Below are 57,671 nucleotides of genomic sequence, written 5' to 3' on the forward strand. Positions count from 1 at the left end.
ACCCGCTCAGCGTCGTGGCATCCGCCGGCGGCCTGTCGCTGATCGTCTACGGCGTACTGCAATCGAAGACGTGGGGTTGGCTGAAGCCGCAGCATCCGCCGGAGATCGGCGGGGACGAGATCGCCCCGCTGGGTGTCTCCCCCGTGGCGTACCTGTTGCTCGCCGGGGTCGTCGTGCTCTGGTTGTTCGTCCTGCGGCAGCGCACCCTGGCGAAGTCCGGCCGCCAACCGCTGCTGCGTGTCGAACTCTTCCGCATCGCTGCTCTCCGAAGCGGACTCGGCGGTTTCCTCGCCCAGTACTTCGCGATCGCCGCCCTGTTCTTCGTGGTTCCCGTGTACCTGCAGACGATGCTCGGACGCGATGCACTGCAGACCGGGGTGAAGATCCTGCCGCTCTCGGTCGGGCTCGTCCTGTTCTCGATCCTTGGATCCTGGCTCACCGCACGGCGTTCCGCACGGTTCATCGCTCGCGGCGGACAGATCACGATGGCGCTGGGGACGCTTCTCGTCATCGCCTCGGTGGGAATCGATCTGCGCAACGCCGCCTTCGCCGCGGGCATGTTCGTGGTCGGCGCCGGCTTCGGTCTGCTCGCTTCACAACTCGGCAACGTCAACATGTCCGCTGTCGAGGAGAAGGACACCTCGGAGGTCGGCGGCCTGCAGGGCACCTTCCAGAACCTGGGGTCGTCGTTCGGCACCGCGGTCGCGGGATCGGTCTTCCTGCTCATGCTGTCGTCGGGCTTCGTGTCGGCGGTCGACGACGCCGAGAACCTCTCCCCCACCGACCAACAACGCATCATCGCCGCCGTCGACGAGCAGGGAGTGCCGATCATCTCCGCCGACGAGGCGCGCACCCTCGTCCTCGACGCGGGCGGCTCGGAGGAGTCCGCACAGGCGGTGTCACAGGCCTATTCGGATTCGCAGATCGCGGCCCTGCAGCAGTCGCTGTTCGTCGTCTTCGGCCTGCTCGTGCTGGCGTTGCTGTTCTCGCGGCACCTGCCCAACCGGATACCGGAACCCGGCCCGGCGCTCGAACGGCAGTCGGCCGAGCCCGAGCCGGAATCCGGCTCCTAGTCGATCTTCTTCCTGATCGTCGCTTCCGTGTGCCGCACCGCCTGAGCGGCGAACGGTCCCACGACCTTGCCGAGGAGTTTGCCCGCCATACCGCCGGGGAGGTTGTAGTTGATCTCGACGTCGAGTTCGGTGCCCGATCCACCGTCCGCGTCGGCGAACCGCCACGTCGTGTTCGCGTCGAAACCCTCGACGGCCTTCAACTCGATGAGCTCGTTCTCGACGTACTCGGTGCACTCGACCACCGACTTCAGTGTCTTCGGTCCGACGTCCATCGAGACCGCGAACTTCGCTCCGAGTCCGCTGGTCTTCTCCGTCGTCGGCTCGAACCGGGTGACCCCGAGCAGGTACTCCGGGACGTTCTGGTAACCGTCGATGTAGTCGAAGACCCGCTCGCGCGGCCTGTCGATCTTCGCCCGATGCCGTACCACTCCCACGATTCTCCCCGTTCGTCTCGTCCGGCCGACCATGCCGGTGCGGCCCTCCGCCTCGACCCTATGCGGTCACGGCCGCTGTCCTGAACATTCGACCCAGTTCGCGTCGCGAACGGCCACTCGGTCAGTACGCTTGGCCGATGACGGCCGGGTCCGGAGTCTCTCGAGTGGTACGTGTCCTCGTCGTCGCGACGGCCACCACCTTCCTCGCGACTGCCTGCGGCTCGGATCCAGCCGAGCCGGAAGCGAGTCCGGTCACCTGCGCCGAGATCCCCAACGGCGAGATGATCGACGCCCAGACGATGACGGCCGCACCCACCGACATCGCCACCAGACCGGAAGTCGCGTCCGGCTTCCGAACAGGGATGAGACCGGTCGTCACCGACACCTACGCAGCGGCAACCGCCAATCCGCTCGCGACCCGCGCGGCCTGCGAGGTGCTGCGCGACGGCGGGACGGCCGCCGACGCCCTGGTCACCGCGCAGATGGTGCTGGGACTCGTCGAGCCGCAGTCCTCCGGGATCGGCGGAGGCGCCTTCGCGCTCTACTACGACGCGGGGTCGAAGAGCGTGCGGGCCTTCGACGGTCGCGAGACGGCGCCGGCGGCGGCCACCGAGACCTACCTGACCCGGATCGCCCCCGACGATCCCACCCCACCCGCGCCGAGTGCCCGCGCCTCGGGACGGTCCATCGGCGTGCCGGGCGTGCTGCGCATGCTCGAGATGGTCCATGCCGACTTCGGCGGACAACCATGGCGAGATCTGTTAGATCCGGCGATCGAATTGGCCGACAACGGGTTCGACATCAGCCCGCGGCTGGCGACCGCGATCGCCGCGTCGGCGGCCGAACTCGGTGCCGACGACGAGGCCCGCTCCTACTTCCTCGCGAGTGACGGCGCCGCGAAGCCGGCCGGCACCCGGCTCGTCAACCCCGCGTACGCCAAGACGCTCGGCACCCTCGCCGCCGACGGCGCGGGCGCGATGTACGACGGGCCGCTCGCCCGAGCCATCGTCGCCGAGGCGGGCAGCACCGCGGGCGGCATGACACCGAGCCTGATGACCGAGCAGGATCTACGCGACTACCGTGCCATCGCCCGGGAGCCGGTGGTCACCACCTATCGGGGGCGACAGATCGTGGCCATGCCCGGACCGTCGTCCGGCGGGATCGCCGTCGCGTCGGCGCTGGGCATCCTGGCGAACTTCGATCTGCCGTCGATGCCGCCGTCCGATCTCGACGCCGACGGCGGGCGTCCCGACCCAGCCGCCGTGCACCTCGTCACCGAGGCCGAACGCCTCGCCTACGCCGATCGCGACAAGTACGTGGCCGACCCGGACTTCGTCCCGCTGCCCGGGCGCGGGGTCGCGACCATCCTCGATCCGGCCTATCTGCGGTCTCGGGCAGCGCTCATCTCACCCGACTCCTCGCTCGGCGAGGCGCCGGCGGGTGACCTCGGACCGGTGCCCCTGGGGTCGCACCCGGGCACCGAACACGGAACCAGTCACATCACCGTCGCCGACCGGTACGGCAACGTCGCCACGATGACGACGACCATCGAATCCGCCTTCGGCAGTTACCACATGGTCGACGGGTTCCTACTCAACAACGAGTTGACCGACTTCTCCGCCGAACCCCGCGACGACGACGGGACGCTGCTCGCCAACCGGGTCTCGCCGGGCAAGCGGCCGCGCTCGTCGATGGCGCCCACACTCGTTCTGCAGCCCGGCGCCGACGGAGCGCCGGCCGAGGTGGTCGCGGCCCTGGGTTCCCCCGGCGGGTCGGTGATCATCCAGTTCGTCATCAAGACGATCGTCGGGATGCTGGACTGGGGCCTCGATCCCCAGCAGGCCGTGTCGATGATCGACTTCGGCTCGGCCAACACCCCGACCTCCAACGTCGGCGGCGAACACCCGCTCGTCGACACCACGGACGACGGCGCACACGATCCGTTGGTCCGCGGCCTTCGGGAACGCGGAGCCGAGGTGTCGGTCGAGGAACAGTCGAGCGGGCTCAGCGCCCTGCTGCGACACGGCGGCGGCTGGATCGGCGGCGCCGATCCGCGCCGCGAGGGCGCGGTGATGGGCGACAACGCGACGCTGCGGTAGACCATCGCGCCACGGGTTTTCGGGAAACGGCGTTGCCTCGATCGGTTCCGAGGGGCACTAGTTTTCCTCGGCGTCACATGGGGGCAATCGGGCGCATACACCCAGCTCATAGCGTCGAAGCGCTCGCAATTGCGACAAACGGCGTACCGACGTCGTCGTGCGCCCCCGCGCACAGGGGGGCCCAGATCATCCAGGAGTGTCCATGAGTGGCAGCATGTCCCGCCGACAGGCGATCGAGGCCGTGACGACCTACGACGTGTCGGCGCCGGGGTTCACCGAACCCCTCGCAGACACGTTCGGGCGCAATGTGTTCAGCCTGTCGGTCATGAAGAAGCGGCTGCCCAAGCACGTTTTCAAAGCGGTCGCCGCGACCGTCGACACCGGCTGCGCGCTCGACCCCACCCTCGCCGACTACGTCGCGGTGGCCATGAAGGACTGGGCCATCGAGAAGGGCGCCACCCACTACGCCCACGTCTTCTACCCGCTCACCGGTTTCACGGCCGAGAAACACGACTCGTTTCTCGAACCCGACTCCACCGGCGCATCGCTCGCCGAGTTCGCGGGCAAGACGCTGCTGCAGGGCGAGCCCGATGCGTCGAGCTTCCCGAACGGCGGGCTGCGCGGCACCTTCGAAGCCCGCGGCTACACGGGCTGGGACGTCACCAGTCCCGCGTACATCCTGGAGAACCCGAACGGCAACACCCTCTGCATCCCGACGATCTTCATCTCGTGGACCGGCGAGGCCCTCGACAAGAAGACCCCGCTCCTGCGCAGCCAACAGGCCATGAGCAAGCAGGCCATGCGGTTGCTCCGCCTCTTCGGCCACGACGACGTCGACACCGTCGTCTCCTACGCCGGCGCCGAGCAGGAGTACTTCCTGATCGACGAGCACTTCTTCTATGCGCGACCAGATCTCATGACCTGCAACCGAACCCTGTTCGGCGCACCGCCGTCGAAGGGCCAGGAGTTCGACGACCACTACTTCGGTGCCATCCCGGAACGAGTGCTGTCGTTCATGATCGAACTCGACCGCGAGCTGTTCAAGCAGGGGATCCCGGCGAAGACCCGGCACAACGAGGTCGCGCCCGGCCAGTTCGAGATCGCACCGGTCTTCGAGCGGTCGGTCCTCGCCCACGACCATCAGCAGCTGATGATGACCACGATGAAGGCCGTCGCCGAGAAGTACGGCATGAAATGCCTGCTGCACGAGAAGCCGTTCTCCGGCGTCAACGGTTCGGGCAAGCACGTCAACTTCTCGCTCGGCAACGCCAATCAGGGCAACCTGCTCAATCCCGGCGACACCCCGCACGAGAACATGCAGTTCCTGACCTTCTGCGGCGCGATCATCCGCTCGGTGCACCTCTACGGCGGGCTCCTCCGCGCGGCGGTCGCCTCGGCGTCGAACGATCATCGTCTCGGCGCCAATGAGGCTCCGCCGGCGATCATCTCGATCTTCCTCGGCGACCAGCTGATGGACGTCTTCGAGCAGATCGCCAAGGGCGGCGCCACCGGTTCCAAGGCCGCGGGGGTCATCGAACTCGGGGTCGACACCCTGCCGCCCCTCAAAGCCGATCCGGGGGATCGCAACCGCACCAGCCCCTTCGCGTTCACCGGCAACCGGTTCGAGTACCGCGCACCGGGTTCCAATCAGTCGATCTCCGATCCCATGGTCGCCATCAACACGATCCTCGCCGACTCCATCGACTTCATCGCCTCGGACCTCGAGAAGCTCCTCGCCGACGGTCTCGAACTCGCGGACGCCGTCCAGAAGGTGTTGCAGGAGATCGTCAATGCCCACGGCTCGGTCATCTTCAACGGCAACGGCTACTCCGACGAATGGCAGGAAGAGGCCGCCGCCCGCGGACTGAAGAACCTACGGACGACGGTCGACGCGGTGACGGAGTACACCTCGCCGGAGGTCGTCGAGATCTTCGAGAAGTACGGCGTGCTGTCGGCCCGCGAACTCGAGGCCCGCGAGGACGTCATCTTCGAGTACTACGCGCTCACCCTCCTCGTCGAGGCCAAGGAGACCGCGGAGATCGCCAAGACGATGATCATGCCGGCCGCGATCCGGTACCAGGGTGAGCTCGCCGGGACCGCGGCGTCGCTCAAGATGGCCGGAATCGAGGCTCCCACACCGCTGCTCGAGGAACTGACCGGACTGATCAGCACGTTGCACGACGGGTTGACGGCCCTCGATGCCGGTATCGCCGGCATGCACGGCGAGTCCACCTTCGAGGAGTCGAAGTACGCGCTGGAGAAACTGGTCCCGGCCATGGCCGCGGTCCGCGAGGTCGCCGACACCCTCGAGTCCATCGTCGCCGACGATCTGTGGCCGCTGCCGACCTACAACGAGATGCTCACGATTCTCTGATCCCGCATCGTCGGCACGCCCCCTGCGCATCGCGCAGGGGGCGTGTTGTTGCGCGCCTGGAGTTGTGTGGCGTGACGCCCATCCGCGCCCCCGCATTTGCATCTCTACCCTCCCGTGAGGGTAGAGTTGGCCCGTCCTGCGGGGCGGCGTCGGCCGTCGGAATCGCCCGACGCCGCGAGGGTGGGTGACCCCTTCCGCGACAGACGTTTCCGTTACCTCACGAAAGTCGAGACGCCGATGACGGCCGAGGTGCTGACTCCTGCCCGACAACAGTCGGTGCTGGCGACCCTGCGCTCCCCGCGGCGCCTGCGTACCGAGGTCCTCGCCGGTCTCGTGGTGGCGCTCGCGCTCATCCCCGAGGCCATCTCGTTCTCGATCATCGCCGGGGTCGACCCGCGGGTGGGCCTGTTCGCCTCGTTCACGATGGCGGTGACGATCGCCATCGTCGGCGGCCGTCCGGCGATGATCCCCGCCGCCACCGGGGCGGTGGCGCTGGTGGTGGCCCCCCTGGTCGCCAGTCACGGCCTGGATCACCTGATCGCCGCGGTGCTCCTCGCCGGGGTCATCCAGATCGTCCTCGGCGCAGTGGGTGTCGCCCGTCTGATGCGGTTCATTCCGCGCAGCGTGATGGTCGGATTCGTCAACGCACTGGCCATCCTCATCTTCACGGCTCAACTCCCCCACCTGCTGGGGGTGCCGTGGCTGGTCTATCCCCTCGTCGCGGCGGGGCTTGCGATCATCGTCGGTCTGCCGCGGCTCACCACGGCGATCCCATCACCACTCGTCGCGATCGTGCTGCTCACTGCGGTCACGCTCGCGGTCGGGTTCTCCGTCCCCGACGTCGGCGACGAGGGCGACCTGCCGGACAGTCTGCCCACGTTGTTCTTTCCCGACGTCCCGCTGAACTGGGAGACGCTGTCGGTCATCGCGCCCTACGCCTTCACCATGGCACTCGTCGGCCTCCTCGAATCGCTGATGACCGCCAAGCTCGTCGACGACCTCACGGACACCCACTCCGACAAGACGCGTGAAGCCACCGGTCAGGGCATCGCCAACATCGTGACCGGTCTCTTCGGCGGCATGGGCGGGTGCGCGATGATCGGCCAGACCATGATCAACGTCAAGGAGTCCCGGGCCCGCACCCGCATCTCGACGTTTCTGGCCGGACTCTTCCTGCTCATCCTGGTCGTCGGGCTGGGTGACATCGTCGCGCTGATCCCGATGGCCGCGCTCGTCGCCGTCATGATCATGGTGTCGGTCGGCACCCTGGATTGGCACAGCGTCAACCCGAAGACCTTGCGGCGCATGCCGAAGAGCGAGACGGCCGTGATGCTCGCGACCGTCGTCGTCACCGTGACCACCCACAATCTCGCGTACGGGGTGATCGTGGGCGTCCTGACGGCGATGGTCCTGTTCGCGCGCCGGGTCGCCCACTTCACGGAGGTGGTCGATGTCGCCGATCCCGAACCCGGAACCCGCGTCTACGCGGTGCGGGGCGAGTTGTTCTTCGCGTCCAGCAACGACCTCGTGTACCAGTTCGACTATGTCGGCGACCCGGACGACGTCGTCATCGACATGAGCGGCGCACACATCTGGGACGCGTCGACGGTCGCTACGCTCGATGCCGTCACCACCAAGTACGCAGCCAAGGGCAAGACCGCCACCATCGTCGGCCTCGACGACCACAGCGCCGAGCGTCATCGACGCCTCAGCGGACAGCTCGGCGGCGAGGGCTGACCGGGTAGAGAGGACAGGTCGTGACCGACGACGGGACCGACACCGCCGAGCACCTGCAGATCGGCACGGTGGCAACGGAAACCGGGTTGTCCATCAAGACGATCCGCCACTACGACGAGGTCGGTCTGGTCGTCCCGTCCGCCCGCTCGGCCGGGCGCTTCCGGCTGTACACCCGGGCCGACATCGATCGGCTGTTCGTGATCCGGCGGATGAAGCCACTCGGTTTCACCCTCGACGACATGCGCGCACTCCTGCATGCCGAGAGCGTCCTCGACGACTCCGACGCGGCGCCGGCGGACCGGCGGGCGGCGCTCGAGGCGGTCGCGGAGTTCCGGCAGCGCGCACGACTGGCGTGCGAGAAGCTCGAGCGGCAACTGGAATATGCGCACGAACTCACCGCTCAGCTGTCGGATCGACTGACCGATCCGGCGTGATCCGGCCGGGCACGTGGGCCCTACCCCAGCGGCCACCGGGTGCCGGTGCGGGCCTCGGCCTCGGTCCAGAGTCGACCGGCCAGCTCGTAGTCGCACGCCGCGAGCGATCGGCCCGACAGCACCGGTCGGCCGCGCAGTCCCCACGGTCCGTCGACCCCCACGTAGCTGCCCGGCGGGATCGGCTCGGTCAGGCAATGCAGGGTGGGTGCCGCGCCGGCGTCGAGATCGTTGCCGACGACACCCGCCAGGCCCTGCGCCGCGCGGTGCAGAACGCCCAGGCCCGGCTTGTTCGAGATGTTCGACGCGGCCCAGCCGGGATCGGTGAGCATCGAGGTCACCGGCGACCCGACGTCGCGCAACCGTCGGTCGAGTTCGAGACCCCACAGCATCACCGCGAGTTTCGACCCGGTGTAGGCCCGCGGCGACGACCACCGGGTGCGTCGGAGGTCCAGGTCGGCGGGGTCGATGCGGGCGCGGCGATGCCCCTCCGAACCCACGGACACGATCTGCCGCCTGATGCGTGGCAGGAGCAGGTTGGTCAGGGCGAACGGCCCGAGGAAATTGGTGCCCATCCCGAGTTCGAATCCGTCCCGCGTCGTCCGATGCTGATGCGGGAACATGCCGGCGTTGTTGACCAGCACATCGATCGGGCCGTCGAGTTCCTCGACGAAGGTCCGCACCGAGGCGAGGTCGGCGAGATCGAGCCGGATCACCTCGCAGTCACCGCCGAATTCCCGTGCGCGCCGGGCGCCGAGATCGGTGTCGCGGACGGCCAGGACCACCTGCACACCGGCCCGGGCGAGCGCGCGGGCGGTGGCCATCCCGATACCGTTCGTCGCACCGGTGACGACGACCCGCGAGCCGGTCAGGTCGGACAGGGACTTCGACGATGAGGGCATGGGCGCCACGGTACCCACCGGCCGGCCGGGCGGGGTGGCACTCGGTCGGGGTGGGACTCGGGGGCGCAGCGACTCTCACCGAACGCGCAGGGACAGCGCCACGACGAGACGCGTCGCCGGGTCGTCGAGATCCATCCCGGTCAGGGTCTGCACTCGACGGATGCGGTAGCGCAAGGTGTTCGGATGGACGTGCAGCGCCGCCGCTGCCGCGCGGACGTCACCGAAATGGTCGAGGTAGGCGCGCAACGACGCGGTGAACTCGCTGCCGCTGCGAGTATCGAGATCCGCGAGCCCGGCGACCCGGCTGTCGACGAGATCGGGGTTCTCCGAGAGCAATCCGATGATCTCGGCGAGCAGCACCCCGGTGCGGGATCGCTCGACGGTGGTGACGTCGTCGATCAGGTCGGCGTCGCGACCGGCGGCGTCCAGGACACGATCGATCGCAGAGCGCAGATCGGTTGCGGCGGCGATGGTGTCGGGGCCGGCGACGACCGCGCGTGCCGGCACGCCGAATTGGCGGTCGGCGGCGTCGACGGAGATCCGCGCCCACGTGACGGCGTCGTCGAGCGGGACGCCTGGGAGCACGACGTACGCGCGGTCACCGATCGTGACCGTGACCGACAGCGGACTGAAAGCGCTGGCGTGCAGCATGAGTGCCGAGACCTGCCCGGCGCGGATGCCGTCGGGGGCCGTGAACCCCACGATCGTCACCGTGGCGGTCGGCGCGATGCCGAGCTGGGCGGCGAGGTGGGCCGCGTCGACCGAGACTCCGCCGACACCGAGGAGTCGCCGGACCCGCTGATCGTGGTCGGAGCCTGCCGAACGCCGTCGCGAGATCACCTGGGCCGCAACAGCTGCGGCGCCGACGAGTACCTCGTCGGTGTCGCGGGTCGGCGGGCGCGACCCCTCCTGCAGCCAGACAACCCCCATCAGGACGTCGGAGCGATCGCCGTGTGGGCCCGACGCCGGACGGATGGCGACCGCGCGACGCGGCCGAAGTCCGAGATCGGTGCGAGCCTCGACCGTCACGACGCCGGACGACTTCCGGACCGCGTCCATCACGCCCCACTCCCGCAACCAGGCCAGCATCTCCGGCGGCCCCTCGCGGCCCAGGATCGACAGTCTGCGCAACTCGTCGGCCTCCTCGCCGGCAGAGCTGTAGGCGAGGACGTGCGCGTGCTCGTCCTCGATGCTCACCAGACCACCGGTCCGGCGGGCGACCTCCGCGGCGAGCTCGAACAGGTCGCCGGTGCTTCCCGACTCCATGGACTCGCCGCTCCCGAACGCGCCGCGTGCGGCGTCGAGCACCCGGGTGACGAGGTTGTAGATGCGTTCCCAGCGGGCGTGCGGATCGATGGCGATGACCGCGATGCCCAGTCGTTCGGCGAGGCCGACCAGGGTCTGGGTGGGATTCTTGGCCAGTACGGCGACCGGGCGGTGCGCGCCGAGGCCGCCGAGCCACTCCACGACGACGTCGTCGGCGAGCCCGACCAGGAGGAACAGGTCGGCCGATCGGGCGGCATGCCCGAGCCCGTAGTGCACGTCGTCGGCGTCGACCATCGCCATCGTCGACACCGGCGTGTCGAGACCGCGGGGCGACGAGACCAGGGTCGCAACGGTCTGATCGAGGGCGAGGACCAACCGCCCGAGCGCGATACCGGCCGTCTTGTCCATACGGACAAGACTACGAGACCCACCTCGGCCGATCGGCCATATCGCGACGTCGAAGGGGACGGTGGACTGAGGTCATGGATGCCATCACCACTCCCCCTCGACCGTCGAACGAACCCGTCCACAGCTATGCCCCCGGCTCGCCCGAGCGTGCGCGCATCGTCGACGAGCTGGCGCGACAGTCGCATGCCGGCCGCCGCGAGTTCCCGCACATCATCGGCGGACACCTGAGCCTCGGGGCGGGTGAGGAGATCGACGTCGTCCAGCCCCACGCACACCGCGAGGTACTCGGCTTCATCACCAACGCCACCCACGACGACGCCCGCGCCGCGGTGGACGCCGCTCGCGCCGCCGCCCCCGACTGGGCGCACACGAGCTTCGACGACCGCGCGGCCGTGATCCTGCGCGCCGCCGAGCTCCTGGCCGGACCGTGGCGCGAGCGCATCGCGGCGGCGACGATGCTCGGTCAGTCGAAGTCGGTGCAGCAGGCCGAGATCGACGCCCCATGCGAGCTCGTCGACTTCTGGCGGTTCAACGTCGCCTTCGCCCGTGAGATCCTCGCCGAGCAACCGGAGTCGTCGCCCGGGGTGTGGAACCGGCTCGACCACCGTCCACTGGACGGGTTCGTCTACGCCGTGACCCCGTTCAACTTCACCGCCATCGCCGCCAATCTGCCCACCGCCCCCGTGTTGATGGGCAACACCGTCGTCTGGAAACCCTCCCCCACCCAGGCATACTCGGCGCAGTTGACGATGGCGCTGCTCGAGGCCGCCGGATTGCCGCCCGGGGTGATCAATCTCGTCCACGGCGACGGTGCCGCGGTCTCGGATGTCGTTCTCGCCGAAGAGAATCTGGCCGGAATCCATTTCACCGGGTCGACGAGGACGTTCCGTCATCTGTGGCGTGAGGTCGGTGCCAACATCGAGCACTACCGGAACTACCCGCGCCTCGTCGGCGAGACCGGTGGCAAAGACTTCATCGTCGCGCACGCCTCAGCCGAACCTCATGCGTTGCGAACGGCGTTGACCCGTGGCGCTTTCGAGTATCAGGGACAGAAGTGTTCGGCGGCGTCGCGCGCGTATGTCGCCAGGTCGGTGTGGGAGCGGATGGGTGACGAGTTCCTCGGCGAGGCCGACGAACTCACCTATGGCGACGTCCGAGATCTGACGAACTTCGGTGGTGCGGTGATCGATCGGCGCGCGTTCGACAAGCAGGTCGCGGCCATCGACCGGGCCAAGTCGTCGGCGTCGCTGACCGTCGCGGTCGGCGGCGTCTGCGATGACACCGAGGGTTACTTCGTCCGACCCACGGTCTTGGTGTCCGACGACCCGACCGACGAGGCGTTCGCCACAGAGTACTTCGGTCCGATCCTCGCGGTTCACGTCTACGACGACGCCGACTACGAGAACGTTCTCGGCCTGGTCGATTCGACGGCGCAGTACGCACTCACGGGGTCGGTCATGGCGACCGATGTCGCCGCGGTGGCCCTTGCCTCCGACCGGCTGCGGAATGCGGCGGGCAACTTCTATGTCAATGACAAGCCCACCGGCGCGGTGGTCGGGCAGCAACCCTTCGGCGGCGGCCGGGCGTCGGGGACCAACGACAAAGCCGGGTCGAAGCAGAACCTGATGCGCTGGACCTCGACCCGCACGATCAAGGAGACGTTCTCACCTCCCACGACCTCGTCGTACCCGCACATGGTCGCCGACTGGACGGCGCTGTGATGGGGTCCGCCTTCGACACCGTGCTGCGGCCCGCGATCGTCGCGGCATCGCGCAGCGAACGGATCAAGGACGCGTCCCAGCGGTGGCCGGTCACCGGACGAGTGGTCCGCCGATTCGTGCCGGGCGAATCGCTCGACGCCGCCATGGCCGCCGTCGGGGCCGAACTCGCCGACGGACTCTCCGTCTCGGTCGACTTCCTGGGCGAGGACACCCTCGACGAATCCCAGGCGGACGCCACGGTGACCGCGTATCTGGCTCTGCTCAAGTCTCTGTCGGGACGCCGTCCGGCACCTGCCGGGTCGTTGGAGGTGTCGCTGAAGCTGACCGCGCTCGGTCTCGCACTGCCGGAGCACGGCGCGAAGATCGCCGAGGAGAACGCGCGCACGATCGTCGAGGCGGCCGATGGCCTGGACGTCGTGGTCACCGTGGACGCCGAGGATCACACCACCGTCGACCAGCGGCTGGCGATCGTGCGGTCGTTGCGCTCCGAGTTCCCGGAGACCGGGACCGTGCTGCAGGCCTGCCTGCGCCGCACCGAGGACGACTGCGCCGAATTCGCGGCGTCGGGCGCCCGAATCCGGTTGTGTAAAGGCGCTTATGCCGAACCGCCCGCGGTCGCGTTCACCGACCGCCGCCAGGTCGACGACAGCTATCAGCGGTGCCTCCGGATACTGATGAAGGGCTCCTGTTATCCGATGGTCGCAAGCCACCACCCCACGATGATCGACGCCGCGAGAATCCTCGCCGACGAATTCGGTCGCGCGCCGGACAGCTGGGAACACCAGATGCTGTACGGAATACGGGCCGACGAGCAGCGCCGGTTGGCAGCCGCCGGCGCACGCGTCCGGGTCTACATCCCCTACGGCGAGCAGTGGTACGGCTACCTCGTCCGACGCCTGGCCGAACGTCCGGCGAACCTGGGGTTCTTTCTGCGCGCACTGGCCGGGTGAGGCCCCCGACCAGTCGACTGTGCGGCAGTGGGCCACTGCTTCCTGATCCGAAACGCTGGATCTGCGGTTGCCGGAGCGCGGAAAGCCGCCCGCGGGGTCGAGCACAGCAACTACCAGAGGGCGGTGGGCCGGCGACCGCCAGACTCCAACTCGACCGGCAGACTTCGATCGAGGTCTGGGAGTCGAGTTGAAGTCTGTCGGTCACAATTCGGGCAGATACGCGAGACAGTCCCGCCGGCTGAGGTCCAGTGCGCTCTTTGGCAGCACCACACCGCCGGCGCGCGACGAAACTCAGCCCGAATCCCCTCGGACTGCCTCGATCGAATATTAGCCAGGATCCGAGATCATGCGTGACTGAATTTCGACCACTGTCGACGATTGCTGCACAGCCAACGCGAATCGACGCACTGTCAACGAAAAACACTGCACAGCCGACGAATTCGCGCGTCTCGCGCCTGTGGAAAACCCTCGAAATCGAACGAATGTTCCTGTACCTTGGAGTCATGCCAGAGCTAGCCACTCTCCTCGATCAACTCATCGGAACCACCCCACCCACCGACGACCCAACGGGCAGAGCAACATTCGACGCCCTCGACACGTGGCGCCTGATCCGCAACCTCGCGGACCACCAGATCGCCACGCACGCAGCGCAACTCGACGCCCTCCGAGTCGCACAGAGGACCGGTAGCACCACCAAGAAGCTGCTGATCGAGTCTGGACATGCGCCGGCCTCCGCCCTCCGCACCATGCGGAGTGTCGACGCGCTGCCCAACCTGCCCGCTTTGGCGCGTCATGCCGCCGATGGGCGGCTGTCCGGCGAGGTCGTCGATGCCATCGTCCGCGGCATGAACGAGCTCGATAGACGTTGTGGTGAGGCGCTTTCCGGCGACGAGCGCTCGCGGTTTGAGATCGAACTCATCGCCCAAGCACTATCCGGTGCAACACCGACTGAGGTGCTCAAGCATGCTCACGTCATCGGCAACGCTCTCGCCGATGCTTGTGGCGCAGGAATCCGAGCGTCGGACGATGCAAGCTTGAACTCGGTGAACGCACACACCACCGACGACGGCCGCGTCGAAGTCCGCGCCGACCTCACCCAGGTCGTGGGCGAGAAGTTCCTGACGATGATCGATGAGCGCTCGTGCCCCAGGCCCGAACCCGACGGCGCCGAAGATCGACGCACCGCCGAGCAACGCCGCGCCGACGCCTTCGAGTTGATCCTCGACCAAGCAGCGATCGGCGCTACCCTCGATACCGTTGGTTCCCCGCGCACTCAATTGATGCTGACCATCCCCGCGACCGGAGACCTCGCAACGCTGCCGTGGACCGGATCGGTCAGCCATGCCACCGCGAAACAGGTGTCGTGCGACGGCTCGCTCACGGAGATAATCCTCGATAGTGAGGGCGTACCACTACAGATGGGTCACACCCGCCGGTTGTATCCGTCACACTTACGCAAAGCGATCATCGTCCGCGACGCGTGCTGCGTCAAATGTGGTGCACCGCCGTCCCATACGCAGGTGCATCACATCAAGTCGTGGGCCGAGGGTGGACCCACCGACCTCGACAACGGCTGCCTGCTCTGCCAACGCTGCCACACCCAAGTCCACCACCACGGCTGGGACATCGTCATGGGGTTCGACCGCCACCCCTGGCTCGTCCCACCCGCCAATATCGACCCGCACCGCCGACCACTACCCGCCTACAACAGACGCACCATGCGACTCGACGACGCCGCCTGACCGGCCCTCCGACACACACTTTCGCGCAGCACCTTTTCGCACCCGGCCATCGCCCGGGACCGCTTCCGTCCCTTGACAACTCCACAGTGGGATTGCTGGTGTTCAGCACGTTGCGCTACCGGCTCGACTGTCAAGGGCACCGTCCGCCAGACAGCCGCCAACAGCAGGGGCCGGTGTGCCCGCTCACGGTCCGTCCCGGGTCAGGCGGCCGCCAATTGCGAACGGGGAGACAGACTGCTGAGCCACTTCGGAGTTCGCCACCCATCACCTCGCCCCCCGGGTCAAGGGGTAACGGTTACATCGGCTGCGCCCGCCGCACCTGGTCGGCGGCGCGGGCGGCGTCGAGTTCGACGTCGGTGCGCATGACCGCGGGGCCGACGCTCAGCGTCCCCGACGTCAGCGGTTGCGTCCGAAGTCCACCACGTCCGATCAGGGCTTTGCGCACCCCGTCCCCGGCAACGGTGTCCATCCACGAACACGGATGAGCAGGGCGTCCGCCGCGGAACCGGATCGGACCCGACCCGGTGTCCAGCTCGAACTCCCGTCCCCGCAAGGGATCGAGCTCGACACCGCGCACGACGACGTTGCGGCGGGCCAGAACAGGATCGGCGTCAGCCGCCGCCGCCATCCATGCTTCGAGCGCCAGAAACGTCACGGCCGCCTCGGTGTGGGCTCGGATTCCGTAGAAGCGATCACCACGAATCCCCTTGTCGGCGACGATCTCCACCGAGGCTGGGGTGCGCGTCTCGACCTCGTCGGCCGGGCCGTCTTTCGGCCTACCGAAGTAGGCATGCTTCGGCGAGACGACGAATATGACCATCTCGCAGTGGTATTCGAACTCCATCAGACGCGGTCAGTATCCGGAGAACGAGTCGGTGTGGACACGCCACGGCCGGGACCGCCGCGTACCGTCGAGGCGGCGGACCGCCGCCGACGTCCGTTCGACGAACGCAGGCGTACCTGACACGTAGTAGTGGGCGCCGGCAGCGCTGGGCCCGATGAGTTCGGCGAGCCGGGCGGGATCGTCGATCCCGTCGGCTAGTTCCGGCGCCTCGACGGTCGCAATGCGCGCGTTCGCGGCCCGGGCGCTCTCCAGGTCATCGGCGTATACGGCACGCCCCTGATCTCGCAGCACGTGCGCGATGGTCAGGCCGGAGAGATCGTGGCCCGACTGCACCAGCTCCCGCACCATCGACACGAACGGAGTGATCCCGATCCCGGAGGCGATCAACACCACCGATCCGGTCGCCGGAAACGACCGCGGCAGCACGAAGTCCCCTCCGATCTCGTCGACGTAGACCCGGCGTACGTTTCCGTCGACCAGTGCTGCCTTGTAGGTCGACGGCGCCGCGGCGACGGTGAAGCCGAACTCCACCGGTTGCTGCCGGGGCGCGGACACGAACGAGAAGACCCGCCGCGAACCCGACCACAGCGGCGCCGACCACCGCGGCACACTGACACTCGACCACTGCCCCGCCTGGAACACCGCTGCGCCACCGACCGGTTCACCGCGCACCGCGTAGGTTCGGTCGGCAACCGGGACGGTGACGACGTCGAGCGGCACCCGGCGCGCAGTGCCCGATACCAGTCGGACGAGGAACGCGTACAGGCATCCGACGAGCAACGCCACCTCGGGCACGAACGCCAACGTGTACGCGTCGGTGATCGCAATCGTGTACTGGCAGTGCATGAGCACACCGACCAACGCCGCGTACAACAGTCGGTGCAGCTCGGTGGCCGGCGACGTCAGCGGCTCGGGCAGCATGATCGCCGCCACGAACAGCATCGGACTCGACACCACCCATGTGGACAGATCCTGGCCGCCGCGTACCAGTTCGACGACCCCGATCGTGACAAGGGAGGCGCCGATGAACACCAGGGCCAGTCGCCACTCGCGGATCAACGTCACGACCACCGCACCGATCACGACCATCGGGACGAACAGCGGATCGGCGGCCACCCACCAGAACGGGAAGCTGATGCCCTCGACACCGGCGTATGCCAGCGCGTAACAACCGACCGCACCCGTGACCGCGGGATTGACGATCAGCCGACGACGCCATGCGAGAACATATTTCGACGCCGCGGCGATGGCGGCGCCCACCGCGACGGTGGCGACGGCGGTGTCCTCCGAGCCGCCGGGCAGGACGAAGAACAGGATCAGTCCCGTGATCAGCCACGAATCCGAGTTCGGCGGCACCCGCAGCACGCCGGCGCAGACGTAGCTCACGACCCCGCTGACCCCGACCGCGACGACCAGCCACACCGCCAATTCGTCCGGACCGTAACCGAAGTCGGCATCGGTCGCCGAGACGACGAAAGCGACTGCGGCCAGCACCACCAGCCCGCAGAGCACCGCCCGATACGGGGTCAGGTGCCGCCGGGCCGCGTCGATCGGCGAGAGCAGCTGCGGCAGAAGCGTTGTCACAGGAACAACTCCAATCCGGGGATGGCGGTGTGTTCGACGCTCCCGTTGCGTCGGATGGTCACGTGATGAAATCCCTCACGGTGATGGTCAAAATCGCCGCGCAGGAACGCCGCAGGCGTGAAGAACAGCGCCGTCGCCAGGCCGTCGGCCTCCATCGCCGACGGCGCGATCACCCAGGTCGCCAGCACCTCCCGCGCGGGCGAGGCGGTACGCGGATCGACGATGTGGTGCCAGTCGGCCCACACCCGCCGATTGCTCGCCGAGGCGCAGACCGCGCCGCCGGCAACGGACACGACGCCGATCGCCTTCGTCGTGTCCAGCGGATGCTCCAGCGCCACCCGCAGTCCGCGGGAACGCGGCGATATCACCATGTCCCCACCTGCGTCGACCACGAAGTCGTCGACGTGGCCGCCGACGATCTCCGCCACCCGGTCGACCGCGAATCCCTTTCCGGCTGCGCCCACGTCGAGCAGAGCCGGTTCGCGAATCTCCAGCGCACCGACGTGCTCACCGATCACCGCCTCCCAGGCCGGCGCCGTCGGCACCCGCGCCGACGCGCGGAGCGTGTACGCCGCGTCGTAACCGGCCTCGGCGAGCGTGCGCCCCACCAACGGCGACACCGCGCCGCCGGTGAGGCCGTACAGACGGCGGTACCAGTCGACCAGCGGTTGGTCGGAGTCGGCGATCGGGTATCGCCCCGCCTCTCTGGCCATCTGCGCGACCGTCGAATCGTCCCGGAACCGTGACCAGGCCCGGTCGATCCGGTCGATCTCGGTGTTCACCGCGTCGACGACATCGGCGGGAAGTGTTTCCGGGGTGCTGATCGTCCACCGGGTGCCGATCGCATCGAACGCCCAGTGGTGCGCGGTGCCGACGGAGGTCAGGCCTGCGCCTCCTGTTTGATCTGTTCGATCGCCTCGTTGAAACCGCCGGAGGTGAGCGACGAGCCGGACACCTTGTCGACCTCGATCTCGTCGATGTTCTTGCCCACCACGACGTCGGAGATGCCGCCGGCGAACTTGCCCTGGTACTCGAGCGACGGGCCCTTGGTCTGGCTGGTGTCCACCGACACGGCGGTGATGACCGAGTTCGACAACGTGACGGTGACCCCGACGCTCTGCGGACCACCCGGCGAGATGTACTCACCGCGCGCCGTGTACTCGCCGTCCTCGTACTCGCCGGAGCCCGCGTCGGCGGCCTCGGTGGCAGCGGAGCTGCCCGTCGCGGCGCCGGTCGTCGTGCCGGTGGCCGAGTCGTCCGACCCGGAGTCCTCGGACGAGCATGCGCCCGCCACGAGTCCGACCACCGCCATCGCCGCGACCACCCCGCCGGTGCGGGCGAGGACGGACGATCCCCGCGGGCTGCGGGACGGGCGCGAAGAACCGGGGCCCGGTTCGGCGATCGTGCTCGGGTCGAGGGTCTCGGTTGGCTCTGGGGTGTGCGTCATGCACCAATTGTGCCGATTGCGCGGCCATTGGTCCCGGCGACGGCCGCGGCGCGTTCCGAACGGTCTCAGCGTCCCGCGGCTGCGACCCTCGCCTGGATGGCGTCGACGAAGACGGTGCGGATGTCGGCCGCGTTCTCCGCGACGTAGGTGGTGCCACCCGTGGCCTCGGCGATCTGCTTCAGCGCATCGGAGTCGGCATCGTCGGAGATACCGATCGTCAGCACCAGCACCGGTCGTGCCGGATCCTCCAGGCGCTTCAGTTCGGCGAGCAGATTGTCGAGCGTGATGCTGTCCGGGTCCTCGTTCTGACCGTCGGTCATGATGATGACGCTGTTGGAGTAGTTCGGGTCGTAGGTGTCCTGCACCTTCTTGAATGCCGCGAGGGTCGTGTCGTAGAGACCCGTCCCGCCCCCGAGGTCCGACAACCCCTCTTCGACGGCCCGGCCGAGCGCGTCCCGATGCGTACCGCTCCCCGAGCGGGCATCGAGGCGGCGGATCGGGGCGAGCTCCTCCCAGTCCTGTCCGGGCCCGCCCTTGTTCACGCTGAACGCCCAGCCGCCGATCATCGTGTTGTTGGGGAAGAGCTTGAGTCCGGTCTGGGAGGCGTCGATGAGCAGGTCCGCCCGGGTGGTGCCGCCGGCCGGTGTCTCCATCGAGCCGGAGGTGTCCTGGACGACCAGCGAGCGGATCGGCACACCAAGTACCTGCCACTGCCGCAATGCCTTGTCGACGGACGACGGGTCGCGCAGCTCCAGTTCCTTGACCGGCTGACCGACACCGTTTCCGTCGGTGTCGCGGTATCCCGAGTCGGCCAGCGCTGCGCGACCGGCATCGGTGTTCAGCGCGGTGACGAGGGCCGCCCCGGCGTCGGCGGCCGCCTGCTGGCGCGCCGCGGGAGCCGTGTTGACCAGCGGATAGTCGAGCATGACCGTGCCCGCCGCGGGGATCGTCGACGTCAACTGCGAACCCTGGTGCGTGCGCATGAACAGATCGAACTGTTGCTCGGTGGTGACCACCGGGACGCCCGAGGTGTTGGCCAGGTTCAGACGCGTGCCCTCGTTGTCGTTGGCCAGGCGCGCATTGTTCTGCTGGATGGCGAGGATGGTCATCGCCTCGGTGAAGTCCTCGTCGGCGAGCTCGCCGGAGTCGACCGCGGCGAGAGCACCGATGATCGGGGCGTCGCCGGTGCTGGTGTCCACCGGGCTGCCGGTTCGCAGATCAGGCAACTTCATGACCTCGACCCAGGTGCCCAGCTCGGGTACGTCGGTGCCGGCGACGACGGTCGGGGTCGACGCGATCGACGGCGACACCATATCGAGGTCACGACGCACCTGGGTCGTCACCCGGCGAGCCTGCACCTGCGAGTCCGCGACCCAGAGGTCCGGAGCCGCTGCACCCTGGGTGAGCAGGCCGGGCACATCCGCACCCGCGGCCGTCTGCACGTCGTAGTCGAAACACGAGTCCGCGGACGCCTGCCGCGCCACCTCGCGCAGCGGACCGGTCATCGCCGAGTCCGACGCGACGGCGACCCGGGTCCGGTCCCCGCAGCCACCCGCACCCGTCTGCCAAATGATGACGCCGGTCACCAGGGCTACGACGACCAGCAGGACCGCACCCGCCCACAGCCATCCCCCGCGGCGGCCCCCATCGGTGTTGCGGTGCTCGAAGCCGAAGTCGTCATCGCTTCCCGACCGGGCATCGTTCGACCTGCCTCTGTCCGATGAAGTCTGGGCGCGTGGCGGAACCGCCCCACCCGACCGGTCGTTCCCGTTCCACTCGTTTCCGGCGCGATCGGCGCCGGAGCTGTGACGCCCCATTGTTCTTTTCCCGTTCCCCTCGTACGGCGGCGGTCTGCAGACCCGCCTCTCGCGTGGTCGCCGCACGACGCATCGACGCATCGGCGGTCGCGGCCCGCGTGTTCACGCGTGGCTCAGCCGAACACCTCGCGGAATTTCAGCAGCGACTTACGCAGATCCCCCGACACCGCCATGGCCGCGGTCTTACCCACGGGCCCGATCAGCGGCAGCCCACCCAGATCAACAGTGAAGGTTACTTCCGATCCGCTGGAAGTGGGAGCGATGCCCAGATCCAGCTTCGCCTTGACCCCGCCTTTGCCGTTGCCCTTGAGGCGGACGTGCGAGACCGGCTCGAACTTCTCGACCACCCAGTCGAAGCGGACGCGGGTGCCTTTGACCCGCACGATCGAGGAGACCTCGGTGCCCTTGCGAAGGTCGGCGGACGCCGGGATCGGGCTGCGCCACGTCTCGTGGATCACCAGCCATTCGCTGTACCGCGAGAGATCCGATGCCGCGGCCCAGGTATCTTCCGGTGACAGATCAACGCCGATGGAGTCACTCGTCTTCGCCATGACCCAAGAGAGTAGTGCCCCCGCCTCCGCCGCCGAACAGGCACGTTCGCTGCTGGGCTCGCGGGTGACCGGGCACGGGGTGACGATCCGGCTGACCGAGGTCGAGGCGTACGCCGGTCCCGACGACCCGGCGTCGCATGCCTACACCCGAACCGCCCGCTCGGAGATCATGTACGGGCCCCCGGGACGGTTGTACGTCTATCGCATCCACGGCCACCATTGCGCGAACGTCGTCGTCGCCGGGCCGGGACCCGCTGCTGCGGTGTTGCTGCGCGCGGGCGCGGTGGTCGACGGCGTCGACCTCGCACGCGCCCGGCGCGGTGCGACGCGCTCGGGGCCGGTCCCCGACGCGAAGCTCGCCAGCGGGCCGGGCAACCTGTGCCGTGCCCTCGGGCTCACGATGGCCGACCTCGACACCGATCTCGCCGACCCGTCGACCCCGGTCACCCTCGACCCCGGGGCACCGCGTCCGGGGGAACGCGTCGTCGCGGGGCCTCGGGTCGGGGTCCGCCGCGCTGCCGACCTGGCGTGGCGGTTCTGGATCGACGCCGATCCCACGGTGTCGGCGTATCGCCGACATCCGCGGGCGCAGCTCTGAAAACTACTCGGACTACCGCTGCGGGTGCTGCGGCTGCTGGGGGTTCTGCGGCCGGGGATTCTGGGGCTGCGGGCTCTGCTGACCCGGTAGCGGCTCCCCGGGGTTGGTGGGATTGGTCGGCGGAGTCTGTCCCGGGTTTCCCTGTCCCGGCGCGCCGACGGCCTTGCGCACGGCGTCCTGCGCCTTGTCCACCTGACCCGAGTACTTGTTCTTGGTGACCTTGTCGATGGCGTCGCCGCCCTTCTCGATCAGGCTCGGATTCTTCTGCAGCGTGGCCCTGGCCTTGTTGACGAGTCCCTTGAGATCCATGACGTCTCCTCTGATCGACGTGCCGGACACCTTCCGGCCACTTGCCGCAGATTCTATCGGTCGGACGTGAGCACCCCGCTGACCTGCGCTTCGTCCCCGTGCTGATCGTTGTCATGCGTGGCGACCCATCGGGGCGCCACCCGCGAGACGACCTCGACACACGCGATGCCGACCGCCGCCGAGAGCAGGGCCACCGTGTTCATCCCCCAGTTCGACGAGTCGAGCCGGAACAGGTCCTGGGTGAACGGCCACGCGAAGATCAGCACGTATGCGGCGGCGGAGACCGCGAGGAGCACCGCCTTCCACCAGTTGTACGGACGGGCGACCACGGCGAGGACGTAGACCGCGATCGCGATCAGCGTCATCAGCGCCGCGGTGGCGGCCTGCGTCTGAGGCTGCGAGAGTTCGACGGCGTCACCACCCACCTCGACGCCGGCGCCGCCGGGGTTGACGATCACGTAGGTCACGAAGGTGCACAGGCCGACGATGATGCCGTTGGGCACGGCGCTGAGCAGCACCCGCCGTACGAAACCACGCCGGGCCCGCTCGTTGTTGGGGGCCAGCGACAGGACGAACGCCGGGATGCCGATGGTGAACCAGGCCGAGATGGTCACGTGGATCGGCTGGAACGGATAGCTGAGCGGGTCGGACCCGAACAGTGCGCCGAGGAGTCCGCCGACGCCGACGAACAGTGCGAGCAACACCGCGTACACGGTCTTGGTGAGGAACAGGTTGGAGACGCGTTCGATGTTGCCGATCACACGCCGACCTTCGCCCACCACATACGGCAGGGTCGCGAACTTGTTGTCCAGCAACACGATCTGCGCCACCGACCGGGCGGCGGAGCTGCCCGAGCCCATCGCCACGCCGATGTCGGCGTCCTTGAGCGCGAGGACGTCGTTGACGCCGTCGCCGGTCATCGCGACGGTGTTGTCCCGCGATTGCAGCGCCTTCACCATGGCCCGCTTCTGATCCGGCCGGACCCGCCCGAACGTGACGCCCCGTTCGACGACGTCGGCGAGTTCGCCTGTTTCTGAGGGCAACTCGCGCGCGTCGACCGAGGACTCTGCCGATCCGAGCCCGAGCGACGCGGCGACCGCCCCCACCGACCGGGCGTTGTCCCCGGAGATGACCTTCACCGCGACGTGCTGCTGTCCGAAGTAGTCGATCGTGTCGCGCGCATCGGGCCGGACCCGCTGTTCGAGGACCACGAGGGCGACCGGGGAGACGGTCCCCGGTGCGACGCGACCCGGCGCGGGTTCGGTGTCCACGGGCACGTCGGTGCAGGCCAGCAGCAGCACGCGGAGTCCGGCGGCGCCGATGTCGGAGGCGAGGCGGGCCGTCTCGCCCTCCGGGTCCAGCAGGACGTCGGGCGCACCGATGAGCCAGTGACCGTCGTCGGTGCCGGCGGTCGGGCCGGACCCGCTCCCGCGGAACGACATCCCGCTCCACTTGGTGGCCGAGGTGAACGGTTTGATGGCCGCCACCGACCAGTCGGGTGGGATCGGATGTGCCTCGGCGATCGCGATCATGCTGGCGTTGGGCCGCGGATCGTGGGCGGCGAGCGCGGCCAGCACCTGTCCCGCGGTCTCGGCGGGCACCGTCCCGAGGGAACGCACCTCGGCCAGCCGCATCCCGTTCTCCGTCAGGGTGCCGGTCTTGTCCGCACAGACCACATTGACGCGCGCGAGCCCTTCGATGGCCGGGAGTTCGTTCACCAGACACTGCCGCTGACCGAGCCGCACCACACCCACCGCGAAGGCGATCGAGGTCATCAGGACGAGCCCCTCGGGCACCATCGGCACCAGCGCGGCGACCATGCCGAGCAGGGACCGCCGCAACCCGTTGTCGCTGACGAAGAGTTGGTTGACGATGGTCAGGACACCGGCCGGGATCAGCAACCAGGTGATCACCCGCAGGATCTGATCGATGCCGGAGCGCAACTCGGAGGAGACCAGCGTGAACTTCGACGCCTCGGCCGCGAGCTGGGCCGCGTAGGCATCGGCGCCGACCTTGGTGGCGCGGTACGCGCCACCGCCGGCGACCACGAAGCTGCCCGACAGCACCGCGTCTCCCGGGTCCTTGTCGATCGGGTCGGCCTCGCCGGTGAGCAGTGACTCGTCGACGTCGAGTGCGATGGCCTCGACGACCTCGCCGTCGACGACGATCTGATCGCCGGCACCGATCTCGATGATGTCGTCGAGCACCACCTCGTCCGGCGGTACCTCGGTGACCTCGCCGTCGCGCCGGACTCGAGGTCGGGTCTGGCCGACGATCGCGAGCTTGTCGAGCGTCCGCTTGGCCCGGACCTCCTGGATGATGCCGATCCCGGAATTGGCGATGATCAGCAGTCCGAACAGGCCGTTGATGAGCGATCCGGTGAACACCACGATCGCGAACAGCACCCCGAGAATCGCGTTGATCCGGGTGAAGACATTCGCGCGGACGATGTCGGCCACACTGCGGCCGGACCGGTCGGGCAGCGCGTTGACCTGGCCGGCCGCGACCCGCTGCGCCACCTCGGCCGCGGTCAGGCCGGCGTCCGCGATCTCGGTCGGCGAGCTCACGCCGAAGCCTCCCACCAATTGGGTTGTGCCACACCGCTACCGGTCCGCGTCATCAGGTCGATCGAACCGCCCGGTTGCGGCACCAGGATCGTCGGCTTGTCCGGCCCGGCGTCCGCCTGCAACCGCGCGATGGGCTCCCCCCAGGGATGGCGCGCGAGATTGAACGTGCCCCAGTGGATCGGGATGAAGACCGAGTCGGATCCCGTACCGGGCGAGACCATCCGGTGGATCGACAGGGCCTCCTCGGGGTTCACGTGGATGTCCGGCCACATCACGTCGTAGGCTCCGACGGCGATGAGGGTGAGGTCGAACGGGCCGAGTCGGTCGCCGACATCGGCGAAGCGCTCGCTGTGGCCGGTGTCCCCGGAGAAGAAGACCTTGTGCTCCCGTCCGGTGATCGCCCAGCTGCCCCACTGGGTGAGATTCCGCTCCAGCCACCGCCCCGAGAAGTGTCGCGCCGGACCGCAGGTGAACCGCAGCTCGCCCGCGCCGGTCGGCACCACCACCTCATCCCACCAATCCGCCTGCCGGATGCGATCTTCCGCGATCCCCCAGGAGGCCAGGTGCGCGCCGACCCCGATCGTCGTGACGAACACCGCGTCGGGCTGGGTGTCGGCGATCGTGACGACGGTGTCCATGTCGAGATGGTCGTAGTGATCGTGACTGATCAGGACGACGTCGAGTGGCGGCAACTGTGGCGGCGCCAGTGGGGCGGAGTGCATGCGTCCGGGCCCGACGAGTTGGCTGGGCGAGCAGCGGCGGCTGAGGACCGGATCGGTGATGACCCGCGCGCCGTCGATGTCGACGACGGCGGTGGCGTGGCCGAGCCAGGTGACGGCGAGGTCGCCGGGGGCCTCGAAGCGTGGGACCGTCACCATGACCGGTCGGCGCGGCCGGCCGGGCCGCCGGGCCATGTCGGTGAGGACCTGCAGGCTCGGATCGGCGATCGACGGGGGTTCCGGGTTGACGAAGGCGCCGTTCCGCAGATGCGGGCTCCGCCGCACGTGCGGCGCTACCTGGTCGCGGGAGGCGCCCAGCGCGCGGGCGGGACCGAGTCCCTCGGCGGCGAGCCGCGCCACGACGGCGTCGGCCACCGCCACTCCCGCCGAACCCGCACGCGCGAGGACGTCGCGGCGCAGGTCGTTGGTGCCTTTTCTACCGGTCGTGGAGGTCACGTTCACACAGTAGTGCGTTCGGTGGCGTCACCCCGGGCAGACGGCGGTCGCGCCGTGCGGTGCACGCCTCCCGAGTGTCCCCGGTGTGATCTGCGATTTCTTCCGGGTGAACGGCATTGTGCGCCTCACCGGCACTGATAGGCTGCGGCGATATTGTCCACCCGAGCATGCGCCGGCGCATGTGGTCAGGAAGATACCGCAGTGGCACGGATGTCCGTCGACCAACGTCGAAGCGCGCTTCTCGAATCGGCGTACCGTGTGATCGCCGACCATGGGGTCGAGGGCGCGACCACGCGTCGCATCTGCGCCCACGCCGGCATGCCGCTCGCACGTTTCCACTATGCCTTCGAGAGTCGCACCGCACTGTTGTGCGCGGTCATGGAGACGGCGGTCCCCACCGACATCGAGCGCATGCTGCACGCGGTGCTGCCCGCCGCCGACTACGGACCCGAGCCGGGCGTGGAGACGATGCGGTCGAGCATGGTGAGCCAGTTCCACGCGTTCTACGACCTGCTCAAAGCCGATCCCGGCCGGATGCAGGCGACCATCGCGCTCGGCATCTATGCGCACAATCACCCGGAGCTGCAGCAGGTCGGCAAGCACATGTACGAGCAGCTCTACCGGGTGGCCTCGGCCGGGCTGCGGTCGATGGCCCACCTGACGCCCATGGAGTGGACCACGCCGGTCGAGGACCTCGGTCCGCTGATCATCGCGGCGACGAACTCGATCACCCTCGTCTACCTCAGCACCGCCGACGACAAGGTCGTCGACGCGATCATCCGCTCGATCACCGATCAGCTCATGACCCATGTCAGCTTCGGGTGAGGCGCCCGACGCGGCACCGGTGACGCCGACGCCCGCGCCGTGGCTGAGTGATCCCGAATCCTATTGGGCGGCAATTGATCAAGCGGTCGCCGATGCGGGACTCGACGCACCGGTCCTCGCGCTCGACCGGGCCGCCCTGGAGCACAACGTCGCCGATCTCACCCGTCGGTCGGCGGGTGTCCCGATCCGCCTGGCCACGAAATCCGTCCGTGTCCGCTCGGTCATCGACGACATCACCGCGCGCGCCGGTTTCGCGGGGGTGCTCGCCTACGACGTGGCCGAGGCACACTGGCTCGCCACGACCTCGGGGATCGACGACGTGCTGATGGGATACCCCAGTGTGCGGCGGGATGCGCTGGCGGCCTTGGCCGCCGACGAGGTCGCGACCCGTCGGGTGAGTGTGCTCGTCGATTCCGTCGACCAACTCGACCTCATCGACGCCGTCGTGCCTCCGTCCGCCCGGCCGCCGATCCGCGTCGCGATCGACCTCGACGCGTCATACCGTCTACTGGGCGGGCGGGTGCACATCGGGGTTCGCCGCTCGCCGGTGCACTCCCGTCGTGACGCACTCGAGCTGGCACGGATCATCGTGGCACGGCCCGGCTTCGATCTCGTCGGGGTCATGTCCTACGAAGCGCAGGTGGCCGGGGTGGCCGATGCGGCGCCCGGTAAGGCGTTGGCCAACCGGGCCATTCGCGCGATGCAACGACATTCGATGGCCGAATTGCGCCGTCGCCGCGGCAAGGTGATCGACGACGTGCGCCGGATCGCCGACCTGGAGTTCGTCAACGGAGGCGGCACCGGTTCCCTGGAGGAGACCGCGCGCGACCGCTCGGTCACCGACATCGCCGCGGGCAGCGGTCTGTTCGGCGGCCATCTGTTCGACGGGTACGCGCGGTTCCGTCCCGCCCCCGCGCTGTCCTTCGGTCTCGACGTCGTCCGCCGCCCGGCGCCCGGCGTCGTGACCTGCGCGGGCGGCGGTTGGATCGCGTCCGGCCCGCCCGCTGCCGACCGGTTGCCCACACCCGTGTGGCCGCACGGACTCACCTACGTCGGTACCGAGGCCGCCGGCGAGGTGCAGACCCCACTGCGAGGTGCGGTCGCGGACGAGATCGCCGTCGGGAGTCGGGTGTGGTTCCGGCACACCAAGTCCGGCGAGGTGTGCGAACGAGCGCGCGAGGTCGCGATCGTCGGCCGCGACGACGCCGGGCACGCGGTGGTCGATGAGGTCGTACCGACCTACCGAGGAGAGGGCAGGTGCTTCCTGTGAGCAGGACCGCTGCGCGTTCGGCGCCCGGCTGGCGCAACTGGGGCGGCACCGCGGCCTGCACGCCGAACCAGGTGCTGCACCCGGCGAGTGCCGCCGAGATCGCCGCCATCGTCCGGGAGACGGCCGCTCGCGGCGGCACGGTGAAGACCGTCGGCGCGGGACACAGCTTCTCCCCCATAGCCGTGGCCGACGACGTGCAACTCGATCTGTCGCGCCTGCGTGGTCTGGTCGCGGTCGACGGCCACCGAGTGACCGTGCGCGCCGGCACACACCTGCACGAGATCCCGGGGATCCTGGCACCTTTCGGACTCGCGATGACCAATCTCGGCGACGTCGATCGTCAGACGATCGCCGGCGCCACCTCGACCGGAACCCACGGCACCGGGCTCGCCTTCGGCGGCATCAGCACCCAGATCGTCGGCGCGACCATCGTCACCGGCTCCGGCGAGATCGTCACCGTGACCGCCGACGACGCCGACATGCAGGCCGTCGCACTCGGCCTCGGCGCGCTCGGAGTCGTTGTGGAACTGACCATCGACTGTGTCGACGAGTTCCGGCTGCACGCGGTCGAGGGTCCCGAGACGGCCGATGCGGCGATCGCCGCCTTCCAGGAGCGCGTCGCGACCACCGACCACCACGAGTTCTACCTGTTCCCGCACACCAATTGCGCTCTGGTGAAGACGAACACGCGGGTCGGTCCCGACGCCCCGGTCACCGGGCCGTCGCGCGTCAAGCGCTACATCGACGACGAACTGTTGAGCAACAAGGCCCTTCGTCTGCTGTGCGAGATCGGTGCGCGCGCGCCGCGTTTGGTGCCGACGATCAACGGGGTCACCGGTCGCGCGCTCTCCGCACGAGAGTTCACCGACTCCTCCACCGGGGTCTTCGTCTCCGACCGCGACGTCCGGTTCCGCGAGATGGAGTACGCCGTCGACCTCGAGGCCGTGCCGGAGGCGCTGCGCGAGATCCGCGCCCTCCTCGACCGGCGCGACCACCTCGTCAGCTTCCCCATCGAGGTCCGCGCCGCCGCGGCCGATGACCTCATGCTCTCCACCGCCTCCGGACGCACCAGCGGCTACATCGCCGTACACCGTTATCACCGCGACGATCCCGCCGACTCCGATGCCTACTTCGCCGACGTCGAAGCCATCCTCACCGGTCTCGGCGGCCGGCCCCACTGGGGCAAGATGCACACCCGCGACGCCGAGTATCTACGCGGCGTCTATCCACGGTTCGACGAATTCCGTTCCGTCCGGGACCGATACGACCCGTCCCGCGTGTTCGCCAACGACTACCTGCGGCGGGTGCTGGGCGACTAGTGAACGGTGTCGCGGCCCGTATCCAGCGCCCGATCAGCACAACTGTCTCACTCTTCGTTCACGGAGCGATCTCGCAAAGCGCGCAGTAACCGCTAGGGCAGCACGCCGTACCCGCCTGGCACCTGATGATGACTAGCATCGTCGGATCGTCGAGGCAGCTCGGGCGCCCAGAGTTCGCAACCGTGTCACACCCCTCAAAACGATTGTCGCTTCCCAGCGTTTTTGCGCGACTCGATTGCACGTCGCTTTACATCTGCAGTGAGCGCCGAACTCTTTACCTTGTCGCGAGTAATTTCGTCGATATCGACAATAGCTGCGCACAACGCATTCAGTTCTGCGATACGCTTGTCACTGCCGTCCTCGATGAATTCTCGGATCTTTCGGGCACTTGTTTCAATCTTCGGGGAAGAGAGGTTGGCAATCGAATCACCGCAGACGTAGTAGCGCACCGCCATCAATATGTGCCATCGCAATTTGACGAAGCGGCCATCGATCTTCCGATTTGCAAGCAGTAGTCGGATGCGATATAGGGTGTAAGCTGCGACATAGAAAACTTCTTCGCGATACGTGTTATCGAAGACAAGACCGCGCATCTCCCCTGTCAACCGATTGGGGTATCGACTAGCGAGATCTGGCTTATCCAAAAACATGGCGGCAACGCATCGTGCAATTTCCCGGATATCGAAGACTCTGATGGCTTTCACATCTTCGTGAGAGCTAAACTGGTCGGTACGACGTTCAAAGAATAGTTGATATTCATCGTCCTCCGCCCTGGCCACAAAGTAGCGGTCAATCATCTTGATCGCATCCAGTGTGGCTAAGAATTGCGACTCTTCAACTTTCGTCTGACGGTTAGTGGAGCGAACGATATCGTCGACCACCGAAGGGTCCGAGGTCTCAACAATCTTTAGCACCAGAGTTGCATCACCGTCAACGATGTCCCGGTTGCGGAACAGCACGTTAGAAGTTTGACAGCCATTGACAATCTGGAAATCACGGAGGTACATCTCGAACGCCGACAATCGAACATCCGGAGCGATAATTGTCACCCCATTGTTCAGTATCCCAAACCGCTTCTGCCTAGGCTCATCATTCAGGGTGGTGCCCATCTCAGCATTCACGTCCGAGTCTACGCCAATAAAGTCTCTAACATTCTCATCAAAAATTCGTTGCCGCAGTTTACCGTTCTTGTCGGACAGTATAGAACTTATGAAATCTTGCGCCCGCACTGTAACTACATAGCTTTCGTCGATACCTGGGGTAGCCGGGAAAGGCGCGTTTCCGAGCAGCTTAAGGGTTGCTTCTACGGATCCATCGGATGACGTCCACAATTCGACGATCAAATCTCGGTCTATCAGAACCGCATCGACTTCGTGGAATAACCCGGTGTCCTCGACTGAAGTGCGCAATGAGTCTATAGCCGCAATTATTTCACGATCAGAAGATTCGCGGGCCGTGGTCGCAAAGTAGATTCGAGCGTTCGGCTTGCCATTTCGGATCCGCCCGACTTTGCTCAACACCTCATCGAATACTTCTCGCCCGTTCTCCAAATATTCCGCATGGGGATACTTATGATCATCTGACAGGAAGTCGAGGATACCGGCCTGGAACGTGGATATTTCCGACTTCTTCCAGGACTCAGCGGTCTTCGCCTGAGTAAATACGACGGAAACACTTGCATCACGCCTTCTCGACTTTAGCGCGTCTTCCACCTCATCGACACTTGCCACATACGCCTCATCGACAAATGTCATATACCCGTCGATCCCCGGATCGTCCCCCTCGTACACAAGCTCACCGGGATCGATTTGATCCCCGCAGTACTTTCGAAAAATCGAATAATTGACGAATGCTTCGAACTGCTTCGACTGGTCTCCCCGGCATCGAACTTCTCGACGAAGTCTTTTAGGTGCGCTTCGACCACTCGGTGCACAGTCGTCCTTTCATCGCCAATCCCCTGCAATCGGAGTGACTGGTACTGTACCCGGCGAGGACACAGATATGGGAGTCGTCCTACCGCGGCTCCCTTTGGCTTCGCACGGAACCTACTCGCGCGAACGCAGAACTCGTTACTTCGTTCTTGGGCAGCGACCCGCCTTCAGCAGACGCGAACGACCGTCGGGCACTTGCCGACCAACCCAATGGTTACCTGCACCACGCCTCCAACGTCAGACATCTCGCGGAGGCCTCCTTGATTAGGCCCGTGAGCCCGAGCAGCGAGTGCTCGTGAGCCGCAGCAACGAGAGTGTTCGAAAATTCACAGTGCCAGTCCTGTCGTCTGACGTCGCTATCGTGCGGTACTCGCATGACAAGGGTGTCAAGCCGCGCCACCTCGGGTTCGTCGCTGAGCCGCTCCGGTTGCGTAAAGAGCCGACCCGTACGTTTCGAGATCTGGGCCGACTCCGACGTCCTCATCCGCCACCTGGCCGGCACGGTGATCTTCTGGTCCACTGGAGTACATGCGCGACGTCCTGCGGTCCCTGACCGAACTCCTCGACGGCGACGACGCGCGTCCGGTGGCACTCTGCCGGGTTGTCGGCGCGTCGGGATCGGCACCCCGCGAGCTCGGCGCGGCCATGATCGTGACCGAGGACGACACCGTGATCGGTTCGGTGTCCGGTGGCTGCGTCGAATCAGCTCTCGTGCACACCGCCCGCGACGTCCTCGCCGACGGGGTCGCGATCGTCGAACAGTACGGCGTCGACGATCCCGACAGTCCCGCGCCGGGTCTGACCTGCGGCGGGCAGATCGAAGTTCTCGTCGAACGTGTCGCACCGAGCAGCGGTCGGCGCGGCCAGCTCGACCGACTCGCGGCGGCGATCGACGCCGGCGAACCCGTCTCGTGGGCCACGACCCTCACCGACGAGACCGACTGGTACTTCGCCACCGCCGCCTCACAGCAGCCGTGGCGCCGCCTCGACCGCGACGTCGCCGACCTCCTTGCCACCGGCCGGACCGGCCTCATCGGCGTCGACGACTGCGATGCCCCGTCCGACGAACGTCCCCGGACCTTCGTGCAGACCTTCGGGCCGCCGGCCCGGTTGATCCTGGTCGGCGCCAACGACTTCGTGCGTGCACTCAGTTCTATCGGGGCCGGCCTCGGCATGCGGGTGACGGTCGTCGACGCACGACCGGTGTTCGCCACCCCCGAACGCTTCCCCGACGCCGACGAGGTCGTCGTCTCCTGGCCGGATCGCTATCTGGCGGAACAGATCCGGGACGGCCGGGTGGGTCCGTCGACGGCGGTCTGCGTGATGACGCACGACCCGAAGTTCGACGTCCCGACCCTGCAGGTGGCACTCGGCTGCCGGCAACTCGGCTTCGTCGGTGCACTCGGGTCGCGGCGGACGGTCGCCGATCGCGACCAACGCCTCCGCGAGGCGGGCGTCGACGACATCCAACTCGCCCGGCTGCGCTCACCCCTGGGCCTCGATCTCGGCGGACACACCCCGGGCGAGGTCGCAGTCGCCATCTCGGCGCAACTCATCGCCGAGCGGCACGGCGCCACCGGCGCACCGCTGCACGCCGGCGACGGACCGATCCACCGCCGGTAGCGTCCCTCCGGGTCAGGACCCGGTGAACCGCGGCGGACGCTTCTCGGCCCGGGCCGCACGGCCCTCCCGCAGGTCGTCGCTCTCCCACGCGCGCATCATCGCCGCCGCCCGATCCTCGGGCGCGGCGTCGCGCGCACCGTCGCCGTTCAGCACGAGCTTGTAATGCTGCAGCGTCAACGGGGCGAGGCCGGCGATCGTGTCCGCCCAATGCTGCGCGTCGGCGAGGTCGCCGATGCGGTTGGCGAACCCGAGTGCGTGCGCACGGTCGGCGGTCAGCGGATCGCACCCGATCAGCATCCCCCGGGCCTGCCCCGCCCCCACCAGCGACACCAGGCGTCGGATGGTCCATTCATCAACGGCGACACCGAGTTTCGCCGCCGGTATGCCCGCAATCGCATCCGGCGCCATCACCCGGAGGTCGGCGGCCATCGCTAGCTGCAATCCTGCGCCGATCGCGGAGCCGTTCAGCGCCGCCAGCACGGGCACCGGGGATGACTCGATCTTCTTCAGGGTCCCGACGAGGGTGTCGAGAAAGCCCTTCTCGTACACGGGACCGGACAGGTCGGCGCCGGCACTGAACACCGGCCCCCGCCCGGTCACCACGATGGCGCGCGCGCCGGACGCGAGGGCGGCGTCGAACGCATCGGACAGGCCGGCGAGCATCTCGTCGTTCAGGGCGTTGCGCTTGTCGGCCCGGTCCAGCTCGATCGTGACGACCGCCCCGTCGGTGGTGGAGTGAATCATGGGCCCCAACCTACCCACCGCACCCATTCGACACGTCGTGACAAGGTGGGGACGTGCAGATCTCCCCGGCCGGCGCAGCGCCCGCACCGCACTCGGATGTGTTGATCATCGGCGGCGGACAGGCCGCACTGTCGGCGGCCTATTTTCTCGAGCGGTTCGGCCTCGGCGATCGCTACCAGATGCTCGACCACGCCCCCGGGCCCGGCGGGGCCTGGCAGTTCCGGTGGCCGACGCTCACCCTCGCCACCGCCAACCGCGTCCACGACCTGCCGGGGTGGGGCCTCGTCGAGGCTCTCGGCCTGGACTGTGATGAGCTCCCGGCGGCCACCGCCGTCCCCGAGTACTTCGGGCGGTACGAGGAGAAGTTCGGTCTGACCGTGCATAGACCCGTGCACGTGCGCGCCGTGCGCCGCGAGGACGACGGCTTCCGCGCCGAGCTGGGCGACGGCGGGTCGGTCACCTCGAAACTCATCGTCAACGCCACCGGCACCTGGGACCGTCCGTTCATCCCACATGTCCCCGGGGCCGCCGATTTCCGCGGCCGGCAGCTGCACACGCACGACTACACCTCGCCCGCGGAGTTCGAGGGCAAGCGGGTCCTGGTCGTCGGCGCGGGCATCTCCGCCATCCAATTGTTGATCGAGATCGCCCGGGAGGCGCCCGGCAGCGAGACGTTCTGGTGTTCCCGGCGCGAGCCCGTCTTCAACCCGGAACCGTTCACCCCCGAGCAGGGGCGCGAGGCCGTCGCCCGCGTCGAACGGCGGGTGCGCGCCGGGCTCCCACCCACCTCGGTGGTGTCGGTGACCGGGCTGGCACTCACCCCCGCGATCGCGGCCGCGCAGCGCGACGGAATCCTCGCGTGGCGCCCGATGTTCACACGCATCACCGAGACCGGGGTGTGCTGGGACTGCGACGGACCATCCGGCGACTCCCCCGATCACCCGGACGTCCCGGAGCACCTGGATGTCGACGTCATCTTCTGGAACACCGGTTTTCGCAGCGCCATCGACCATCTCGCCCCGTTACGCCTGCGCGCGCCGGGTGGCGGCATCACGATGGCCGGCCGCCTCGCGACGGTCGTCGACGCCGATCCCCGGATCCAACTGCTCGGCTACGGCCCGTCGGCCTCGACGATCGGGGCCAATCGCGCCGGGCGGGAGGCGGCACGGGTCGCGGCCGAGCTGCTCGGGGTGCCCTTACGCTCTTCTGGGAACACGGCGTAGTTGTCACCACTTGACAAGGTGTTGTGTTTTCACAACACTGAGTCAGGTGAGTCCAATACGCCGTGGGGAAAAGCTCCCCATCTACAACCGCATCGGCGTGCTGCGGGCGGAGCGTCGGATGTCGCGGGCCGAACTCGCCGCAGTCGTCGGCATCAACGTCCAATCGGTGGGCGCACTCGAGCGCGGCGACAACTACCCCAGCCTCGACCTGGCGTTCCGCATCTGCGACGTCTTCGATTTACCGGTGGAGGCGGTGTTCAGCCGGCACGAGTTCGAGGCGATGTCGTCGGCGCTGTACCGGCGCCAATCGTCGCCCCGTCAAGAACTGCACCCAGCCACCCACACCGACGAGTCCGGAGGTGAACGATGAACGACCCCAATTCGGCCATCCCCGAGGAGGCCACACCCGCCCTCTGGCGCCGCTACGAGGAGTGGCGGGGCCGCCGGCACCAGGAGTTCAACGACAAGAACGCACACCGCCTCACCTCGTGGCGCACCCGGCGAACCTATCGACGACTCGTGCTCGTGCAGGCGTTCTTCGCCATCCTGCTGATCCTCAGCTCGATTCTCGCGTTCTTCGACACCGGTATCTTTCTGGTGCCCTTCCTGATCGGACTCGCCGGCATCATCACGACCCTGTACCTGACGCGGATCGTCACCGGGTCGATCGCCGACACGCCGGTCACCGCTCTCGATGAGATCCAGGTGGCGCAACGCAATTCGGCGCGTTCCATCGGTTTCACCGTTCTGTACAGCCTGATGTTCATCCCGTACGCGGTGCTGGTCGTCCTCAGCTTCGACGACCAGGTGTCCGGCCAGGCGGTCTACGGATCGGCCATCCTGCTCATCACGCTCGTCCTGGCCGCGATCTGCGTACCGACCATGCTCACCGCCTGGTGGATGGCGGATCCGGACCCCGAGGATCTCGAAGCACTGCCATCGGATACGACAACCATTCCCAGTGAGGAGAGTGCGCAATGACCGCACCACTGATCGTCGACGGGCTCCACAAACGGTATGGAGACCTCATCGCGCTGCGCGACATGACCTTTTCCGTCGACCCGGGTGAGATCTTCGGGTTCGTCGGCAGCAACGGCGCCGGCAAGTCCACCACCATGCGCATCATCCTCGGCGTGCTGGCCGCCGACGCCGGAGAGGTTCGCCTCGGCACCCAGCCGATCGACCTCGATCTGCGTCGTCGAATCGGGTACATGCCCGAGGAGCGAGGCCTGTACCCCAAGATGAAGGTCGGCGAACAGCTGACCTTTCTCGCACGGCTGCACGGGATGTCGGCGGCCGAGGCGCAGGATTCCGTCCAGCGGTGGACCGATCGCCTCGGCGTGGGCGCCCGCCACGACGACAACGTCGCCGACCTGAGCCTCGGCAACCAGCAGCGGGTCCAGCTCGCCGCCGCCCTGGTCCACGATCCCAGCGTCCTGGTGCTCGACGAGCCGTTCTCGGGCCTGGACCCCGTCGCCGTCGACGTGATGAGCGACGTGCTCAAAGAGAAGGCTGCCGAGGGCATCCCGGTGATCTTCTCCTCGCACCAACTCGACCTCGTGCAGCGACTCTGCAACCGGGTGGGCATCATCGCGCGCGGTGAGATGCGCGCGCTCGGCACGGTCGACGACCTGCGTGCACGCGAGGGCATCACCCTCGAGATCACCGGGCCGCGTGCTGATGTCGCGTGGGCCGACTCCCTGCCCGGCGTCCGCGGCGTCGACTACGGCGAGACGACCCGCCTGCTGATCGACCCTGAGATCGCCGACGATCAGCTGATCCTGGCGACCGCCCTCCAGAACGGGCCGGTGCACCGGTTCGCGACCTCGACCCCGTCCCTGACCGACCTGTTCCGAGAGGTGGTTTCCGCATGACCACGCTACCCGACACCCCGGTGGCAACCACCGGTTCCGATCCGAGAGCATCTGCCGCACAGGCGATCCGACTCGTCGCCGGCCGCGAGATCACCACGCGCGCCAAGACCAAGTCCTTCGTCGTCAGTACCGCGCTGCTGATGATCGTGATCGTCGCCGGGTCCATCATCATCAACCTGTTCTCCGGCGGCGACGACGTCGAAAAGGTCGCCGTCGTGGGTCAGCCGGCCGCCGTCGCCGAATCCATCGTCTCCGTCGGTGAGGCCTCCGGCACGACGATCGCCACCGAGCCGGCCGACACCGTCGAACAGGCACGCGATCGGGTCAACAGCGGCGACGTGAAGGCCGCGCTGGTGCCCGGAGAGACGCCGGGATCGTATGTGATCATCACCAAGGACAGCCTCGAACCGGCTGTGGAGGGCCCGATCCGCACCGCGGTGTCGCAGGCGAATCTCTCTGCGGCACTGGCCGAACGCGGTGTCGATGCCGCCACCCTGCCGACCGTGGACATCTCGGTCTCGCAGACCGAACCGGACAACCCCGACGAGGGACAGCGCCTGCTCATCGCGATGGTCGGCGTGGTGCTGCTCGTCACCGCGATCATGATGGGCGGCACGATGGTCGCCGTCGGCGTCGTCGAGGAGAAGACGTCGCGCGTCGTGGAACTGCTCCTGGCGACCATCAAGCCGCTGCATCTGCTGTGGGGCAAGATCATCGGCATCGGTGTGGTCGCCCTCGGGCAGGTGGTGCTGCTCGGTGCCACCGCGCTGATCGCGGGCACCGCGACCGGAATCCTCACCCTTCCGGGCGCCGCCATCGGGATGTTCGCGGCGGTGATCGCCTGGTTCCTGCTCGGCTTCCTGTTCTTCTCCTCGCTCTACGCGGCAACCGGGGCCATCGTCTCCCGGCAGGAGGAGCTGAACTCGTCGTCCGCGCCGCTGACATTCCTTGCGGTGGCGGTGCTGTACTCCGGCATCTTCGGTGTGCAGGCGATGGATTCGACGTTGATCGAGGTGCTCAGCTGGATACCGCCGTTCAGCGCGGCACTCATGCCGATGCGCATCGCGACCGGTGACACCGATGCCGTCCAGATCATCGTCACCTTCGGCCTGATGGGCGCCGCGTGCGCGGCCGCCACGTGGATCGCCGCGCGGATTTACCAGCGGTCCATCCTGCGCACCGGCTCGCGGATCGGCTGGGGCGAGGTACTCAAGCTCGCCCGCTGAGCCTGAGGAGCGAGCTTGCGAGCGTCACCCTCCGATCCCTGAGGAGCGAGCTTGCGAGCGTCACCCTCCGATCCCTGAGGTGCGAGCGTCACCCTCCGATCCCTGAGGAGCGAGCTTGCGAGCGTCACGAAGGGTCCTGTTGCGATGCGTGACAGGACCCTTCGCCGCGCCCTCCGCTGGTCGAGCCGATACCCCCCTGCGCTGGTTGAGCCGGCAACGAGCCGCTAGGCGAGTCGCCCACCCCCGCTGGTTGAGCCGGCAACGAGCCGCTAGGCGAGTCGCCCACCCCCGCTGGTTGAGCCGGCAACGAGCCGCTAGGCGAGTCGCCGTGTCGAAACCACTCGGCGACCCGACGATCTCAGCCATCACGAGCCCGGCCGGCACCATACCGCAACGCCCAGCGCACATTTCGTCTACGACGCGTCATCTGCTGTGGAGACTCATCCGGACTTGTCGGTGGCCGGGTTTACATTGTTTTTCAACGGATCACCTGGTCGCAGCGGGTGAGTGGACAGGCGTCGGGGGGCGTTGTGAAGGCATGGACCGATCTACCGGGCGAGTACATCGCCGGGGTCGATCCTGCCCACGCCGCCGAGACCGACATGGTGTCGTTGATGGCCGGCCTCGACGCCACCCGGCGCGGCGAGTCCTACCTCGCCTGGCACCGCTATCAGACGATCGCGGCGATGACCGACCGCCTGATCACCACCAGCGCGTCCGGGTTCGTGATGGACGGCCATGCTGACTGCGCGGCCCGCATCGCCCGCCAGGCCGGGGTGTCCCGCCGGCATGCCGAGACCCTGATCGATGAGGCGATCGCGCTGCGGGATCGGCTCCCCGAGGTTGCCGACACGTTGCGTGACGGGGTCCTGTCGCAGTGGCAGATCCGGCTGATCATCTCCCGCACCGAACTGATCCCCACCGATGACCCGATCACCCCCGCGTTGGATGCCGAGATCGCCGACACTGTGCGTCGCCGAAAAGGCGTGTGGGATCGGGCGCGCCTGCGCGACATGGTCGACCGCCTCGTGTTCCGCCACGACCCCGACGCGGTACGCCAACGCCGCAAAGACGCGATGGATCAGCGTGGGGTGTGGACCCACGAACTGCCCGACGGCACCGCCGAACTCACCGCCGTCATGTCGGCGGAAAACGTGCGGATCTCGGCCAAAGCCGTCGCCATCCTCGCCGACACGGTCTGTCAGCGAGACGCCCGCACCCAGGGGATACGACGATCCGATGCGATGTTCGCGCTGTTGACCCGCACCAGCTTCGACTGCCAATGCGACGACGACGATCCCTGCACTGCCGACATCCCGGATCCACAGAGCGTCCTCGACGCGGTCCGCGCCGAGATCGTGATCCATGTAGTCACCGATGCCGCCACCCTCGCCGGGGCACCCGGGGTCGGGTTCCTCGACGAACACGGCATCATCAGCGACGAACACGTCCGTGACCTCGCCGCCCGCCCCGACGCCACGCTGTCCCCGGTCACCCCCGCCCGCACCCAACCCACCTACGTCGCCCCCAGCACCAACGACGCCGACCAGCGGCGGACCGCCCAGCGCCCGGCACCAGCCGAGGACACCCGAGCCGACGCCGCCACGACCGGCGCACACGGCGAAAACGACACCGACGCAGACGAACCCGATCGACCCGTCGAGACCACCGCGAGTGTCGCAGTGGTCTACCCGGCCACCCACCCCGGCAACGGATACCGGCCCACCACGTCGTGCGCCGACTTCGTGCGAGTCCGGGACGGATACTGCACCGAACCCGGCTGCACCCGTTCAGCGTTCGCGTGCGATCTCGACCACGTCACCGAATACGACCACACCGACCCCGCCCGCGGTGGGGCGACGTCGAGTGAGAACCTCAACACCAAATGCCGCCCCGGTCACCTGTTCAAAACCCACGGGGACTGGGTCGATGTGCAATACCGCGACGACGACGGACGCCTGGTCACCGAATACGAAACCCCCGAAGGGGTCACCCTGCCCGGCGACGCCGAAACCCTCGAAGACACCTTCCCCAACCTGCGGCGTATCCGGTTCGAACAAGCCGCCCAAGCCCCACCCACCCCACGCGTCATCGCCTCCGTCAACCCGGAGCGCACACACAGCCGACTGGACGCCAAACACGCCCGCCGGCGACAAGAACGCGCCCGCAACAAGAAACGACGCGAAGCCGAACTCGAAGCCGACCGTCGCGACTTCCTCGAGAACCCGCCACCATTCTGACGGACTCGTCCTCTGAGGTCAGCTAGATCTGGCCGAAACGGCGGAGCGCTTCCTCGCGCTCGGCCTTGTGATCGACCATCGGCTCGGGATAGTCGTCGGCGTCGACGTCACCGACCCAGCGTCGGATGTACTCGCCGTCGGGATCGAACTTCTTGGCCTGCGCCTCGGGGTTGAACACCCGGAAGTACGGCGCCGCATCGGTTCCCGTACCGGCGGCCCACTGCCAGCCGTGGTTGTTCGACGCCATGTCACCGTCGATGAGCTGCTCGAGGAACCATTCCGCTCCCCACCACCACGGCAGGTGCAGGTCCTTGACGAGGAAGGACGCGGTCACCATGCGCACCCGATTATGCATGTACCCGGTCTCCGCGAGCTGACGCATCCCGGCGTCGACGAGCGGAAAACCGGTACGCCCTGCCTTCCACGCGTCGAAACGCTCGTAGGCCTTCTTGTCGGTGTCGAGGTCGATGCCGTCGAACTGTCGATTCCAGTTGTGCCACAAGCTATGTGGCCAGTGGAACAGCACGTCGGCGTAGAAGTCGCGGAAGGCGAGTTCGCGTAGATACGCTTGCGGCCCCTTGCCCTTGCCGAGATCGGCGGCCATCGTGCGGGGATGGATGTTGCCGTATTTGAGATACGCCGACATCCGGCTGGTGCTGTCACCCGCGGGATCGTTGCGGCCGGAGTCGTAGTCGGCGAGACCGTTGTCGACGTACTCGGCCCACCGCTCGAGCGCCGCGTCTTCACCGGCGGGCAACGACAAACCGGTCGGCGACTTCGGTACTTTGATGCGCCCGGTCTTCGTCAGGTCCGACGGGTCGACGATCTCCTTCGCAGGCACCGACGAGTCGGCGGGCGCACGCCAGCCGTGGTCACGCCACCGCTTGAAGTACGGGGTGAACACCTTGTACGGCTCCCCGTCGTCTTTGGTGACGCGACCGGGTGAGACGAGGTACGGCGACCCGGTCGCCACGAGCTCGATGTCGCCGAGCGCGTCGGCGACGGCCTCGTCGCGTCGGCGGCCGAACGGGGCGAAGTCCTCGGAGATGTGCACCCGTTCGGCGTCGACCGCTCGGGCCAGCTTCGGGATCTCGACCTCGGGTCGGCCCCGCACGACCAGCAGCTTGCCGTCGAGCTTGTCGTCCAGTTCCCGCAGGGAGTCGAACAGGAACGCGAGCCGCCGCTCGCCCGCGGACTTCTCCAGCCGCGGGTCCACCACAAAGCACACGAGGACCGACGAATCGGTCCTTGAGGCGGCCGCGGCGAGCGGCGGGAGGTCACTCAGGCGTAGATCGCGCCTGAGCCAGACCAGTTCGGTGGCGGACGTCAGCCCACTCCGAGCAGGTCGATGACGAACACGAGGGTCCGTCCCGAGAGACGGTGTCCGGCACCGGCGGAGCCGTAGGCCAGCTCGGGCGGAACCGTCAGCTGGCGGCGTCCGCCGACCTTCATCCCGGGGATGCCTTCCTGCCAGCCCGGGATCAACCGGTCCAGCGGGAAGTTGGCCGACTGGCCGCGATCCCACGACGAATCGAACTCTTCGCCCGTCTCGTAGTCGACCCCGACGTAGTGGACGTCGACGATGCCGCCGCGAGCGGCTTCCTCGCCCTCGCCGACGATGAGGTCGGAGATGGTGAGGTCGGCCGGCGGGGGTCCCGCCTGGAACTCGACCACTGGCTTCTCGGTGCTGGTCACTGGACTCTCCTTTGAGTCGGGTGTTCGGCGGTCAGGCGGTGCGTCGGAACGGTCGCTCAGCGATCGCCCATCTGCACGTAGTCGCGTTCGGTGTAGCCGGTGTAGAGCTGACGCGGACGGCCGATCTTGGTGGTCGGGTCCTCGTGCATCTCGCGCCAGTGCGCGATCCATCCCGGCAGGCGTCCCAGCGCGAACAGCACGGTGAACATGCGCGTCGGGAAGCCCATCGCACGGTAGATGACACCGGTGTAGAAATCCACGTTCGGGTACAGCTTGCGCTCGATGAAGTAGTCGTCGTTGAGGGCGACCTCTTCGAGACCCTTGGCGATGTCGAGCAGGTCGTCCTGCACGCCAAGCGATTCCAGGATCGTGTCGGCGGTCTTCTTCACGATGGCGGCGCGCGGGTCGTAGTTCTTGTAGACGCGGTGACCGAAGCCCATCAGCTTGACGCCGGCCTCCTTGTTCTTCACCCGCTTCATGAAGTCCTTGGTGTCGCCACCGTCGGCCCGGATGTCGTCGAGCATCTCGAGCACGGCCTGGTTGGCGCCGCCGTGCAGCGGGCCCCAGAGCGCGTTGATGCCGCCGGAGATCGACGTGAACAGGTTGGCCTGCGACGAGCCCACCAGGCGGACGGTCGAGGTGGAACAGTTCTGCTCGTGATCGGCATGCAGGATGAACAGCATGTCGAGGGCCTTGGCGACCTCGGGGTTGACCTCGTAGGGCTCCGCGGGGAAGCCGAAGGTCATCCGCAGGAAGTTCTCGACGAGGCTCAGCGAGTTGTCGGGATACAGGAACGGCTGTCCCGCCGACTTCTTGTACGCGTACGCCGCGATGGTCGGCAGCTTCGCGAGGAGGCGGATCGTCGACAGCTCGACCTGCTCGTCGTCCTTGGGATCGAGCGAGTCCTGGTAGTAGGCCGACAGCGCGTTGACCGCACTCGACAGCACCGGCATCGGGTGCGCGTTGCGGGGGAATCCGTCGAAGAAGCGCTTAAGGTCCTCGTGCAGGAGGGTGTGGCGCTGGATCTTGGTGGTGAAGTCCTCGAGCTGCGACGGAGTCGGGAGCTCCCCGTAGATGAGCAGGTAGCTCACCTCGATGAAGGTCGACTTCTCGGCCAGCTGGTCGATCGGGATTCCGCGGTAGCGCAGGATGCCGGCGTCACCGTCGATGTAGGTGATGGCCGACTTGGTCGACGCGGTGTTCACGAAGCCACCGTCGAAGGTGGTCAGATTGGTCTCGGCCAGGAATTTGCCGAGCGCGACCGAGTCGGTGCCCTCGGTGGCCTTCAGGATCGGGAGCTCCAGCTGTCCACCGGGGTAGGTGAAGGTCGCTGAGGCCGTGTCGGACGCCTGGTCGGCTGGGACTGTTTCAGCAGACACACGAACCCCTTATTCAGATCAGAGATTTTTACAGTGACCGGGTAGGACACACAGGTACAACCTAGTCGCTTCTCAGCTCGCCCGCCCACGGAGGGTCGGCGCCGGGCCTCGAGACCGTCACCGCAGCCACGTGAGCTGCGAATTCAGCCGCTTCCCGCCACTGCTGGAGGGTCAGGGATCGCACTGCTCCGGGCGTGAGTCGACCACGCCGATCCAGGTGGTTGACAAGGCCCCCGAGCACGCTGTCCCCGGCACCGATCGTGTCGACGACGTCGACGGCCGGCGCCGGCGAACTCACCTCACCGACCGCGGTCCGGACGGTGATGCCCGAGGCTCCCGCCGTGGTGACCACCGCGGCGACGCCGTCGGCCAGCCAGTCCGTCGGCGAACCACCCCCGGGACCCGCACCGAGCCAGGCCGCGTCCTCGTCGGACAGTTTGACCACGTCCACCGACGACATCCAGCTCCGGAAGCGCCGACGATAGGCCTCGGGGTCGGCGATGACCGCGGGCCGGATATTCGGGTCCAACACCACGACTCGGCCCTCGGCCCGGCATCTGCGCATCAGGTTCTCGTACACCGTGGCACCGGGTTCCAGGACCAGCGAGAGGGTTCCGAAGGTCACCGCCGCCACCGTCGGCGGCAGTGCGCCGGGATCGCCGATCGCGCGATCCGCGGTGCCCTCCACATAGAAGGAGTAGTGCGCCGAACCGTCGTCGGCGATGGTCGCCAGGGCCAACGAGGTGGGCTCGTCACGACGCTGGACCAACGCGGTTCCCACGCCGGCGGCCCGGAGTGCGTCGAGGACCGCATCGCCATAGGTGTCGGTGGACACCGCGGACAGCAGAGAGACCGCACTCCCCAATCGGCCCAGCGTGATTGCCACATTGAACGGGCCACCCCCGAGGGCGGGCTGCAACGGCGCCAGACCGCCGGCGGTCGCGTCGTGCCGGCCACCGCCCTGCTGTACGACATCGACGAGCGCCTCACCGCAGACGACGATCTCTCTCACTGTCTCTCCTCACGTTCCGCGTCGGCCATCCCGCGCCCGTCCTCTCTGAGTCTGCCACCGGACGCGGGCCCCTCCGCCCGAGTTCAATCGGTGGGACACCGTGTCGCGCGGGGTAAGTTCGTTGGATGCACGAGCTGCCGGCGGGCCCCGACGCGGTGGTCCTCGACTTCTCGGCCGACGACTCACCGTCGGCCGCCGTACTCAGCGCGGTCGCGGCGCTCCGCGAAGCGATCCGGGGTGGTGAACTCCCCGAGGTCACCGACCTCGTGCCCAGCGCGCACACCGTCCTGGTCCAGGCCCGTCCCGGCCGCGGGCTGGACGAACTCGGTGTCCGCCGGGCGCTCCGGCGTCGGAAGCGCGCGGGCGATCCCGACACCCACAGCACCCACGAGATCGTCATCCCGGTCGTCTACGACGGTGCCGACCTCCCGGATGTCGCTGCGGCACTGGAGATGACGACCGACGAGGTGATCGGGCTGCACTGTCGCACCCGATGGCGCGTCCAGTTCATGGGCTTCGCACCGGGTTTCGGGTATCTCGTCGCCGACGACGAGGCAGCGCATCCGTTCGACGCCGTCGGCCGACGCCGGGAGGCCCGCACGAATGTTCCGGAGGGGTCGGTCGCGATTGCCGCCGGGTACAGCGCGGTGTACCCGAGGTCGAGTCCCGGCGGTTGGCAGTTGCTGGGCCGCACCGATGTTCGGCTGTGGGATGCCGGTGCCGATCCCCCCGCCCGGCTCACTGCGGGCCGGGTGGTCCGCTTCGTCGACGCCGGACGCGACGGCACATGACCGCGCTGACCGTTCTCGCGACGGGACCCCTCGCGACTGTTCAGGACCACGGCCGACCGGGCTACGCCGATCTCGGTGTCCCCGGTTCCGGCGGAGCTGATCGTGGGGCCCTCGCGCTGGCCAATCGCCTTGTGGGCAACGCGGAGTGGGCGGCAGTCGTCGAGACGACGCTGGGCGGGTTCCGGGCATGCGTCGACGCCGACGTCCTGGTGGCGGTCACCGGGGCGGATACCGTGGTGCGCCACAACGGAGTCCCCGCGGGGCTCGCCGCGGCACTGGTACTGCGCGGCGGTGACGAGCTGGCGCTCGACACCCCTGGCTGGGGGTTGCGCAACTACATCGCCGTGCGGGGTGGGATCGACGTCGAGCCCGTACTGGGTTCCCGGTCGACCGACACGCTGTCCGGGCTCGGACCGCCACCTCTCGGCACGGACGACCGTCTGCCCGTGGGCGATGCGGCCGGCGACTGGCCCACCACTCTGTCCGCCCCCGCCGACCGCGAGCACCCGCGTGTCGTCGTGCTGGAGTGCCACGAGGGCCCGCGGGCCGGACATCTCGAGTTGCCGTCCGACCTGTTCGTCGGAACGTGGCTGGTCGGATCCGACAGCAATCGGGTCGGGGTGCGGATCGACCGCGCGGAGGGATCGGCGCAGCCGCTCCTCGCCCATCGCGCCGGCGCCGCCGAGCTCCGTTCGGAGGGGATCGCCCACGGGTCGGTCCAGGTCCCGCCAAGTGGCCGTCCGGTGATCTTCCTCGCCGATCACCCGGTCACCGGCGGCTACCCCGTGGTGGCGGTCCTCGCCGCGGGCGCGGTGGACCTGGCCGCGCAGCTGGTGCCCGGATCGGAGATCCGATTTCGTCGGAGCTGATCGGAGATCCGATTTCGTCGATGCTGATCGGAGATCCGATTCCGTCGATGCTGATCGGAGATCCGATTCCGTCGATGCTGATCGGAGATCCGATTCCGTCGATGCTGATCGGAGATCCGATTCCGTCGGTGCTGATCGCGCGGACACGACGTTTCGGCTTCGACCGCCGCGGGAATGCATACGAGCGTCCCGATAGGAGGTACGAGCGTGAGTGATCCGTCTGTGAACGACTTGTCGACCGTGCAACTCGTCGAACGTCTGCAACAGCAGACGACGACCCTGGTGAAGACCGAACTGCAGCACGCCGTCGCGGAGATGAAGGGCAAGGGCACCCGGATCGGGGTGGGTGCGGGGATTTCCGGCGCGGGCACGCTGCTGGTGTTGTTCGGCCTCGGCACGCTGGTCGCGGCGGCCGTGCTCGGACTGGCGAACGCCGTGCCGGCGTGGCTGGCAGCGGTGATCGTCGGCGTCGTGCTGCTGGTCATCGGCGGGGCCGCCGCGGCGATCGGCGCCAAGCGCGCGAAATCCGCTGTGCCCCCGGCACCGGAGCGAACCGTCGAGAGTGTCCAGCGTGACGTGGCGACTGTGAAGGAGCACCTGTAGATGAGCGAGACACATCCCGACCAGAATCCGACCGACGATCCGCCACCGATCGAACACCAGCGGGAGGAGCTGGCCGAGACGGTCGACGCTCTCGCGGCCAAGCTGGATGTCCCGGCGCGGGTGAACGAGGCGGCGTCGAAAACCGCGCATACCGCGCAGGTGAAGGCCCAGGAGAACCAGACCGTGTTGATCGGTGCGGCCGTCGCCGCGGTGGTGGCGCTGGGCGCGTTCATCGTGATCCGCCGCCGTCGTCGCTGACCGGCCGTCGTCGCTGAGAGTCCGCCGTAGGGCGGTTGTAGTCGAGCCAAGAGCAAGGAGCTGTCATGAGTGCCGTATCGAAGGCGATGTACAAACCGATGTCCCTCGCGACCAGCGTGCTCGGCGGTATCGCCGCCGGCGCGGTGTTCGGGCAGATCTGGAAGCGGATCTCCGACGACGAGTCGGCGCCCGATCCCAAGGATCTCGAGCGCAGCAACACCGAGGTTCTCGTGGCCGCCGCGCTGCAAGGACTCGTGTTCGGTCTCGTTCGCGCCGCCGTCGACCGCGCCGGAGCGCGCGGGTACCGGGCGGTGACCCACGAGAATCCGGAGTGACTCCCGGTAGACCTCGGTTGACACCCGAGTGAGACGAACCTATCGTTTCGTCTCATGGCCGAGGTTCTGCACGCTTCCCAGGACACCTGTCCCGTCGACGCCGCGTCGGCCGAGGCCACCTGCCCGGCCGGCGCGGCGTCGTCGGCGACACACGGCTACGAACCCCTTGGCCCGGATTCGCTGACCTGGCAGATCTGGGGGACCTGGACGGGGATGTTCCAAGGTCTGTGGGCCGGGTCGATCCAGAACATGCATCCCAAGCTGGGTGCGGCGGTGTGGGACCACTCGGACTTCTTCGGCGAACGGTGGCAGCGCCTGATGCGCTCCCTGTACCCGATCAGCGGCGTCGTCTTCGACTCCGTCATCCCGGGTGCCCGGACGGGGGAAGAGGTGCGCGACTACCACCTCACCGTCAAGGGCACCATGGAGGACGGGTCCCGCTATCACGCATTGGATCCCGACGTCTTCTACTGGGCCCACGCCACGTTCTGGTACGGCAACGTCCGACTGTGCGAACGCTTCGGCCCCTTCCTCACCGAGGACCAGAAGCGTCAGCTCTTCGAGGAGTCCAAAGCATGGTACGCCCAGTACGGCGTCTCCATGCGTCCCGTCCCGGAGACCTACGAGGACTTCCTGGAGTATTGGGACCACATGTGCCGCAACGTGCTTCGTGATCACGTGTCGGTCCGCACGGTCCTCGACATCACCCAGCTGCCGCCCCCGCCGTTCCTGAGCTTCATCCCGACGTGGCTGTGGGACCGGTACCTGGTGCCGCAGAACCAGAAACTGTTCATGTGGCTGACCACCGGATTCTACGACGAGCCGATCCGCGAGATCCTCGGGCTCGAGTGGACCGACAAGGACGAACGTCGATTCCGTCTGGTGGGTAAGGGCATCAACCTCGTGATGCACAAGCTCCTACCCAAGCGGGCACTGCGCCACCCCCGACCGCGCGATGCGTGGGATCGCGTGCACGGCAAGGTCGCCGTGGATGCACCGATCGTGCACACGCCCAAACGCAATCTTCCGCCGGACACCGAACGCGACAACCCGATGCACTATTGCCCGGTGACAGCCGCGCGGCGAGCGTCGTACCCGGGTGTGCTCACTGCGGACTGAGACGCCCCGACCTGTCGTCTACTGCTGCCCCTGACTCCGGCGCATCGCCTGCCGGACGCGGCCCGCCTCACGACTGGCATGCGGATTGGGACGCCCCGCGCGCGAGCCGGCGAGCTTGGCGCCGATGTGCTCGCCGACGGTGATCGGCGAATAGCGACTGCCGGCTCCGACGCACGACGGCAGCGTCGTGATCATGGCGTCGAGGTTTCCGTCGTGGAAGTAGGCCGCCGATCGACGCCGCTCCACCGTGCCGTCGACAACCGGCGGCTTCACCCGATGCAGGGTCGACGTCCAGCGCTCGTTGGTCCAGCGCGCCATGAGGTCACCGAGGTTGATGAGCAGGGCACCGTCGGCGGGGGTCACGTCGTGCCATACACCGCCCTGGTCGAGGACCTGGAGACCCCTGACCTGGTCGGCCCACAGCACCGTCACGATGCCGTAGTCGGTGTGCTCCCCCATGCCGGTCAGCTCGCCGTCGAGTTCGATCTCGCCCGGGGGCAGGGCGTAGTTGTTCATCCGCAGCACGTCGAGCGAGTGGTCGGTGAATCCCTCGAAGAAGTCCGCGGGCAGGTCGAGGGCGTCGGCGAAGATCCTCGTCAGAGTGTGCGCGACGCGTCTGGCCTCGCCGAAGTACGCCGAGACCGCCGCCTGGAAGTGGGCGACCGCCGGCCAGGTGTTCATCGCGTACTGGTCGGCCGGCAGGTCGAGTTCGGGGTACTGCGTCGCCTCGACACCGACGTTGAACGCCTCGAAGAAGTCGTTCATACGCCCTGCGGACTCGACGCCCAGCGACAGGGAGAGAGACTCCGACTTCGGTGGTGCGTATCCCCGGTTGATCTCGGGAGGCGTGCGGTAGGTCTTCTTCAGCTCGAGTGGAAGGGCGAAGAAGTCGTCCATGACCGCGGTGAACTCGTCGATCACCGCCGCCGGTATCTCGTGCCCCACGACCTGGATGAAGCCGACCGAACTCGCCGCGTCGTCGAACCTCGCCGCGACCACGGCCCGATCGGCGGGATCGCCGTTCCGCGTATACGGCGAGATGTCGATGAGCGGCACGTCGAATCCGGTGGCAGGGGCGGCGGTCATGGCGTCCATGGTGGCACCGATTGCGAGGCTGCGCTGGTCGGCGGAACCCGTTCTCAGGTCCGCTGACCGGCGCGATAGTGCACGAAGGCCGGGATCAGCAACGCCGCGATGATCGTCGCGATCACGACCGCGATGCCGCCGAATGCTGTCGCGGCGGCGACCCCGATCGAGGCGGCTGCGGCGCCATGGGCGACGTCGGCGATCCGCGGGCCGCCGGCCACCACCACGATGAACACACCCTGCAGCCGGCCACGGACCTCGTCGGTCGCGGCAGCCAGCAGGATGGTCTGGCGGAACGCCGCCGACGCCATGTCGGCCGCGCCGCCGATCATCAGCAGCACGACCGCCACGACGAGCATCGGCATGGCCGTACCGTCGGCGAACGACACCGCTATCCCGGTCCCGGTGATCGCGAGACCCCAGATGATGATGCACACGATGACGGCGAGACCCTGTCGCTGCACGCGCGCGACCCACCCCGAAAAGATCCCGCCGACGACGGCACCCGCGGCGATCGCCGTGAACAGCAGGGCGAAGGCGATCCCGCCGCCCTCGGGACCGCCGAAGTTCTCGTGGGCCATCTGCGGGAACAGTGCCCGCGGCATGCCGAAGATCATGGCGATGAGGTCGACGAGGAAGGACGCCAGGAGGATCTTGTGCCCGGCCAGGTACCGAAGGCCGTCGATGACCGAACGCAGTCCCGCAACCTTGGGCGCGGCGTCACTCTCCGGCCGCAGGGACGGCAGCATGATCACGGCGATGAGCGTCGGCAAGAGAAACAGGGTGTCCACGAAGTACAGCAGCGAGTAGCCGAGCACCGGGATCAGCGACCCACCGACCAGCGGCCCGGCGATGGCACCCGCCTGCATGACCGTCATGTTCAACGACAGCGCGGCGGGCAGGTCCTTGGTGTCGAGCAGTCGTGGGAGCACCGCGGTCCGCGTCGGTTGGTTGACGGCGAAAAACGCCTGCTGAACAGCAAAGAGCACCAACACGATCCAGACATTCTGCCCGCCAACCGCGGCCTGGGCCCAGAACAGTGCACTGCAGACAATGAGACCGGTGGTCGTGATGATCAACAGGGTGCGGCGATCGACGACGTCGGCCAGCGCGCCGCCCCACAATCCGAAGACGACGAGCGGGACGAGGCCGAACACACCGGTCAGGCCGACATAGGCCGAACTGCCGGTGACCTCGTAGATCTGTGCCGGCACGGCGACCACGCTCAGCTGTGCGCCGATCACGGTCACGATGTTCGCCAGCCACAGCCGCCGGAAGTACTGGTTGCGCAGGGGCGCGGTGTCGGCGAGAAGGCGGGCCATTTCCACGATGCTATGACTGCCCGCCGAGGTTCGGTCACCCAGGCACTCGGACGGCCACCTGTGGAGAGTGGGCGCCGAGTGTTGGGCGGCCTCCGCTAAGGTCGTTCCGCCCGGGGAGCACTCGCACCTTGGTCGGGGATCGAAGAAGGGGACGAGTATGGGTATTCGACGCTGGACGACGATGGTGACGGTCGCGGTGGCCGTCGTGCTGGGACTTGCCATCCCGGGGACGGCGCACGCCAGCCCTCGGTATCCGACCGCCGGTGATCGGATCACGGTGCAGGTCGCCTCGGATCAGCAGAGCACCTACAGCTACTGGTGGGTCGACGGCCTCAACCGGATGTCGCCGCGCACCGTCGGGGTAGGCATGAACCTGCGCGATTACAACCCGAAGACCAGGCTGTGGTCGACCACAACCACTTTCACGTCCCATAAGAAGCGGCAGCAGACAGCCGCGAACATCACGTCGTGGGGCGGTTACGCTCGCTGCACGATCTGGGTGAACGGCGTACGCGTCGCGCACCATGTGTACCGGGCACCGATCTTCGCCCAGGCGCAGTGCGGTATCGCCAGACTCGACCCGAACCGCCTCGACTACCGCTGACGGCCCGCAGAACGGGTGTCGACGCTCAGGGTTGCAGCCGTTCGGCGCGCCAGGAGTGATCGACGTGGGTCAGCCGAACACGGTTGTGCAGGCGGTTCGCTCGCCCCTGCCAGAACTCGACCTCGACCGGGACGATGCGGTATCCGCCCCAATCGGACGGGACCGGCACGTCCGCGCCGCCGTCGAAGCCGCCGTAGGCGTCCGCGAGGTTCGCTGCCTTCTGCTCGAGTTCGACGCGGCTGCCGATGGGCCGTGACTGTTCCGACGCCGCGGCCGACAACTGGGATCCGCGGGGCCGCAGCTCCCAATACGCCTGGACCTCTTCAGCACTGACGTGTTCGACCGGACCGCGGAAGTGCACTTGGCGCTCGAGTCCGATCCAGGGGAATGTCACCGAGGCATAGGGATTCGCGGCCAGGTGCCGGCCCTTGTCCGAGTCGTAGCCGGTGAAGAAGACCACTCCGTTCGCGTCGACTCCCTTGCACAGAACGGTTCGGGTCGACGGCCGGCCGGCCGCGTCGACGGTGCCGAGGACCATCGCGTTGGGTTCGGCGATCCGGGCGTCGACGGCTTCGCGCAGCCAGACACCGAACAGATCCAGCCACGGCGGGTCGCCGCGAAGCCAACTCGGATCGAGGTTCTCGCGGATACCGTCGGCACCGGCGGCGCGGTCGCCCTCACCGATGTTGGGTGGGATCCCGCCGCCATATCCGACACGCATGTTCGGCAGGTCGATGGGGTCGCGCGACTGGTCCGGCACTTTCCTGACGCTACTCCGACCTCGGTCGTTACTCCGGGGTACACGCGGGGCGTCGTGCTGATCTACAGTTCCACGTGGATTGCATCCCCGCGGATGCACGACACGGACGTCGAGTGAGGTGGGTTGCCATGGCCAACACTGTTCCCGAGGATTTCGTCGCCGGACTCGAGGGTGTGGTTGCCTTCACGACCGACATCGCCGAACCGGACAAGAACGGCGGCAACCTCCGCTACCGCGGCGTCGACATCGAGGACCTGGTCGAGAACAAGGTGACGTTCGCCGACGTGTGGGCCCTCCTGGTCGACGGCAGGTTCGGCGACGGCCTACCGCCGGCCGAACCGTTCCCACTGCCGATCCACACCGGTGACGTACGCGTCGACGTCCAGGCTGCGCTCGCCATGCTCGCCCCTATCTGGGGTTACCAGCCGCTCCTCGACATCGACGACGAGACCGCCCGCGACAACCTCGCCCGCGCGTCGGTGATGGCGCTGTCGTACGTGGCGCAGTCCGCGCGCGGCATCCACCAGCCCGCGGTCCCCCAGCACGTGATCGACGAATGTGACACCGTCACCGCACGATTCATGACCCGCTGGAAGGGCGACCCCGATCCCCGGCACATCGCCGCGATCGACGCCTACTGGGTCAGCGCCGCCGAGCACGGCATGAACGCGTCGACGTTCACCGCACGGGTGATCGCATCCACCGGAGCCGATGTCGCGGCCTCGCTGTCGGGCGCGATCGGCGCCATGTCCGGCCCCCTCCACGGCGGCGCCCCCGCACGCGTGCTGCCGATGATCGAGGAGGTCGAGAACACCGGTAACGCACGAGGACTCGTGAAGGGGATCCTCGACCGCAAGGAAAAGCTCATGGGCTTCGGGCATCGCGTCTACCGCGCGGAGGACCCGCGTGCCCGCGTGCTCCGCCGCACCGCACAGGAATTGGGCGTACCCCGCTTCGAGATCGCCGCCGCACTCGAGCAGGCCGCGCTCACCGAGCTCCGGGAACGACGCCCCGACCGCGCCATCGAGACCAACGTCGAGTTCTGGGCGGCGGTCATCCTCGACTTCGCCGAGGTGCCGACGCACATGATGCCGGCGATGTTCACCTGCGGCCGGACCGCCGGCTGGTGTGCGCACATCCTCGAGCAGAAGCGTCTCGGCAAGCTGGTCCGCCCGGCCGCGATCTACACCGGCCCGAGCCCCCGTCGCCCCGAGGACGTCGAGGGCTGGGGTGACGTCGTGAAGCCGGGCCTGTAGGTCCGTTCCACCAGAATCGCTACTTCCCCCATAGATTCGCTATTCACAGATAGCGAATCTGTGGTCGAGGTAGCGACCCTGTGGAGGCCACTCGGCTGTGGACAACGTCTGAGTGAATTCCACAGGGACGCCCAGGCACCCGCAATCGGACCGGGGCGGCCTCACCATCGAGCGCATGCCCGACAATCACGTGATCCGACGGTCCGCTCTCGCAGCCCGTCTCGGGGAGGACGAGATCCGGTTGCGTCAGGAGACTGGCGCGCTGCGGAGCGTATGGCGAGGTGCGGTGCACCTCGGACCCGCGCCCGACGACGAGCTCGAACGCTATCGCCTGAAGATCCGCGGCGCCGTGGCCGTCGGCGGGAACGGACGCGTGGTCAGCCACGAGTCCGCCGCCGCGCTCCACGGCATCCCCTCCTCCGACCGGACATGACCACAGTCCACTTCACCTCGTCCAAGACCGGTCGTACCGGGGACAAGATCCACATACACCGCGACAACCTGCCGGACGAGCAGGTGATGTCCGTCGACAACGTCCGGGTGACGACGCCGGCCCGCACGGTCGCCGACGTGGCCCGCCTGGGGACGTTCGAACAGGCAGTCTGCTGCCTCGACAGTGGTCTCCGCTCTGGCATCACACACGCCGAGATCCAGGCCGTCGTGGCGTCGAGCATCAAGATGAAGGGCATCCGACAACTGCGTCAGGCGCTCTCGATGGCCGACGCACGATCCGAAAGCGTAGGCGAATCCTTCAGCCGCGCAACGATGATCGCCGTCGGACTCCCGCTCCCCGACCTCCAGGTGACCATCCTCGACGGCGACGGCAGGTTCGTTGCCCGCGGCGACTTCGGCTGGGACGACAAGGTCATCGGCGAGTTCGACGGCAAGGTCAAGTACTCGGGACAGTTCGGCACGCCCGCGTCGGAAACGGTGGTCGACGAGAAACGACGTGAGGACGCCATCCGGCGAACGGGGCGGCTCGTCGTGCGGGGGACGTGGCAGGACCTCCTGGACCCGCATCACTTCCGTGGCCTCATCACAGATGCCCTCCGCGATGCGGGACTCGTCTGACGTGCCCGCCCCAGAAGCCCTACTCGACCCAGAGGTGCGCTACTTCCAGGTAGCGCACCTTTCGATGAAACAGCGATTCTGCATGGGGCCACCGGCGCAGAGATCGCCGCTGCACCACCCGGCTGCCGACACCTAACCCGAGGCGCCCCCACAGGTGGCGAGGGCCACTCCCTAGAATTGCCGTCATGAGCGAAGCCGCCACCGCATCCATCACCCTGCCCGCCGACCTGCTGCCGTCGGACGGCCGCTTCGGATGCGGGCCGTCGAAGGTTCGCCCCGAGCAGTTGCAGTCCCTCGTCGACACCGGCGCGTCGGTGTTCGGCACCAGCCACCGTCAGGCACCGGTGAAGAACGTCGTCGGCTCGATCCGCGAGGGTCTGTCGAACCTGTTCTCGCTGCCCGAGGGCTATGAGGTCGTGATCTCCAACGGCGGCACCACGGCATTCTGGGACGCCGCGGCGTTCGGCCTGATCAAGCAGCGTTCGCTGCACCTCACCTATGGCGAGTTCTCGTCGAAGTTCGCGACGGTCTCGAAGAAGGCCCCCTTCCTCGACTCCCCCGCAGTCATCTCGACCGACCCCGGCACCGCGCCCGACCCGGCCGCGCTGACCGTCGACGACTTCGGCGGCGTCGACCTCATCGGCTGGGCCCACAACGAGACCTCGACGGGCGTCGCGGTGCCCGTCGTCCGTCCCGCCGGTTCGGATGACGCGCTCATCGCCATCGACGCCACCTCGGGTGCGGGCGGCCTGCCCGTCAACGTCGCCGACGCCGACGTCTACTACTTCGCGCCGCAGAAATGCTTCGCCGCCGACGGCGGGCTCTGGGTCGCGCTGATGAGCCCGCGGGCGCTCGCACGCATCGCCGAGATCGCCGAGACCGATCGCTGGTGCCCGGAGTTCCTGTCGCTGCCGACCGCCGTCGACAACAGCAGCAAGAACCAGACCTACAACACCCCGGCCGTCGGATCGCTGCTGCTGTTCGCCAACCAGATCGAGTGGATGAACAACAACGGCGGCCTCGACTGGTGCGTCTCGCGCACCGCTGATTCCAGCTCGCGTCTCTACCAGTGGGCCGAGGCGAGCGAGTTCGCGACGCCGTTCGTCACCGAGGCGGCCAACCGCAGCCAGGTCGTCGGCACCATCGATTTCAACGACGATGTCGACGCCGCGGCCGTCGCGAAGATCCTTCGCGCGCACGGGGTCGTCGACACCGAGCCGTACCGCAAGCTCGGCCGGAACCAGCTGCGCATCGGCATGTTCCCGGCCATCGAGCCGGAGGACGTCAGCAAGCTCACCCAGTGCATCGACTACATCGTCGAGCGCCTCTGATCCCCTGCTCGACACCTCGTCGCCGGCGCGCCGCACAGATCGTTGCGGCGCGCCGGTGGTGCTTCACCGAACCGGTAGCCTGGTTCCCACAGACCACATACGACGCATCGATCGCTGGCGTCGCTTGCGCCCCACGCGTGCTGAACTGCGGTTTTGCCGCGTGTCCCACAGTGAACCGGCAGATCGGTGAGTTAATGTGACCCCAATGCGTGCACCGACCGGAGGAGGAGCAGATGCGTGAGCTCCGCGTCGTCGGGGTGGAAACCGACGGCTCCCATGTCATCTGCCAGGACCCGCAATCGGGCGAGAAATTCCGCATCGCCTCCGACGAACGCCTCCGCGCCGCCGCCCGCGGCGACATCTCACGACTGGGACAGATCGAGATCGAGATGGAGAGTGCATTGCGGCCACGCGAAATCCAGGCACGAATCCGAGCGGGTGCAACCGTCGCCGAGGTGGCGGCCGCAGCCGGGGTGGGTGTGGACAAGATCGAACGCTTCGCCCACCCGGTCCTCCTCGAGCGCAGCCGCGCCACCGAACTCGCCGGCGCCGCGCATCCCATCCGCCATGACGGCCCGGCAGTGGCGACCCTGGTCGAGTCGGTCGCCGAGGGACTCCTCGCCTACGGCCAGAATCCCAACGACGCCGACTGGGACGCATGGAAGGGCGACGACGGGTACTGGGTGGTCCAGGTCGCGTGGAGCGTCGGACGCACCGACAACCTGGCGCACTGGCGCTACCAGCCGGGATCGCACGGTGGCAGCGTCGACCCGCTCGACGACCTGGCCGACGAGCTCACCCATCCCGAGACCATCGCGCCCCGTCGTCGGCTGACCCCGGTCGCCACCCCCGAAGTCGCTGTCGAGACGACCCCGGACGGACGCGAAGAGGTCACCATCGACGCGGCCTCGATCATCGGCGCGCAGCGCGCCCGCCACGACCGCCGCACCGCGGCCGAGGACGACGGCGCCGTGCCGTTCGACTTCGGATTCGACGACGAGCCGTCCGCCGCCACCGCCGAAGCCTCGGACACGGACGACACGGCGGCCACTCCCACCGCCGCCGACGCCGACGCCGACGACTCGGTGCCCGCACCGTCGTCCGGCCCCGAACGTCCGCGCCGCAAGAAGGCACGTAAACCGGCTGTCCCGGCGTGGGAGGATGTCCTGCTCGGCGTGCGCAGCAACGGGAACAGCTGAGTGTCCTCCGCACGCGCGGCCACGGTCTGGTTCATCGACACCGACGACCCGGCCGCGATCCTCCGCTCGCGTCCGGCCAACGACTCCCAGCACGCCCAGCAGGTTGCGACGACCGTCTTCGGTGACAGCGTCCTGGTCCCGCTCGTCGACACCGATCTCGCGTCCGCTGCCGCGGTCCGCGACACCCACGTCTATGCCGGGTTCTACGGTCCGCTCGCCGTCGTGTCGTGTTCGCTGTTCGAGACGACCACGCCGTCGACGCTGACCCGCGCGCTCGCGCGAATCCGCCCCAGCGCGACCACGACCCTCCTCTACACCGAGCCCGACTCCTCACTCGGAGTGTTCGCCCGGTGGGAGTCGGGGACGCTTCGACGCTCCTTCGCCGCCGACCCGGTCACCATCCACGAGGACCACGGCCTGCCGTTCACGTTCGAGAAGCCGTTCTGGGGTGGCGAACACCCGCTCAGCCACGCCGAGGGCGTGCCCACCGCACCCATGTCGCTCCCCTTCCATCCCGCGCACCTCGCCGAGGAATCGAACCGTGCGTGGCTCGGGTTCCGCTACACCCACCCGCTCGCGGAGTCCGATCTCGACCCGGCCCAGATCACCGTCACCTGCTTCGCGTTGCACCCGACCGAATACGAACCGACCGCGGCCGACTACGAGAACTACCGCGC

54 protein-coding genes (2 of these 54 only partly in view) are annotated in these 57,671 nt (G+C 67.8%); 33 read left to right on the forward strand and 21 right to left on the reverse strand.

Annotation, left to right across the window (positions count from 1 at the left end; genetic code table 11):
• Positions 1 to 1,073: the 3' portion of an MFS transporter gene (locus tag AS181_RS10645; protein ID WP_058251561.1), read on the forward strand. The gene continues 574 nt to the left of window position 1, outside the view; only the last 1,073 of its 1,647 coding nucleotides appear in the window; the start codon falls outside the window, past its left edge; it ends in the stop codon at positions 1,071 to 1,073.
• Here the strand turns inward: AS181_RS10645 and AS181_RS10650 are convergent.
• Entirely contained in the window at positions 1,070 to 1,507 is a 438-nt protein-coding gene (locus AS181_RS10650; RefSeq protein ID WP_058251562.1) for an SRPBCC family protein, read from the reverse strand. The two genes, AS181_RS10645 and AS181_RS10650, sit on opposite strands and share 4 nt — an antisense overlap.
• 137 nt (positions 1,508 to 1,644) lie before the next feature.
• Here AS181_RS10650 and AS181_RS10655 point away from each other — a divergent pair, with 137 nt between their 5' ends.
• From AS181_RS10655 to AS181_RS10670, 4 genes are all read left to right on the forward strand, one after another.
• On the forward strand, positions 1,645 to 3,606 hold the full coding sequence (locus AS181_RS10655) for a gamma-glutamyltransferase family protein (RefSeq protein WP_091344338.1): 1,962 nt from the start codon (positions 1,645 to 1,647) through the stop codon (positions 3,604 to 3,606).
• Between the two features lie 202 nt (positions 3,607 to 3,808).
• Positions 3,809 to 5,980: a glutamine synthetase III family protein gene (locus AS181_RS10660; RefSeq protein WP_058251564.1), complete on the forward strand. Its 2,172-nt coding sequence runs from the start codon at positions 3,809 to 3,811 to the stop codon at positions 5,978 to 5,980.
• Positions 5,981 to 6,217: 237 nt separating this feature from the next.
• Positions 6,218 to 7,717 carry a SulP family inorganic anion transporter gene (locus AS181_RS10665; protein ID WP_058251678.1) on the forward strand — a complete coding sequence of 500 codons (1,500 nt, stop codon included), beginning with the start codon at positions 6,218 to 6,220 and terminating at the stop codon, positions 7,715 to 7,717.
• Positions 7,718 to 7,737: 20 nt separating this feature from the next.
• The gene (locus AS181_RS10670; protein WP_058251565.1) at positions 7,738 to 8,151 is read left to right on the forward strand and encodes a MerR family transcriptional regulator; all 414 of its coding nucleotides are present in this window, start codon (positions 7,738 to 7,740) and stop codon (positions 8,149 to 8,151) included.
• Positions 8,152 to 8,171: 20 nt separating this feature from the next.
• Here the strand turns inward: AS181_RS10670 and AS181_RS10675 are convergent, their stop codons facing one another.
• A complete protein-coding gene (locus tag AS181_RS10675; RefSeq protein WP_137811479.1) occupies positions 8,172 to 9,050 on the reverse strand; it encodes an SDR family NAD(P)-dependent oxidoreductase in 879 nt (292 codons plus the stop codon).
• 75 nt (positions 9,051 to 9,125) lie between these two features.
• Positions 9,126 to 10,724, reverse strand: coding sequence for a PucR family transcriptional regulator (locus tag AS181_RS10680; protein ID WP_058251567.1), 1,599 nt, complete (start codon positions 10,722 to 10,724; stop codon positions 9,126 to 9,128).
• Positions 10,725 to 10,798: 74 nt separating this feature from the next.
• Between AS181_RS10680 and pruA the strand changes: the two genes are divergently transcribed.
• The 3 genes from pruA to AS181_RS10695 all read left to right on the forward strand — a co-directional run bounded on the left by pruA (position 10,799) and on the right by AS181_RS10695 (position 15,137).
• Complete coding sequence (gene pruA, locus AS181_RS10685; RefSeq protein ID WP_058251568.1) at positions 10,799 to 12,445, forward strand: L-glutamate gamma-semialdehyde dehydrogenase; 1,647 nt, start codon at positions 10,799 to 10,801, stop codon at positions 12,443 to 12,445.
• Complete coding sequence (locus AS181_RS10690) at positions 12,445 to 13,395, forward strand: proline dehydrogenase family protein (protein WP_058251569.1); 951 nt, start codon at positions 12,445 to 12,447, stop codon at positions 13,393 to 13,395. The genes pruA and AS181_RS10690 overlap by 1 nt, the downstream gene beginning before the upstream one ends.
• A gap of 482 nt (positions 13,396 to 13,877) precedes the next feature.
• A complete protein-coding gene (locus AS181_RS10695) occupies positions 13,878 to 15,137 on the forward strand; it encodes an HNH endonuclease signature motif containing protein (RefSeq protein ID WP_058251570.1) in 1,260 nt (419 codons plus the stop codon).
• Between the two features lie 295 nt (positions 15,138 to 15,432).
• Here the strand turns inward: AS181_RS10695 and AS181_RS10700 are convergent, their stop codons facing one another.
• The 6 genes from AS181_RS10700 to AS181_RS10725 form a co-directional block, all read right to left on the reverse strand.
• Positions 15,433 to 15,981 carry a hypothetical protein gene (locus tag AS181_RS10700; protein ID WP_058251571.1) on the reverse strand — a complete coding sequence of 183 codons (549 nt, stop codon included), beginning with the start codon at positions 15,979 to 15,981 and terminating at the stop codon, positions 15,433 to 15,435.
• 9 nt (positions 15,982 to 15,990) lie between these two features.
• Positions 15,991 to 17,565: an FAD-dependent oxidoreductase gene (locus AS181_RS10705; protein WP_058251572.1), complete on the reverse strand. Its 1,575-nt coding sequence runs from the start codon at positions 17,563 to 17,565 to the stop codon at positions 15,991 to 15,993.
• Positions 17,562 to 18,407, reverse strand: a complete 846-nt coding sequence (locus tag AS181_RS10710; RefSeq protein WP_078113428.1) for an FAD:protein FMN transferase — start codon at positions 18,405 to 18,407, stop codon at positions 17,562 to 17,564. Before AS181_RS10710 ends, AS181_RS10705 begins: the two co-directional genes overlap by 4 nt.
• Positions 18,408 to 18,445: 38 nt before the next feature.
• Complete coding sequence (locus tag AS181_RS10715; RefSeq protein WP_139114203.1) at positions 18,446 to 19,012, reverse strand: FMN-binding protein; 567 nt, start codon at positions 19,010 to 19,012, stop codon at positions 18,446 to 18,448.
• A gap of 65 nt (positions 19,013 to 19,077) precedes the next feature.
• Entirely contained in the window at positions 19,078 to 20,829 is a 1,752-nt protein-coding gene (locus AS181_RS10720) for a substrate-binding domain-containing protein (protein WP_058251573.1), read from the reverse strand.
• A 113-nt stretch (positions 20,830 to 20,942) separates the two neighbouring features.
• Complete coding sequence (locus AS181_RS10725) at positions 20,943 to 21,380, reverse strand: type II toxin-antitoxin system Rv0910 family toxin (RefSeq protein WP_058251681.1); 438 nt, start codon at positions 21,378 to 21,380, stop codon at positions 20,943 to 20,945.
• Here AS181_RS10725 and AS181_RS10730 point away from each other — a divergent pair.
• On the forward strand, positions 21,358 to 21,978 hold the full coding sequence (locus AS181_RS10730) for a DNA-3-methyladenine glycosylase (protein ID WP_058251682.1): 621 nt from the start codon (positions 21,358 to 21,360) through the stop codon (positions 21,976 to 21,978). The two genes, AS181_RS10725 and AS181_RS10730, sit on opposite strands and share 23 nt — an antisense overlap.
• Positions 21,979 to 21,990: 12 nt before the next feature.
• Here the strand turns inward: AS181_RS10730 and AS181_RS10735 are convergent, their stop codons facing one another.
• The 3 genes from AS181_RS10735 to AS181_RS10745 are packed head-to-tail and all read right to left on the reverse strand — an operon-like array spanning position 21,991 to position 26,035.
• Positions 21,991 to 22,287 carry an antitoxin gene (locus tag AS181_RS10735; RefSeq protein ID WP_058251574.1) on the reverse strand — a complete coding sequence of 99 codons (297 nt, stop codon included), beginning with the start codon at positions 22,285 to 22,287 and terminating at the stop codon, positions 21,991 to 21,993.
• Positions 22,288 to 22,340: 53 nt separating this feature from the next.
• Complete coding sequence (locus AS181_RS10740; RefSeq protein ID WP_058251683.1) at positions 22,341 to 24,854, reverse strand: HAD-IC family P-type ATPase; 2,514 nt, start codon at positions 24,852 to 24,854, stop codon at positions 22,341 to 22,343.
• A complete protein-coding gene (locus AS181_RS10745; RefSeq protein WP_058251575.1) occupies positions 24,851 to 26,035 on the reverse strand; it encodes an MBL fold metallo-hydrolase in 1,185 nt (394 codons plus the stop codon). Before AS181_RS10745 ends, AS181_RS10740 begins: the two co-directional genes overlap by 4 nt.
• Positions 26,036 to 26,230: 195 nt before the next feature.
• On the opposite strand from AS181_RS10745, the gene AS181_RS10750 reads away from it, so the two are divergent.
• Genes AS181_RS10750 through AS181_RS10760 form a run of 3 tightly spaced genes read left to right on the forward strand, consistent with a single transcriptional unit; the run spans position 26,231 to position 29,443 of the window.
• A complete protein-coding gene (locus tag AS181_RS10750; protein ID WP_058251576.1) occupies positions 26,231 to 26,854 on the forward strand; it encodes a TetR/AcrR family transcriptional regulator in 624 nt (207 codons plus the stop codon).
• The gene (locus tag AS181_RS10755) at positions 26,838 to 28,124 is read left to right on the forward strand and encodes an alanine racemase (protein ID WP_078113429.1); all 1,287 of its coding nucleotides are present in this window, start codon (positions 26,838 to 26,840) and stop codon (positions 28,122 to 28,124) included. The genes AS181_RS10750 and AS181_RS10755 overlap by 17 nt, the downstream gene beginning before the upstream one ends.
• Positions 28,121 to 29,443, forward strand: a complete 1,323-nt coding sequence (locus tag AS181_RS10760; RefSeq protein ID WP_435083234.1) for a D-arabinono-1,4-lactone oxidase — start codon at positions 28,121 to 28,123, stop codon at positions 29,441 to 29,443. The genes AS181_RS10755 and AS181_RS10760 overlap by 4 nt, the downstream gene beginning before the upstream one ends.
• A gap of 194 nt (positions 29,444 to 29,637) precedes the next feature.
• Here the strand turns inward: AS181_RS10760 and AS181_RS10765 are convergent, their stop codons facing one another.
• The gene (locus AS181_RS10765; RefSeq protein WP_139114204.1) at positions 29,638 to 31,197 is read right to left on the reverse strand and encodes an AIPR family protein; all 1,560 of its coding nucleotides are present in this window, start codon (positions 31,195 to 31,197) and stop codon (positions 29,638 to 29,640) included.
• Between the two features lie 705 nt (positions 31,198 to 31,902).
• On the opposite strand from AS181_RS10765, the gene AS181_RS10775 reads away from it, so the two are divergent.
• Complete coding sequence (locus AS181_RS10775) at positions 31,903 to 32,997, forward strand: XdhC family protein (RefSeq protein ID WP_058251580.1); 1,095 nt, start codon at positions 31,903 to 31,905, stop codon at positions 32,995 to 32,997.
• A gap of 12 nt (positions 32,998 to 33,009) precedes the next feature.
• On the opposite strand, the gene AS181_RS10780 is transcribed toward AS181_RS10775, so the two are convergent.
• Positions 33,010 to 33,741, reverse strand: a complete 732-nt coding sequence (locus tag AS181_RS10780) for an enoyl-CoA hydratase (RefSeq protein WP_058251581.1) — start codon at positions 33,739 to 33,741, stop codon at positions 33,010 to 33,012.
• Between the two features lie 53 nt (positions 33,742 to 33,794).
• Between AS181_RS10780 and AS181_RS10785 the strand changes: the two genes are divergently transcribed.
• The 6 genes from AS181_RS10785 (at position 33,795) to AS181_RS10810 (ending at position 40,304) form a co-directional block, all read left to right on the forward strand.
• Positions 33,795 to 34,964, forward strand: a complete 1,170-nt coding sequence (locus tag AS181_RS10785) for an NAD(P)-binding domain-containing protein (RefSeq protein ID WP_058251582.1) — start codon at positions 33,795 to 33,797, stop codon at positions 34,962 to 34,964.
• Between the two features lie 46 nt (positions 34,965 to 35,010).
• Positions 35,011 to 35,334 (forward strand): helix-turn-helix transcriptional regulator, encoded by a 324-nt coding sequence (locus AS181_RS10790; protein WP_058251583.1) that lies wholly within the window; start codon positions 35,011 to 35,013, stop codon positions 35,332 to 35,334.
• Complete coding sequence (locus tag AS181_RS10795) at positions 35,331 to 35,945, forward strand: hypothetical protein (protein ID WP_058251584.1); 615 nt, start codon at positions 35,331 to 35,333, stop codon at positions 35,943 to 35,945. The genes AS181_RS10790 and AS181_RS10795 overlap by 4 nt, the downstream gene beginning before the upstream one ends.
• On the forward strand, positions 35,942 to 36,838 hold the full coding sequence (locus AS181_RS10800; protein WP_058251585.1) for an ABC transporter ATP-binding protein: 897 nt from the start codon (positions 35,942 to 35,944) through the stop codon (positions 36,836 to 36,838). The genes AS181_RS10795 and AS181_RS10800 overlap by 4 nt, the downstream gene beginning before the upstream one ends.
• Complete coding sequence (locus tag AS181_RS10805) at positions 36,835 to 38,064, forward strand: ABC transporter permease (RefSeq protein WP_058251586.1); 1,230 nt, start codon at positions 36,835 to 36,837, stop codon at positions 38,062 to 38,064. Before AS181_RS10800 ends, AS181_RS10805 begins: the two co-directional genes overlap by 4 nt.
• A 530-nt stretch (positions 38,065 to 38,594) precedes the next feature.
• Positions 38,595 to 40,304, forward strand: a complete 1,710-nt coding sequence (locus tag AS181_RS10810) for an HNH endonuclease signature motif containing protein (protein WP_175404316.1) — start codon at positions 38,595 to 38,597, stop codon at positions 40,302 to 40,304.
• Positions 40,305 to 40,326: 22 nt separating this feature from the next.
• On the opposite strand, the gene AS181_RS10815 is transcribed toward AS181_RS10810, so the two are convergent.
• The 4 genes from AS181_RS10815 to AS181_RS10830 form a co-directional block, all read right to left on the reverse strand.
• Positions 40,327 to 41,616, reverse strand: coding sequence for a cryptochrome/photolyase family protein (locus AS181_RS10815; protein ID WP_058251685.1), 1,290 nt, complete (start codon positions 41,614 to 41,616; stop codon positions 40,327 to 40,329).
• 14 nt (positions 41,617 to 41,630) lie between these two features.
• Positions 41,631 to 41,999 (reverse strand): FKBP-type peptidyl-prolyl cis-trans isomerase, encoded by a 369-nt coding sequence (locus AS181_RS10820; RefSeq protein ID WP_058251588.1) that lies wholly within the window; start codon positions 41,997 to 41,999, stop codon positions 41,631 to 41,633.
• A 56-nt stretch (positions 42,000 to 42,055) separates the two neighbouring features.
• Positions 42,056 to 43,378, reverse strand: a complete 1,323-nt coding sequence (locus tag AS181_RS10825; protein ID WP_078113443.1) for a citrate synthase — start codon at positions 43,376 to 43,378, stop codon at positions 42,056 to 42,058.
• Positions 43,379 to 43,439: 61 nt separating this feature from the next.
• The gene (locus AS181_RS10830) at positions 43,440 to 44,390 is read right to left on the reverse strand and encodes a carbohydrate kinase family protein (RefSeq protein WP_058251589.1); all 951 of its coding nucleotides are present in this window, start codon (positions 44,388 to 44,390) and stop codon (positions 43,440 to 43,442) included.
• A 125-nt stretch (positions 44,391 to 44,515) separates the two neighbouring features.
• Here AS181_RS10830 and AS181_RS10835 point away from each other — a divergent pair, with 125 nt between their 5' ends.
• The 7 genes from AS181_RS10835 (at position 44,516) to AS181_RS10865 (ending at position 48,365) form a co-directional block, all read left to right on the forward strand.
• Positions 44,516 to 45,181, forward strand: a complete 666-nt coding sequence (locus AS181_RS10835) for a 5-oxoprolinase subunit B family protein (RefSeq protein ID WP_058251590.1) — start codon at positions 44,516 to 44,518, stop codon at positions 45,179 to 45,181.
• On the forward strand, positions 45,178 to 46,050 hold the full coding sequence (locus AS181_RS10840) for a biotin-dependent carboxyltransferase family protein (RefSeq protein ID WP_058251591.1): 873 nt from the start codon (positions 45,178 to 45,180) through the stop codon (positions 46,048 to 46,050). The genes AS181_RS10835 and AS181_RS10840 overlap by 4 nt, the downstream gene beginning before the upstream one ends.
• Before the next feature lie 20 nt (positions 46,051 to 46,070).
• Positions 46,071 to 46,265, forward strand: coding sequence for a hypothetical protein (locus tag AS181_RS10845; RefSeq protein WP_058251592.1), 195 nt, complete (start codon positions 46,071 to 46,073; stop codon positions 46,263 to 46,265).
• Entirely contained in the window at positions 46,258 to 46,653 is a 396-nt protein-coding gene (locus tag AS181_RS10850; protein WP_035718303.1) for a phage holin family protein, read from the forward strand. Before AS181_RS10845 ends, AS181_RS10850 begins: the two co-directional genes overlap by 8 nt.
• Positions 46,654 to 46,911, forward strand: a complete 258-nt coding sequence (locus AS181_RS10855) for a DUF3618 domain-containing protein (RefSeq protein ID WP_058251594.1) — start codon at positions 46,654 to 46,656, stop codon at positions 46,909 to 46,911. It abuts the gene before it with no gap.
• Positions 46,912 to 46,976: 65 nt separating this feature from the next.
• Positions 46,977 to 47,246, forward strand: a complete 270-nt coding sequence (locus tag AS181_RS10860; RefSeq protein ID WP_058251595.1) for a DUF4235 domain-containing protein — start codon at positions 46,977 to 46,979, stop codon at positions 47,244 to 47,246.
• A 54-nt stretch (positions 47,247 to 47,300) separates the two neighbouring features.
• Positions 47,301 to 48,365, forward strand: coding sequence for an oxygenase MpaB family protein (locus AS181_RS10865; protein WP_058251596.1), 1,065 nt, complete (start codon positions 47,301 to 47,303; stop codon positions 48,363 to 48,365).
• A gap of 18 nt (positions 48,366 to 48,383) precedes the next feature.
• Here the strand turns inward: AS181_RS10865 and AS181_RS10870 are convergent, their stop codons facing one another.
• Both AS181_RS10870 and AS181_RS10875 read right to left on the reverse strand, forming a co-directional pair.
• Positions 48,384 to 49,460, reverse strand: a complete 1,077-nt coding sequence (locus AS181_RS10870; protein ID WP_058251597.1) for an isopenicillin N synthase family dioxygenase — start codon at positions 49,458 to 49,460, stop codon at positions 48,384 to 48,386.
• Positions 49,461 to 49,504: 44 nt separating this feature from the next.
• Positions 49,505 to 50,773, reverse strand: coding sequence for an MFS transporter (locus AS181_RS10875; RefSeq protein WP_058251598.1), 1,269 nt, complete (start codon positions 50,771 to 50,773; stop codon positions 49,505 to 49,507).
• 157 nt (positions 50,774 to 50,930) lie between these two features.
• Between AS181_RS10875 and AS181_RS10880 the strand changes: the two genes are divergently transcribed.
• Positions 50,931 to 51,377, forward strand: coding sequence for a hypothetical protein (locus AS181_RS10880; protein WP_139114205.1), 447 nt, complete (start codon positions 50,931 to 50,933; stop codon positions 51,375 to 51,377).
• Between the two features lie 25 nt (positions 51,378 to 51,402).
• Here AS181_RS10880 and pdxH read toward each other — a convergent pair whose 3' ends face one another.
• A complete protein-coding gene (gene pdxH, locus AS181_RS10885; RefSeq protein ID WP_249146423.1) occupies positions 51,403 to 52,098 on the reverse strand; it encodes a pyridoxamine 5'-phosphate oxidase in 696 nt (231 codons plus the stop codon).
• A gap of 167 nt (positions 52,099 to 52,265) precedes the next feature.
• Here pdxH and AS181_RS10890 point away from each other — a divergent pair, with 167 nt between their 5' ends.
• The 6 genes from AS181_RS10890 to AS181_RS10915 all read left to right on the forward strand — a co-directional run.
• Entirely contained in the window at positions 52,266 to 53,393 is a 1,128-nt protein-coding gene (locus tag AS181_RS10890; protein WP_058251601.1) for a citrate synthase 2, read from the forward strand.
• A 175-nt stretch (positions 53,394 to 53,568) separates the two neighbouring features.
• Positions 53,569 to 53,826: a hypothetical protein gene (locus AS181_RS10895; RefSeq protein ID WP_058251602.1), complete on the forward strand. Its 258-nt coding sequence runs from the start codon at positions 53,569 to 53,571 to the stop codon at positions 53,824 to 53,826.
• Positions 53,823 to 54,464 carry a hypothetical protein gene (locus tag AS181_RS10900; RefSeq protein WP_058251603.1) on the forward strand — a complete coding sequence of 214 codons (642 nt, stop codon included), beginning with the start codon at positions 53,823 to 53,825 and terminating at the stop codon, positions 54,462 to 54,464. Before AS181_RS10895 ends, AS181_RS10900 begins: the two co-directional genes overlap by 4 nt.
• Positions 54,465 to 54,649: 185 nt before the next feature.
• Complete coding sequence (gene serC, locus AS181_RS10905) at positions 54,650 to 55,795, forward strand: phosphoserine transaminase (protein WP_058251604.1); 1,146 nt, start codon at positions 54,650 to 54,652, stop codon at positions 55,793 to 55,795.
• A 233-nt stretch (positions 55,796 to 56,028) separates the two neighbouring features.
• Positions 56,029 to 56,994 (forward strand): septation protein SepH, encoded by a 966-nt coding sequence (gene sepH, locus AS181_RS10910; protein ID WP_058251605.1) that lies wholly within the window; start codon positions 56,029 to 56,031, stop codon positions 56,992 to 56,994.
• A protein-coding gene (locus AS181_RS10915; protein ID WP_058251606.1) for a DUF6928 family protein crosses the window boundary here: on the forward strand, positions 56,995 to 57,671 show its 5' portion. The gene runs 91 nt beyond the window's last position; the window shows 677 of its 768 coding nt (coding positions 1–677); its start codon is at positions 56,995 to 56,997; its stop codon lies off the right edge, out of view. It abuts the gene before it with no gap.

The sequence above is a fragment of the Gordonia sp. SGD-V-85 genome (genome assembly GCF_001456905.1).
GTDB classification, from domain to species: domain Bacteria; phylum Actinomycetota; class Actinomycetes; order Mycobacteriales; family Mycobacteriaceae; genus Gordonia; species Gordonia hongkongensis.

Bases quoted from the DNA above. Each gene is read 5' to 3' on its own strand.
- AS181_RS10695 (WP_058251570.1), top strand. From the start codon at position 13,878: ATGTTCCTGTACCTTGGAGTCATGCCAGAGCTAGCCACTCTCCTCGAT.
- AS181_RS10755 (WP_078113429.1), top strand. From the start codon at position 26,838: ATGTCAGCTTCGGGTGAGGCGCCCGACGCGGCACCGGTGACGCCGACG.
- AS181_RS10680 (WP_058251567.1), bottom strand. From the start codon at position 10,724: ATGGACAAGACGGCCGGTATCGCGCTCGGGCGGTTGGTCCTCGCCCTC.
- AS181_RS10720 (WP_058251573.1), bottom strand. From the start codon at position 20,829: ATGGGGCGTCACAGCTCCGGCGCCGATCGCGCCGGAAACGAGTGGAAC.
- AS181_RS10870 (WP_058251597.1), bottom strand. From the start codon at position 49,460: ATGGACGCCATGACCGCCGCCCCTGCCACCGGATTCGACGTGCCGCTC.
- AS181_RS10725 (WP_058251681.1), bottom strand. From the start codon at position 21,380: ATGGCGAAGACGAGTGACTCCATCGGCGTTGATCTGTCACCGGAAGAT.
- AS181_RS10700 (WP_058251571.1), bottom strand. From the start codon at position 15,981: ATGGAGTTCGAATACCACTGCGAGATGGTCATATTCGTCGTCTCGCCG.
- AS181_RS10775 (WP_058251580.1), top strand. From the start codon at position 31,903: ATGCGCGACGTCCTGCGGTCCCTGACCGAACTCCTCGACGGCGACGAC.
- AS181_RS10805 (WP_058251586.1), top strand. From the start codon at position 36,835: ATGACCACGCTACCCGACACCCCGGTGGCAACCACCGGTTCCGATCCG.
- AS181_RS10895 (WP_058251602.1), top strand. From the start codon at position 53,569: ATGCCCGACAATCACGTGATCCGACGGTCCGCTCTCGCAGCCCGTCTC.
- AS181_RS10875 (WP_058251598.1), bottom strand. From the start codon at position 50,773: ATGGCCCGCCTTCTCGCCGACACCGCGCCCCTGCGCAACCAGTACTTC.
- AS181_RS10675 (WP_137811479.1), bottom strand. From the start codon at position 9,050: ATGCCCTCATCGTCGAAGTCCCTGTCCGACCTGACCGGCTCGCGGGTC.
- AS181_RS10665 (WP_058251678.1), top strand. From the start codon at position 6,218: ATGACGGCCGAGGTGCTGACTCCTGCCCGACAACAGTCGGTGCTGGCG.
- AS181_RS10730 (WP_058251682.1), top strand. From the start codon at position 21,358: ATGGAGTCACTCGTCTTCGCCATGACCCAAGAGAGTAGTGCCCCCGCC.
- AS181_RS10860 (WP_058251595.1), top strand. From the start codon at position 46,977: ATGAGTGCCGTATCGAAGGCGATGTACAAACCGATGTCCCTCGCGACC.
- serC (WP_058251604.1), top strand. From the start codon at position 54,650: ATGAGCGAAGCCGCCACCGCATCCATCACCCTGCCCGCCGACCTGCTG.
- pdxH (WP_249146423.1), bottom strand. From the start codon at position 52,098: ATGCGTGTCGGATATGGCGGCGGGATCCCACCCAACATCGGTGAGGGC.
- AS181_RS10655 (WP_091344338.1), top strand. From the start codon at position 1,645: ATGACGGCCGGGTCCGGAGTCTCTCGAGTGGTACGTGTCCTCGTCGTC.
- AS181_RS10795 (WP_058251584.1), top strand. From the start codon at position 35,331: ATGAACGACCCCAATTCGGCCATCCCCGAGGAGGCCACACCCGCCCTC.
- AS181_RS10840 (WP_058251591.1), top strand. From the start codon at position 45,178: ATGACCGCGCTGACCGTTCTCGCGACGGGACCCCTCGCGACTGTTCAG.
- pruA (WP_058251568.1), top strand. From the start codon at position 10,799: ATGGATGCCATCACCACTCCCCCTCGACCGTCGAACGAACCCGTCCAC.
- AS181_RS10855 (WP_058251594.1), top strand. From the start codon at position 46,654: ATGAGCGAGACACATCCCGACCAGAATCCGACCGACGATCCGCCACCG.
- sepH (WP_058251605.1), top strand. From the start codon at position 56,029: ATGCGTGAGCTCCGCGTCGTCGGGGTGGAAACCGACGGCTCCCATGTC.
- AS181_RS10660 (WP_058251564.1), top strand. From the start codon at position 3,809: ATGAGTGGCAGCATGTCCCGCCGACAGGCGATCGAGGCCGTGACGACC.
- AS181_RS10780 (WP_058251581.1), bottom strand. From the start codon at position 33,741: ATGATTCACTCCACCACCGACGGGGCGGTCGTCACGATCGAGCTGGAC.
- AS181_RS10800 (WP_058251585.1), top strand. From the start codon at position 35,942: ATGACCGCACCACTGATCGTCGACGGGCTCCACAAACGGTATGGAGAC.
- AS181_RS10845 (WP_058251592.1), top strand. From the start codon at position 46,071: ATGCTGATCGGAGATCCGATTCCGTCGATGCTGATCGGAGATCCGATT.
- AS181_RS10865 (WP_058251596.1), top strand. From the start codon at position 47,301: ATGGCCGAGGTTCTGCACGCTTCCCAGGACACCTGTCCCGTCGACGCC.
- AS181_RS10890 (WP_058251601.1), top strand. From the start codon at position 52,266: ATGGCCAACACTGTTCCCGAGGATTTCGTCGCCGGACTCGAGGGTGTG.
- AS181_RS10715 (WP_139114203.1), bottom strand. From the start codon at position 19,012: ATGACGCACACCCCAGAGCCAACCGAGACCCTCGACCCGAGCACGATC.
- AS181_RS10835 (WP_058251590.1), top strand. From the start codon at position 44,516: ATGCACGAGCTGCCGGCGGGCCCCGACGCGGTGGTCCTCGACTTCTCG.
- AS181_RS10690 (WP_058251569.1), top strand. From the start codon at position 12,445: ATGGGGTCCGCCTTCGACACCGTGCTGCGGCCCGCGATCGTCGCGGCA.
- AS181_RS10880 (WP_139114205.1), top strand. From the start codon at position 50,931: ATGGGTATTCGACGCTGGACGACGATGGTGACGGTCGCGGTGGCCGTC.
- AS181_RS10735 (WP_058251574.1), bottom strand. From the start codon at position 22,287: ATGGATCTCAAGGGACTCGTCAACAAGGCCAGGGCCACGCTGCAGAAG.
- AS181_RS10900 (WP_058251603.1), top strand. From the start codon at position 53,823: ATGACCACAGTCCACTTCACCTCGTCCAAGACCGGTCGTACCGGGGAC.
- AS181_RS10765 (WP_139114204.1), bottom strand. From the start codon at position 31,197: ATGACATTTGTCGATGAGGCGTATGTGGCAAGTGTCGATGAGGTGGAA.